Origin of the sequence: Nonomuraea sp. NPDC050540 (assembly GCF_044457485.1) — a bacterium.
GTDB lineage: Bacteria > Actinomycetota > Actinomycetes > Streptosporangiales > Streptosporangiaceae > Nonomuraea.
Genome location: NZ_JBITHA010000020.1, coordinates 113157 through 169084, shown reverse-complemented (window position 1 = coordinate 169084; position 55928 = coordinate 113157). Strand labels below are relative to the sequence as shown.

The 55928-nt window shown below is 70.8% G+C and carries 53 protein-coding genes (2 of these 53 cut by a window edge); 33 read left to right on the top strand and 20 right to left on the bottom strand.

All coding sequences use genetic code 11. The features are described 5' to 3' along the window. Together ACIBI5_RS45435 and ACIBI5_RS45430 are read right to left on the bottom strand one after the other, a co-directional pair. A protein-coding gene (locus tag ACIBI5_RS45435) for an ABC transporter ATP-binding protein (RefSeq protein WP_379614479.1) crosses the window boundary here: on the bottom strand, window positions 1-837 show its 5' portion. The gene continues 75 nt to the left of window position 1, outside the view; 837 of the gene's 912 nt are visible here — the first part of the coding sequence; its start codon is at window positions 835-837; its stop codon lies beyond the left edge, outside the window. A gap of 40 nt (window positions 838-877) precedes the next feature. Further along, window positions 878-1804, bottom strand: coding sequence for a DUF389 domain-containing protein (locus tag ACIBI5_RS45430; RefSeq protein ID WP_397256700.1), 927 nt, complete (start codon window positions 1802-1804; stop codon window positions 878-880). Between the two features lie 62 nt (window positions 1805-1866). Here ACIBI5_RS45430 and ACIBI5_RS45425 point away from each other — a divergent pair, with 62 nt between their 5' ends. Then, window positions 1867-2013: a hypothetical protein gene (locus tag ACIBI5_RS45425; protein ID WP_397093460.1), complete on the top strand. Its 147-nt coding sequence runs from the start codon at window positions 1867-1869 to the stop codon at window positions 2011-2013. Here ACIBI5_RS45425 and coaA read toward each other — a convergent pair. Further along, window positions 1985-2887 carry a type I pantothenate kinase gene (coaA, locus tag ACIBI5_RS45420; protein ID WP_397256747.1) on the bottom strand — a complete coding sequence of 301 codons (903 nt, stop codon included), beginning with the start codon at window positions 2885-2887 and terminating at the stop codon, window positions 1985-1987. The two genes, ACIBI5_RS45425 and coaA, sit on opposite strands and share 29 nt — an antisense overlap. Before the next feature lie 212 nt (window positions 2888-3099). Here coaA and ACIBI5_RS45415 point away from each other — a divergent pair, with 212 nt between their 5' ends. The 13 genes from ACIBI5_RS45415 to tsaD all read left to right on the top strand — a co-directional run bounded on the left by ACIBI5_RS45415 (window position 3100) and on the right by tsaD (window position 14261). Continuing rightward, window positions 3100-4509, top strand: a complete 1410-nt coding sequence (locus ACIBI5_RS45415) for an alkaline phosphatase PhoX (protein WP_397256698.1) — start codon at window positions 3100-3102, stop codon at window positions 4507-4509. Window positions 4510-4595: 86 nt separating this feature from the next. Then, the gene (locus ACIBI5_RS45410) at window positions 4596-5321 is read left to right on the top strand and encodes a TetR/AcrR family transcriptional regulator (RefSeq protein ID WP_397256696.1); all 726 of its coding nucleotides are present in this window, start codon (window positions 4596-4598) and stop codon (window positions 5319-5321) included. A 9-nt stretch (window positions 5322-5330) separates the two neighbouring features. After that, window positions 5331-5684, top strand: coding sequence for a holo-ACP synthase (locus tag ACIBI5_RS45405; RefSeq protein WP_397256694.1), 354 nt, complete (start codon window positions 5331-5333; stop codon window positions 5682-5684). A gap of 9 nt (window positions 5685-5693) precedes the next feature. After that, window positions 5694-7133: an NAD(P)H-hydrate dehydratase gene (locus tag ACIBI5_RS45400; RefSeq protein WP_397256693.1), complete on the top strand. Its 1440-nt coding sequence runs from the start codon at window positions 5694-5696 to the stop codon at window positions 7131-7133. Window positions 7134-7200: 67 nt separating this feature from the next. Beyond that, window positions 7201-8325, top strand: coding sequence for an alanine racemase (gene alr / locus ACIBI5_RS45395; protein ID WP_397256691.1), 1125 nt, complete (start codon window positions 7201-7203; stop codon window positions 8323-8325). Next, window positions 8322-9365 carry an alpha/beta fold hydrolase gene (locus ACIBI5_RS45390; RefSeq protein ID WP_397256689.1) on the top strand — a complete coding sequence of 348 codons (1044 nt, stop codon included), beginning with the start codon at window positions 8322-8324 and terminating at the stop codon, window positions 9363-9365. Before alr ends, ACIBI5_RS45390 begins: the two co-directional genes overlap by 4 nt. Continuing rightward, window positions 9365-9826 (top strand): tRNA (adenosine(37)-N6)-threonylcarbamoyltransferase complex ATPase subunit type 1 TsaE, encoded by a 462-nt coding sequence (gene tsaE, locus ACIBI5_RS45385; RefSeq protein ID WP_397256687.1) that lies wholly within the window; start codon window positions 9365-9367, stop codon window positions 9824-9826. Before ACIBI5_RS45390 ends, tsaE begins: the two co-directional genes overlap by 1 nt. A 207-nt stretch (window positions 9827-10033) precedes the next feature. Beyond that, a complete protein-coding gene (locus ACIBI5_RS45380; protein ID WP_397256685.1) occupies window positions 10034-10660 on the top strand; it encodes a hypothetical protein in 627 nt (208 codons plus the stop codon). A 2-nt stretch (window positions 10661-10662) separates the two neighbouring features. Further along, window positions 10663-11190, top strand: a complete 528-nt coding sequence (locus tag ACIBI5_RS45375; RefSeq protein WP_397256683.1) for a class F sortase — start codon at window positions 10663-10665, stop codon at window positions 11188-11190. A 43-nt stretch (window positions 11191-11233) separates the two neighbouring features. Then, the gene (locus tag ACIBI5_RS45370; protein ID WP_397256681.1) at window positions 11234-12100 is read left to right on the top strand and encodes a phosphotransferase family protein; all 867 of its coding nucleotides are present in this window, start codon (window positions 11234-11236) and stop codon (window positions 12098-12100) included. 25 nt (window positions 12101-12125) lie between these two features. Beyond that, on the top strand, window positions 12126-12797 hold the full coding sequence (gene tsaB, locus ACIBI5_RS45365; RefSeq protein WP_397256679.1) for a tRNA (adenosine(37)-N6)-threonylcarbamoyltransferase complex dimerization subunit type 1 TsaB: 672 nt from the start codon (window positions 12126-12128) through the stop codon (window positions 12795-12797). A gap of 11 nt (window positions 12798-12808) precedes the next feature. Further along, window positions 12809-13243 (top strand): ribosomal protein S18-alanine N-acetyltransferase, encoded by a 435-nt coding sequence (gene rimI / locus ACIBI5_RS45360; protein WP_397256745.1) that lies wholly within the window; start codon window positions 12809-12811, stop codon window positions 13241-13243. After that, window positions 13236-14261: a tRNA (adenosine(37)-N6)-threonylcarbamoyltransferase complex transferase subunit TsaD gene (tsaD, locus tag ACIBI5_RS45355; RefSeq protein ID WP_397256677.1), complete on the top strand. Its 1026-nt coding sequence runs from the start codon at window positions 13236-13238 to the stop codon at window positions 14259-14261. The genes rimI and tsaD overlap by 8 nt, the downstream gene beginning before the upstream one ends. A gap of 334 nt (window positions 14262-14595) precedes the next feature. Here tsaD and ACIBI5_RS45350 read toward each other — a convergent pair whose 3' ends face one another. From ACIBI5_RS45350 to ACIBI5_RS45335, 4 genes are all read right to left on the bottom strand, one after another. Continuing rightward, on the bottom strand, window positions 14596-16152 hold the full coding sequence (locus ACIBI5_RS45350; protein ID WP_397256675.1) for a hypothetical protein: 1557 nt from the start codon (window positions 16150-16152) through the stop codon (window positions 14596-14598). A 173-nt stretch (window positions 16153-16325) separates the two neighbouring features. Beyond that, complete coding sequence (locus ACIBI5_RS45345) at window positions 16326-17498, bottom strand: methyltransferase domain-containing protein (RefSeq protein WP_397256673.1); 1173 nt, start codon at window positions 17496-17498, stop codon at window positions 16326-16328. A 24-nt stretch (window positions 17499-17522) separates the two neighbouring features. After that, window positions 17523-18179, bottom strand: a complete 657-nt coding sequence (locus ACIBI5_RS45340) for a Uma2 family endonuclease (protein ID WP_397256671.1) — start codon at window positions 18177-18179, stop codon at window positions 17523-17525. A gap of 46 nt (window positions 18180-18225) precedes the next feature. Beyond that, the gene (locus ACIBI5_RS45335) at window positions 18226-18723 is read right to left on the bottom strand and encodes a MarR family winged helix-turn-helix transcriptional regulator (protein ID WP_397256669.1); all 498 of its coding nucleotides are present in this window, start codon (window positions 18721-18723) and stop codon (window positions 18226-18228) included. A 105-nt stretch (window positions 18724-18828) separates the two neighbouring features. On the opposite strand from ACIBI5_RS45335, the gene ACIBI5_RS45330 reads away from it, so the two are divergent. From ACIBI5_RS45330 to ACIBI5_RS45310, 5 genes are all read left to right on the top strand, one after another. Next, window positions 18829-19689: an NAD-dependent epimerase/dehydratase family protein gene (locus ACIBI5_RS45330; protein WP_397256667.1), complete on the top strand. Its 861-nt coding sequence runs from the start codon at window positions 18829-18831 to the stop codon at window positions 19687-19689. 158 nt (window positions 19690-19847) lie between these two features. Beyond that, window positions 19848-20162: a co-chaperone GroES gene (groES, locus tag ACIBI5_RS45325; protein WP_197093639.1), complete on the top strand. Its 315-nt coding sequence runs from the start codon at window positions 19848-19850 to the stop codon at window positions 20160-20162. Window positions 20163-20243: 81 nt separating this feature from the next. Further along, window positions 20244-21863: a chaperonin GroEL gene (groL, locus tag ACIBI5_RS45320; RefSeq protein ID WP_397256665.1), complete on the top strand. Its 1620-nt coding sequence runs from the start codon at window positions 20244-20246 to the stop codon at window positions 21861-21863. A gap of 705 nt (window positions 21864-22568) precedes the next feature. Continuing rightward, window positions 22569-23204: a sigma-70 family RNA polymerase sigma factor gene (locus ACIBI5_RS45315; RefSeq protein ID WP_184958018.1), complete on the top strand. Its 636-nt coding sequence runs from the start codon at window positions 22569-22571 to the stop codon at window positions 23202-23204. Further along, a complete protein-coding gene (locus tag ACIBI5_RS45310) occupies window positions 23201-23644 on the top strand; it encodes a hypothetical protein (protein ID WP_397256663.1) in 444 nt (147 codons plus the stop codon). The genes ACIBI5_RS45315 and ACIBI5_RS45310 overlap by 4 nt, the downstream gene beginning before the upstream one ends. Here ACIBI5_RS45310 and ACIBI5_RS45305 read toward each other — a convergent pair. Next, window positions 23605-23982: a DUF5319 domain-containing protein gene (locus ACIBI5_RS45305; protein WP_379614437.1), complete on the bottom strand. Its 378-nt coding sequence runs from the start codon at window positions 23980-23982 to the stop codon at window positions 23605-23607. The genes ACIBI5_RS45310 and ACIBI5_RS45305 overlap by 40 nt on opposite strands. Before the next feature lie 203 nt (window positions 23983-24185). Continuing rightward, entirely contained in the window at window positions 24186-25196 is a 1011-nt protein-coding gene (locus ACIBI5_RS45300) for a LuxR C-terminal-related transcriptional regulator (RefSeq protein ID WP_397256662.1), read from the bottom strand. 450 nt (window positions 25197-25646) lie between these two features. Here ACIBI5_RS45300 and guaB point away from each other — a divergent pair, with 450 nt between their 5' ends. After that, the gene (gene guaB, locus ACIBI5_RS45295) at window positions 25647-27128 is read left to right on the top strand and encodes an IMP dehydrogenase (RefSeq protein WP_397256660.1); all 1482 of its coding nucleotides are present in this window, start codon (window positions 25647-25649) and stop codon (window positions 27126-27128) included. 3 nt (window positions 27129-27131) lie between these two features. After that, a complete protein-coding gene (locus tag ACIBI5_RS45290) occupies window positions 27132-28250 on the top strand; it encodes a GuaB3 family IMP dehydrogenase-related protein (RefSeq protein ID WP_379614429.1) in 1119 nt (372 codons plus the stop codon). Between the two features lie 56 nt (window positions 28251-28306). Here the strand turns inward: ACIBI5_RS45290 and ACIBI5_RS45285 are convergent, their stop codons facing one another. Further along, the gene (locus tag ACIBI5_RS45285) at window positions 28307-28882 is read right to left on the bottom strand and encodes a dihydrofolate reductase family protein (protein WP_397256658.1); all 576 of its coding nucleotides are present in this window, start codon (window positions 28880-28882) and stop codon (window positions 28307-28309) included. A 69-nt stretch (window positions 28883-28951) separates the two neighbouring features. Here ACIBI5_RS45285 and ACIBI5_RS45280 point away from each other — a divergent pair, with 69 nt between their 5' ends. Together ACIBI5_RS45280 and ACIBI5_RS45275 are read left to right on the top strand one after the other, a co-directional pair. Then, window positions 28952-29524 (top strand): TetR/AcrR family transcriptional regulator, encoded by a 573-nt coding sequence (locus tag ACIBI5_RS45280; RefSeq protein ID WP_397256656.1) that lies wholly within the window; start codon window positions 28952-28954, stop codon window positions 29522-29524. Window positions 29525-29555: 31 nt separating this feature from the next. Beyond that, a complete protein-coding gene (locus ACIBI5_RS45275; protein WP_397256654.1) occupies window positions 29556-29939 on the top strand; it encodes a hypothetical protein in 384 nt (127 codons plus the stop codon). Here ACIBI5_RS45275 and ACIBI5_RS45270 read toward each other — a convergent pair. From ACIBI5_RS45270 to ACIBI5_RS45260, 3 genes are all read right to left on the bottom strand, one after another. After that, entirely contained in the window at window positions 29917-30915 is a 999-nt protein-coding gene (locus ACIBI5_RS45270) for an ATP-binding protein (protein ID WP_397256652.1), read from the bottom strand. The two genes, ACIBI5_RS45275 and ACIBI5_RS45270, sit on opposite strands and share 23 nt — an antisense overlap. Then, window positions 30912-31583, bottom strand: a complete 672-nt coding sequence (locus ACIBI5_RS45265) for a response regulator transcription factor (RefSeq protein ID WP_397256650.1) — start codon at window positions 31581-31583, stop codon at window positions 30912-30914. Before ACIBI5_RS45265 ends, ACIBI5_RS45270 begins: the two co-directional genes overlap by 4 nt. 300 nt (window positions 31584-31883) lie before the next feature. Beyond that, window positions 31884-32654, bottom strand: coding sequence for a DeoR/GlpR family DNA-binding transcription regulator (locus ACIBI5_RS45260; protein ID WP_397093501.1), 771 nt, complete (start codon window positions 32652-32654; stop codon window positions 31884-31886). A gap of 129 nt (window positions 32655-32783) precedes the next feature. On the opposite strand from ACIBI5_RS45260, the gene ACIBI5_RS45255 reads away from it, so the two are divergent. From ACIBI5_RS45255 to ACIBI5_RS45240, 4 genes are all read left to right on the top strand, one after another. After that, entirely contained in the window at window positions 32784-33659 is an 876-nt protein-coding gene (locus ACIBI5_RS45255) for an SIS domain-containing protein (protein WP_397256648.1), read from the top strand. Then, window positions 33656-34801: an N-acetylglucosamine-6-phosphate deacetylase gene (gene nagA, locus ACIBI5_RS45250; RefSeq protein WP_397256646.1), complete on the top strand. Its 1146-nt coding sequence runs from the start codon at window positions 33656-33658 to the stop codon at window positions 34799-34801. Before ACIBI5_RS45255 ends, nagA begins: the two co-directional genes overlap by 4 nt. Next, a complete protein-coding gene (locus tag ACIBI5_RS45245; RefSeq protein ID WP_397256644.1) occupies window positions 34801-35865 on the top strand; it encodes a 1-phosphofructokinase family hexose kinase in 1065 nt (354 codons plus the stop codon). Before nagA ends, ACIBI5_RS45245 begins: the two co-directional genes overlap by 1 nt. Window positions 35866-35973: 108 nt before the next feature. Then, a complete protein-coding gene (locus ACIBI5_RS45240) occupies window positions 35974-36804 on the top strand; it encodes a ketose-bisphosphate aldolase (RefSeq protein ID WP_397256642.1) in 831 nt (276 codons plus the stop codon). On the opposite strand, the gene ACIBI5_RS45235 is transcribed toward ACIBI5_RS45240, so the two are convergent. Continuing rightward, window positions 36788-37624 carry an alpha/beta fold hydrolase gene (locus ACIBI5_RS45235; RefSeq protein ID WP_397256640.1) on the bottom strand — a complete coding sequence of 279 codons (837 nt, stop codon included), beginning with the start codon at window positions 37622-37624 and terminating at the stop codon, window positions 36788-36790. The two genes, ACIBI5_RS45240 and ACIBI5_RS45235, sit on opposite strands and share 17 nt — an antisense overlap. Window positions 37625-37740: 116 nt before the next feature. Here ACIBI5_RS45235 and ACIBI5_RS45230 point away from each other — a divergent pair, with 116 nt between their 5' ends. Then, a complete protein-coding gene (locus ACIBI5_RS45230; RefSeq protein WP_397256638.1) occupies window positions 37741-39462 on the top strand; it encodes a glycerol-3-phosphate dehydrogenase/oxidase in 1722 nt (573 codons plus the stop codon). A gap of 143 nt (window positions 39463-39605) precedes the next feature. Then, window positions 39606-42470 carry a M36 family metallopeptidase gene (locus ACIBI5_RS45225; RefSeq protein WP_397256636.1) on the top strand — a complete coding sequence of 955 codons (2865 nt, stop codon included), beginning with the start codon at window positions 39606-39608 and terminating at the stop codon, window positions 42468-42470. A gap of 42 nt (window positions 42471-42512) precedes the next feature. On the opposite strand, the gene ACIBI5_RS45220 is transcribed toward ACIBI5_RS45225, so the two are convergent. From ACIBI5_RS45220 to ACIBI5_RS45210, 3 genes are all read right to left on the bottom strand, one after another. Next, window positions 42513-43688, bottom strand: a complete 1176-nt coding sequence (locus ACIBI5_RS45220) for an AAA family ATPase (protein ID WP_397256634.1) — start codon at window positions 43686-43688, stop codon at window positions 42513-42515. Between the two features lie 74 nt (window positions 43689-43762). Then, complete coding sequence (locus tag ACIBI5_RS45215; protein WP_397256632.1) at window positions 43763-45856, bottom strand: beta-propeller domain-containing protein; 2094 nt, start codon at window positions 45854-45856, stop codon at window positions 43763-43765. Window positions 45857-45888: 32 nt separating this feature from the next. Continuing rightward, window positions 45889-48027, bottom strand: coding sequence for a protein kinase (locus tag ACIBI5_RS45210; protein WP_397256630.1), 2139 nt, complete (start codon window positions 48025-48027; stop codon window positions 45889-45891). 132 nt (window positions 48028-48159) lie between these two features. Here ACIBI5_RS45210 and ACIBI5_RS45205 point away from each other — a divergent pair, with 132 nt between their 5' ends. The 3 genes from ACIBI5_RS45205 to ACIBI5_RS45195 are packed head-to-tail and all read left to right on the top strand — an operon-like array spanning window position 48160 to window position 52073. Beyond that, window positions 48160-49650, top strand: coding sequence for a succinic semialdehyde dehydrogenase (locus ACIBI5_RS45205; RefSeq protein ID WP_397256628.1), 1491 nt, complete (start codon window positions 48160-48162; stop codon window positions 49648-49650). Then, entirely contained in the window at window positions 49647-51329 is a 1683-nt protein-coding gene (locus ACIBI5_RS45200; protein WP_397256627.1) for an FAD-dependent oxidoreductase, read from the top strand. Before ACIBI5_RS45205 ends, ACIBI5_RS45200 begins: the two co-directional genes overlap by 4 nt. Before the next feature lie 6 nt (window positions 51330-51335). Further along, window positions 51336-52073, top strand: coding sequence for an MBL fold metallo-hydrolase (locus tag ACIBI5_RS45195; protein ID WP_397256625.1), 738 nt, complete (start codon window positions 51336-51338; stop codon window positions 52071-52073). Here ACIBI5_RS45195 and ACIBI5_RS45190 read toward each other — a convergent pair. From ACIBI5_RS45190 to ACIBI5_RS45180, 3 genes are all read right to left on the bottom strand, one after another. Next, complete coding sequence (locus ACIBI5_RS45190; RefSeq protein WP_397256623.1) at window positions 52057-53547, bottom strand: DUF885 family protein; 1491 nt, start codon at window positions 53545-53547, stop codon at window positions 52057-52059. The two genes, ACIBI5_RS45195 and ACIBI5_RS45190, sit on opposite strands and share 17 nt — an antisense overlap. A gap of 10 nt (window positions 53548-53557) precedes the next feature. Next, on the bottom strand, window positions 53558-54811 hold the full coding sequence (locus tag ACIBI5_RS45185; protein WP_397256621.1) for an MFS transporter: 1254 nt from the start codon (window positions 54809-54811) through the stop codon (window positions 53558-53560). A 98-nt stretch (window positions 54812-54909) separates the two neighbouring features. After that, window positions 54910-55899, bottom strand: a complete 990-nt coding sequence (locus ACIBI5_RS45180; protein WP_397256619.1) for a LacI family DNA-binding transcriptional regulator — start codon at window positions 55897-55899, stop codon at window positions 54910-54912. An 18-nt stretch (window positions 55900-55917) separates the two neighbouring features. Here ACIBI5_RS45180 and ACIBI5_RS45175 point away from each other — a divergent pair, with 18 nt between their 5' ends. Then, window positions 55918-55928 carry the beginning of a hypothetical protein gene (locus ACIBI5_RS45175; RefSeq protein ID WP_397256617.1) on the top strand. Its footprint extends 370 nt past the window's final position, so 11 of the gene's 381 nt are visible here — the first part of the coding sequence; the start codon lies at window positions 55918-55920; its stop codon lies off the right edge, out of view.

Sequence of the window (55928 nt, the reverse complement as noted above, 5' to 3'; positions counted from 1 at the left end):
CAGGTCGAGGTCGACCACGGCGTCGCGGATGGCGTCGAACGTCTCCGGGCCGCTCACCTTGACCAGCAGCAGGCGGCCGTGCTGGGTGACCTGCTGGCCGTGCTCCGCCAGCCGTTCGGCCAGAGGCTGCACGCCCTCCTCGACCTCGACGGTGAGGCTCTGCGTGGCCTGGGTGAACTCGGTGATGGCGGAGGAGCGCAGCAGGCGGCCGGCGTCGATGACGATCACGTGGTCGCAGATGCGTTCCAGCTCGCCGAGCAGGTGGCTGGTGACCAGGACGCTGATGCCGAACTCGGTGCCGATGCGGCGGATCAGCGCGAGCATCTCGTCGCGCCCGCGCGGGTCGAGGCCGTTGGTGGGCTCGTCGAGGAAGATCATCTTTGGATCGTGTACGAGCGCCTGCGCCAGCTTGACCCGCTGCTTCATGCCGGTGGAGTAGCCGCCCATGGCGCGGTAGCGCTCTTCGGCCAGCCCCACGTGGCGCAGGACGTCGGCGGCGCGTTCGCGGGCGGCCGTGCGCGGCAGCCCGGACATCTGGGCGAGGTGGACGACGAACTCGGTGGCCGACACGTCGGGCGGCAGGCAGTCGTGCTCGGGCATGTAGCCGACGAGGCGGCGAATCTGCGTGCCCTGCGTGGTCACGTCGAGATCGAGCACCTTGGCGCCGCCCGCGGTGGGCGGCAGCAGGCCCAGGAGGATCTTGATCAGTGTCGACTTGCCCGCGCCGTTGGCGCCGACCAGGCCGGTCACGCCGGTCCCGACGTCCACCGTGAGCCGGTCGAGCGCGGTGACGGTCGGGAAGCGTTTGGTCAGCCCCTCGGTAGCGAGGATGTGCATGATCCGGACACTACCCTCCGTGGCCACCGGGTGGCCTCCTTCACGGGGAGGAGGGGCGTCCTACTTGAGGCCAGACTCTGCGCTGGATCAGGAGGGTCACGGTCCCGGCGAGGACCATGCCGAAGATGTTGACCGCCAGCTGCCAGACCGGCCCCGCCACCTCCGCCCAGTCACCCACCGCGAGCGCCACGGCCAGGTAGCCGGCGGCGGGCACGGTGGTGACCGAGATGAAGACGCCGATCAGCGCCGAGGACTTGCCCGAGGTGATCGACAGTACGCCCGCGACGCCGGCCAGCAGCGCGACGATGAATGACCAGCGGTCCGGCTTCACGATGAACTTCACCTCGTCGTTGATGTTGAGGTTCGTGATGTCGATCCAGCCGAGCCAGTGGGAGACCAGCGCGCAGGCGAAGGTGATAGCGATAGCGATGGTGAAGCCGACGAACAACGTCCGCAGCGCCTCGATCACCAGGCGCCACCGCCGGCGCAGGAGCCCGAAGCAGATCGCCGCCACCGCGCCGAACTCCGGCCCGAGCACCATCGCGCCGACGATGAGGATGGGCGAGTTCTGCAGGGCGCCGATGCCCGCGAGCTGGGTGGCGATGGCCAGGAAGGCCAGGTACGCCCAGGTGATGCGGGAGTCGCTGTGCACCCGGTGGGCCAGTTCCTCCCACACCACGGCGTCGTCGGGGTCGCCCGGAGCCTCCTCGACCGCCTCCTCGGCGACCTTGGACAGGGCCAGGTCGATGTGCTCGATCGCGATCGACCCCTCGTCCTCCAGCCACTTGAGCTTGGACAGGGCCTCGTTGGCCGACTCCCGCGCGGTGTCGCAGAAGACGAGGTCGCCGGCGGGCTCGCGGGCGGCGCCGGGCAGCACCACGATGTTGGTGACGCCCGGACACTCCGCCAGCACCCTCAGCACCTCGTCCGTACGGCCGGGAGGGCAGATCAATCGAAGATGTAGCACGGGGCCATTGTCGTAGATTCGACGTTGACGTTCTGTTGAACGGGTCCCTTCAGGCTGTGGCCATGTCAATACGCATCTGCCACGTCGACGGCGAGGACTGCTGGTTCGCCGACATCGACGACCAGGGCTGCCAGGGCCGCTTCGCCGTCTACGTGCTGGGGGAGAGCGGGGGCGGGGATCTCACGTACGGCGCAGCCGTATCCGCCTGATCGAGTGGTCGGCGCCCTTCTGCAGGACCAGGTCGGCGCGGCCGCGGGTGGGGGCGATGTTCTCCACCAGGTTCCGCTCGTTGATGTCGCGCCAGACGTTGACGGCGAAGTCGGTGGCCTCTTCGTAGGAGAGTTCGGCGATGTACTTGAAGTAGGACTTGGGGTCTTCGAAGGCGGTTCTGCGCAGCTTGTGGAAGCGGTCGACGTACCAGGTCCTGATGTCCTCGACCTTCGCGTCCACGTAGATGGAGTAGTCGAAGTAGTCGTTGACCGCCAGCGAGGTCGGGGGAGCCGGCTGGAGGACGTTGAGCCCCTCGATGATCAAGACGTCGGGGCTTTTCACGATCTGGTGGGCCCCGGGGACGATGTCGTACTCAAGGTGGCTGTAGATCGGGGCGCGTACCTCGCCCATGCCCGCCTTCACCTCCGCCACGAACCGCACCAGCGCCCGCCGGTCGTAGCTTTCCGGGAAGCCCTTGCGGTGCATGATGCCCTTGGCTTCGAGGACCTTGTTGGGGTAGAGGAAACTGTCGGTGGTCAGCAGCCCGACGTTGGGGTGTTCGGGCCAGCGGGCCAGCAGCGTGTGCAGCAACCGCGCCGTCGTCGACTTGCCGACCGCGACGCTTCCGGCGATCCCCAGCACGTACGGCACGCGCGGCCCCGGCTTGCCGAGGAAGGCGCTCAGCACGTTGCTGCGCTCCTGAGACCCGGTGTAGTGCAGGTTGAGCAGTCGGGTGAGGGGGAGGTAGATGTCGGTGACCTCGGCGAGGTCGATGGGATCATCGACGCCGCGAAGGGCTTCCAGCTCGTCTGCGGTGAGAGTCAAGGGCGTGTTTCTGCGGAGATCGCTCCACTGCTCCCTGCTCAGTTCCACGTAGCCGTTGTTCACGTTGGCAGCGTAGCGACGGCGTACAAACCGGGTCGCCAGGGGTGCCCCGCGAACCTCTCCACAGCCTGTGGACAAAACACGGGGATTACCGGTGCTTGGCACGGGGAATGATGTACTGCCTTGGCGAGGTCTGACATAGGCCGCGATCTTCCGCGCACCTTAACATCCGGTGAACAACGTCACGGAAGGTCTGCATCATGGATCGACGTCGCTTTCTCGCCGGAGCGGGAGCCGTCGCGGCGGGTGTCGCCGGGCCGTTCGCCGGGGTCGCGGAGGCCGGCGCCCGGGGTGGCGCGCTGCCGGTGACCGGGTACGGCCCGCTCAGGCCGGTGCCCGACGCCCGGGACGGCCAGGTGAGGCTCTTCCTGCCGGACGGCTTCCGCTACCGCTCGTTCAACGCGGCGGGCGAGACGTTCTCCGACGGCAGCCGGGTTCCGGGCAGGCACGACGGCATGGCCGCCTTCCGCGGCCCGCGCGGCAGCACGATCCTGGTCCGCAACCACGAGGTCAACGGTCCCGTCGGCGCGTTCGGCGACCCGGCCAGGGCCTACGACCCGGCCGCCGGCGGCGGCACCGCGACGCTGCGGGTGACTCCGTACGGGGAGGTGCTGGCCGGCGGGCCCTCGCTCAACGGCACGATGATGAACTGCTCGGGCGGCCCGATGCCGTGGGGCGCCTGGGTGACCTGCGAGGAGACGGTCAACGGCCCGGACGTGGGCAACGACTTCTCCGGCGGTGACAACTCCAAGCTCACCCAGAAGCACGGCTACGTGTTCGAGGTGCCGATCACCGGGGTCGCGCGGCCCGTGCCGATCAGGTCGGCGGGGCGTTTCGCGCACGAGTCCGCGGCCTTCGACCCGGTCAGCGGGGCCCTGTACCTGACCGAGGACAACTTCGGTTTCCCGTCCGGCTTCTACCGCTACCTTCCGCCGAAGCATCCGCTCAGGGCCGGGCGCATCCTGGACGGCGGGCGGCTGGAGATGCTGGCCGTACGGGATGAGGACGGGAAGGATCTGTCGGCGGGCCAGCCCGCGGGCGCCGTCTACCGGACCCGGTGGGTGGAGATCGCCGAGCCCGACCCCCGGTTCACCGGCAGGCCGGACAACGACACGGCGATACGGGCGGTGAGCCGGCAGGGGCTCGACCAGGGCGCGGCGATCTTCTCCAGGCTGGAGGGCGCCGTCCACCACCACGGCACCGTCTACTTCGTCTCCACCCAGGGCGGCGCCACCGGCGACACGCCGCCGTCGGGGTTCGGGAAGGGCCGCGGGCAGGTCTGGGCCTACGAGACGTGGAGCGGGCGGCTGAAGCTCGCCTACGAGTCGCCCGGCTCGACCGTCCTGGACCTGCCCGACAACGTCACCGTCAGCCCGCGCGGCACGCTGGTGCTGTGCGAGGACGGCGGCGGCGACAACTTCCTGCGCGGCCTGACCAGGCGCGGCGAGATCTTCGACTTCGCCCGGCTGGCGCCCGTTACCGGAGACCCGGGTGCGGAGTTCGCCGGTTCGACCTTCGGCCCCGGCGGGCGGACCCTCTACGTCAACATCCAGTCGAACCAGGGCGTGTCGTTCGCCATCTGGGGACCCTGGCATCGGGGCGGCTTCTGATGTGAACGACGTGCGCGAGCATCCGGAATGTTCGCACCTCGCGCACGTCGTGCGCTATGCTGGCGGGCACGTGAGAGGAGCTTCGCATGCCCGCCCAGAAGCAGCCCATTCCCTCGGTGTGGACCCGCCCACGCCGCCAGCAGCAGCAACCCGCCCTCAGCCGTGAGCGCATCGTCGCCGAGGCCGTGAAGCTCCTCGACGAAGAGGGCATGGACAACCTCAGCATGCGCACGCTCGGCACCCGGCTCAACGCGGGCGCCACCTCCCTGTACCGCCACGTCGCCAACAAGGACGAGCTCATCGAGCTCGTCGTCGACGAGGTGTACGGCGAGCTGCGCGTGCCCGAGGCGGAGGGCGACTGGCGGGCGGCGGCGACCGAGTGCGCCGACAGCCTGCGCTCGATGATCCTGCGCCACCCGTGGGTGGCCTCGGTCCTGGGTCAGGTCGGCCTGGCCGAGCTCGGCCCCAACCTGATGCGCCAGACCGACCGCATGCTGGCCATCTTCACCCTGGCCGGGTTCGAGCTCGACGAGGCCAGCCAGGCGATGAGCACGCTCATCTCCTACGTCATCGGGATGTCGACCTCCGAGGCGGCGCTGCTGTCGATGCTGGCCAGGCTCGGCCAGACCGAGGAGGAGCTGGAGGCCCAGATCCGCGCCGCTGCCGCGCAGACCAATCGGGAGCTGCCCCGGCTCCAGGCGCTGGACGAGCACATCCTGAAGAACGGCGGCGGCCCCGCGGCGATGCGCGACCGGGACTTCCGCTACGGCGTGGACCGCATCCTCGACGGCCTCGCGACCCGCCTGCCCTAGCCTGGGGACATGATCCTGGGCATCGGCGTGGACGTGGTCGACGTCAAGCGGTTCGCGGCGGCCTTGGAGCGCACCCCGGGGCTGCGCGGCAGGCTGTTCACCGAGGACGAGCGGAAGGGCCGGGCCGTCCACTCCCTGGCCGCGCGCTTCGCCGCCAAGGAGGCCGTCGCCAAGGCTCTCGGCGCGCCACCCGGCCTCGGCCACCTGGAGGCCGAGGTCGTCTGCGACGAGAACGGCCGGCCCGAGCTCCGCGTGCGCGGCAAGGCCGCCGAGGTCGCCTACGGCCTGGGCGTCAAGCGCTGGCACCTCTCGCTCTCCCACGACGCGGGTGTGGCGATGGCCTACGTGATCGCGGAGGGATAGCTTCTGATCATGCTTACCGCCTACACCGCCGATCAGATCAGGGCCGCCGAGCAGGCGCTCATGGCGCGCCTGCCCGACGGGACGCTGATGGAGCGCGCCGCCGCCGGGCTGGCCGCCTGCTGCGCCGCGATGCTCGGGCGCGTCTACGGGGCGCGGGTGGTCCTGCTCGTCGGCAGCGGCGACAACGGCGGTGACGCCCTCTATGCCGGTGTACGGCTGGCGCGGCGCGGCGCCCAGGTCGAGGCGGTCCTGGCGGGCGGCAGGGTGCACGAGGCCGGGCTGGCGGCCCTGCGGCAGGCCGGTGGGCGGGTGCGCGGCATCGAGGCGGTGGACCGGGCGGACCTGGTCGTCGACGGGCTGGTCGGGATCGGGGTGGCGGGGGCGCTGCGGGAGCCGTACGCGCGGGCCGTGGCGCGGGTGAACCAGGGGCCGGGGCTGGTGGTCGCCGTGGACGTGCCGTCCGGGGTGGACGCGAGCACGGGCCGGGTGCCGGGGCCCGCGGTACGCGCGCATGTGACGGTCACGATGGGCGCCTGCAAGACCGGGCTGCTGATCGACCCCGGCGCCGGTCACACCGGGCGGTTGGAGCTGGTCGACATCGGGCTGGGCGCGTACCTGCCGGATCCGGACGTCGCGGCGCTCACCGACGGGGACGTCGCCGATCTGCTGCCGGAGCCGGGCGCCGAGTCCGACAAGTACCGCAGAGGCGTGGTGGGGGTGGCCGCGGGCAGCGAGGAGTACACGGGGGCCGCGGTGCTGGCCGTCGGCGGGGCGCTGCACGCCGGGGCCGGCATGGTGCGCTACGCCGGCACCGCCGCGCCCGTGGCGCAGGTGCGCTCCCACTGGCCGGAGGCGGTCGTCACCGAGTTGCGCGAGCCCTCGCTCGACGGCGTCGGCCGCGTGCAGGCCTGGGTGCTCGGCCCAGGGCTCGGCACCGGCGACTTCGCCCACGAGCTGGCCAGGAGGGTGCTGGCCAGTGACGTGCCCGTGCTGGTGGACGCCGACGCGCTCACGCTGGTCTCGCGCGACGCCACGCTGCTGCGCCGCAGCGCGCCCGTGCTGATCACGCCGCACGCCGGGGAACTGGCGCGGCTGATGCGGGTCCCGCGCGAGCGCGTCGAGGCGGGCAGGCTGGAGCACGCCCGCAGGGCGGCGGCCGACCTCGGCGTGACGGTGCTGCTCAAGGGCTCCACGACGCTGGTGGCCGAGCAGGACAGGCCGGTGCGGGTCAACCGTACGGGCACCGCGCGGCTGGCCACGGGCGGCACCGGCGACGTGCTGGCCGGGGTGGCGGGGGCGCTGCTGGCCCAGGGGCTGAGCTGCTATGACGCCGGGTCGTGCGGGGCGTACCTGCACGGGCTGGCGGGACGGCTGGCCGCCGACGGGGCGCCGCTGGTCACCGCGGACGTGGCCGCCGCGATCCCGGCGGCGATCAGGTCGCTGTCGTAGCCGCCCCCGCAAGCGGGCTGCGATCGAACCTCGCTCAAGCATCGAGTCCAGCTGACACACTGGAAAGATGACATCTCCGGCCGAGGCCCGCATCGATCTGTCCGCCATCAGGCACAACGTCGCCGTGCTCGCCGAGCACGCCGACGGCGCCGCGTTGATGGGCGTGGTCAAGGCGGACGCCTACGGACACGGGCTGGTGCGGGTGTCGCGGACCCTGCTCGACGCGGGGGTGAGCCGGCTGGGCACCGCCACGCTGAGCGAGGGGCTGGCCCTGCGGGCCGCGGGGATCACCGCTCCGGTCACGTCGTGGCTGCTGACGCGGGGCGGGCCGTACGAGGAGGCGCTGCGCGCGGACGTCGAGCTGTCGGCGGCGGAGACGGGGCTGCTGGGGGAGATCGCCGCCGCCGCGCGCGCCACCGGCGTCACCGCGAAGGTGCACCTGGAGGCCGACACGGGCATGAGCAGGGGCGGCGCGCCACTCGCCGCCTGGCCCGAGTTGCTGGCCGCCGCGGCGGCGCTGCGGGCCGAGGGCGCGGTCGAGGTCGTGGGCCTCTGGTCCCACTTCGCCTGTGCCGACATCCCCGGCCACCCCTCGATCGAGGCGCAGCTCGACGCCTTCGACCAGGCGCTCAAGATGGCCGACCAGGCCGGCCTCAGCGGGTCCCACGTGATCAGGCACATCGCCAACTCCGCCGCGCTGGTCGACGTGCCGCGCGCCCGCTTCGATCTGGTACGGCCGGGCATCGCCCTCTACGGCCTGAGCCCGATCCCCGAGCTGGGTGATTTCGGTCTTCGCCAGGCGATGACCCTGGTGGCCAGGCTCGCCCTGGCCAAGCGCATGCCGGAGAATTCCGGAGTGTCCTATGGGCACCTTTATGTCACAGATCGCGAGACAACGCTTGGCCTGGTTCCCCTCGGGTACGCCGACGGGATCCTCAGACACGCGACGGGGCGGGTCGAGGTGCTGGCAGGAGGCCGCCGCAGGGCGATCGCCGGCCGGGTGTGCATGGATCAGTTCATGATCGACGTCGAGGACGACGTCATCGACGCAGGGGACGAGGTCGTCCTGTTCGGTCCTGGCAAGGACGGCGAGGCCACCTTGCAGGAATGGGCGGATAACCTCGGCACGATCACGCATGAGATCGTGACGAAGATCGGCGCACGCGTGCCGAGAGTTTATGAGGGGACATGACGACGACAACACGGCGGAAGGTTGGGATCGCCGGCGCGATCGTCGGCGCCGCTTCGGCGGGCGTCGCGGGGCTGGCCCTGGCCAAGCGCCTGGCGGTGGGCCGGATCAGGCTGCGCCCCGACTCCGAGGCCAGCGAGCCCTTCGGCGAGCTGCGCGGCAGGGAGCGCACCCACACCACCTCCGACGGCATCGACCTGCACGTGCAGATCGACGGCCCCGAGGACGCGCCGCTGACGATCGTGCTGTGCCACGGCTACTGCCTCAACCTGGAGTCCTGGCACTACCAGCGCCGCGACCTGCGCGAGGAGCATCGCCTGGTGCTGTGGGACCAGCGATCCCACGGCCGCTCGCAGCGCGCCACCCCCGAGGACAGCACGATCGACCGGCTCGGCGACGACCTGGCCGAGGTGCTGGAGCGCTTCGTGCCCGGCCCGTGCGTGCTGGTCGGCCACTCGATGGGCGGCATGACCATCATGGCGCTGGCAGACCGCCACCCCGAGCTGTTCGGCGACAAGATCCGCGCCGTCTCGCTCATGGCCACCAGCGCGGGAAAGCTGGCCGAGCTGACGCTGGGCCTGCCCGCGATGGTCTCCAAGGCGGTCCACAAGATCGCACCGGGCACGATCTCCCTGCTCGGCAAGCGCGGCTCCCTGGTGGACAAGACCCGCCACGCCGGCAGCGACATCGCCTTCCTGATCACCCGCTTCGTCGGCTTCGGCGACTCCAAGAACGTCAGCCCGACGCTGGTCGACTTCGCCGAGTCGATGATCCGCGCCACCCCGACCGAGGTGTTCGCGAACTTCTACCCGGCCCTCATGGACCACGACAAGCTCTCGGCGCTGCACGTGCTCGATCCGGTGCCGACCGCGATCCTCGTCGGCGACAAGGACTGGTTGACCCCGCCCGAGCACGGCAGGGCGATGGCCGAGGCCCTGCCCAGGGCGAGCTTCACCGAGGTGCCCGACACCTCGCACCTCATCCAGCTGGAGCGCCCGGCCGTGGTCAACGAGGCGCTGCGCGATCTGATCAAGGAGATCTAGTGGAAAGGCTCGCCACCGCCGAGGACATGCGCGCGTACGGCACGCGGCTGGCGGCCCGGCTGCGCGCGGGAGACCTGCTGGTGCTGTCCGGCCCGCTGGGCGCCGGGAAGACCACGATGGTCCAGGGGATCGCCGAAGGCCTGAAGGTCCGCGGCCCGATCACCTCGCCCACGTTCGTCATCGCCCGCGTGCATCCGTCGCTGTGCGAGGGTCCGCCGCTCGTGCACGCGGACGCGTACCGGCTGGGCGGGGATCTGGAGGTCGACGACCTCGACCTGGACGCCTCGCTGGAGGAGTCGGTCACCATCGTCGAGTGGGGCGAGGGCCTGGTGGAGGGGCTGTCGGAGGACCGCTTGGAGATCCACATCGACCGGGAGGGCGGCGACGACGTCCGCCTGGTCACCCTGCGCGGGGTCGGCGAGCGCTGGGCCGACACGCCGTCTGATCGCGCAGAAGAGTAAAACGCTCCTCAGGCCCCGGCAACCCTGGCACCCTTGACGAGTATCGACATTGGCGTAAATCATGATCATTGGTCATGGATTTACCTAGATTTTCTGGGTATCAGGTGGGGCGGTATCCGCAATTCTGGTGGATGCTGAGGGAAGTCGGCGGAGTGGGGTGCGGCCGTGCTCAGGGTCAGGCAAGTCGCGTACGCAGGTGCCATCGTCATGTTCGGCGTCGTCGGCTGCACAGCCGACGCCTCGACCGATCCCACGGCCACGCCCTCGGCGAGCCCCACGACCACCGCGACCACCTCCCCACAGGCCACGGCGAGCGCCACACGGGCGCCCATCGACGTCCAGCTCAACCCCGACCGCGTCACCGCGGGCGAGACCTCCAAGGTCTGGATCCTGGCCAACTGCCCGGTGCCCACCGGCGGCCCCGCGCACGTCGGCACCGCCTCCTCCAACGCGTTCCTGTCCGGCGTCACGCTCAACCCCGTGCCGCCCGCCACCCCGTCGGCCAGCCCCGCCAACGCCACGGCCACCCCCGCGCCCGTCCCCTGGGTACGCGGGCAGGCGTCGGTCTCCGGCACCGTCAAACGCGGCAACTACACCGTCGACGTCAAGTGCGACGGCACCAGCCACACCGGCAGGGCCACGCTGCGCGTGGTCAGGGCCACCGACGACACGCCCACCGGCGTGCCCACCAAGGCGCCCAGGGCGGGCGGCGGCGGCACGTTCGGCCAGGACGCCGGTGACGACTCCTCGATGCCGATCGGCCCCGTAGGCGTGATCGTCGGCCTGGCCCTGGCGGGCGGCGCCATACTGATCCTCAAGCGCCGCCGGGCCTGAGCATGGCCCGTGCGGGACGGATCGTGCTGGCGGGCGCGATCACCGGCCTGGTGCTGGTGGCGTTCGGCAAGACCGTGGAGAAGAAGGCCGAGGCCGTCGTCCCGGAGAGCATCGGCATCCCCTCCATCGACGTGGACGCGCCGCTGATGAAGCTCGGGCTGACGAAGGACGGCGAGGTCGAGCTGCCGCCGTACGAGAAGCCCAAGCTGGCCGGCTGGTACGAGAAGAGCGCCGTCCCGGGGGAGAAGGGCGCCTCCGTCATCGTCGGACACGTGGACACCAAGACCGCCCCGGCCGTCTTCTACAAGCTGAAGCACCTGCGCAAGGGCCAGATCGTCCGCGTGGAGCGCAGCGACGGCAAGACCGCGGAGTACAAGGTCGACTCGGTCGAGCAGGTGCACAAGAACGACTTCCCAGCCAAGCGCGTCTACGTCGAGGACGGGCTCAAGCTGGTCACCTGCGGCGGAAAATTCGATTACGCCAAGGGCGAGTACGACGATAACGTCATCGTCTATGCCTCCCGCGCCTGATGCCTCCGGAGTAAGAGTCCCCTGGTCGGAGGTGGCCGCGCCGGTGCGCGCCCGAGTCGAGGACCTGCTCGGCGGGCGCGTGGCGGAGGCCGTCACCCAGACCGGCGGCTTCTCTCCCGCCACCGCCTCGCGGCTCCTGCTCGACACCGGCCGCCGCGCCTTCGTCAAGGCGGTCGGCCCCGGCGTCAACGACCGGGCCACCGCCCTGTACCGCGACGAGGCCCGCGTGGCCGCCGCGCTGCCGCCCAGCGTCCCCGCGCCGCGCATGCTCACCTCCTTCGAACAGGACGGCTGGGTGGTGCTGCTCTTCGAGGACGTCGACGGCCGCCCACCGGCGATGCCGTGGCGGCGCGACGAACTCGACCGCGTCCTGGCCGCCGCCGACGAACTCGCCGCCTCGCTCACCCCCGCCCCCATCGACGCGCCGCCCATCGCCGAGGTCTTCGGCCAGATGTTCCGCGGCTGGCGGCGGCTCGGCCACGGCGAGGACCACGACGGGCTCGACCCGTGGATCGTCCGCAACCTCGACGCCCTGGCCGAGCTGGAGTCCGGCTGGGAGAGCGCCGCCGCCGGCGACACGCTCGTCCACGCCGACCTGCGCGCCGACAACGTCCTGCTCACCGACGAACGCGTCTACGTCGTCGACTGGCCCTACGCCTGTCTGGGCGCCGCCTGGTTCGACCGGCTGGCCATGCTGCCCTCCGTCACCATGCAGGGCGGCCCCCGTCCCGGCGAGCTGCTCGCCGACCCCGACCCGGCCGTGACCTGCGTCATCGCCGCCCTGGCCGGCTTCTTCGTACGGCAGAGCCGTCAGCCGCCGCCACCCGGCATCCCCACCGTCAGAGCCTTCCAGGCGGCGCAGGGCGAGGTCGCCGTCGAATGGCTTCGCGAGCGGACAGGATGGTCATGACGCGGGGCCGGTAGGCTCATTGTTCGTGCTGGTCCTGGCTTTCGATACCGCGACACCCGCTGTCACCGCCGCTCTCCACGACGGTGACCGCGTGCTCGCCGAGTCCACCACGGTCGACGCGCGCCGCCACGGCGAGCTGCTCGTGCCCACCATCGAGAAGGTGCTGGCAGAGGCTCGGGTGCGGCTGCGCGAGGTGACCGCCATCGTCGCCGGCACCGGCCCCGGCCCCTACACGGGGCTGCGGGTCGGGCTGATGACCGCCCAGGGGCTGGGCACCGCGCTCGGGCTGGCCGAGGTCTACGGCGTCTGCACGCTCGACGCCCTCGCCTACGGCACCCGCCGGGACGAGCCCTTCCTCGTGGTGACCGACGCGCGGCGCAAGGAACTGTTCTGGGCCCGCTACGACGACGCGCGCACGCGGGCCGAGGGGCCGTTCGTGGACAGGCCGGCCGACATTCCGCGAGACGGGCTGCCGGTCGCCGGGGCCGACCTCTACCCGGAGGTGCTGGGGGAGGCGGTGGCGCCGCCGTACCCCTTGGCGGGGTTTCTGGCCGCGCTGGCGGCCGAGCGCATCGCGGCGGGGCAGCCGCTCGACGAGCCGCGCCCCATCTACCTGCGGCGGCCCGACGCGGTCGAGCCCAAGGCACCCAAGAAGGTGACCGACAGGGAGCCCAGGCGGACCAGGGAGCGGGCGTGAGACTGCGGCAGATGACCGACGCGGACCTGCCCGCGGTCATGGCCATCGAGCGCGCGACGTTCCCGCTGGACGCGTGGAGCGAGGGGATGATGCGCGGCGAGCTGGCCGACCAGCCGCGCACCCGGCACTACGTCGTCGCGCTGCGCGACGACGGCGAGATCGTCGGCTACGCGGGGCTCGCCGCGGCCGGCGACCAGGCCGACGTGCAGACCATCGCGGTGCTACACGACCACCAGAGCCGGGGCATCGGCGGCGCGATGCTGACCGAACTGCTCGGCGAGGCGCGCCGGCGCGGAGCCAGGGAGATCTTCCTGGAGGTCAGGTCCGACAACCCGCGGGCCAAGGCGGTCTACGAACGGTTCGGTTTCGAGGAGATCGGCCTGCGCCGGCGCTACTACGACGACGGCACCGACGCGGTCATGATGAGAAGGAAGCTGGATGGCTGACAAGCACGAACCCCTGGTCCTCGGCATCGAGACCTCGTGCGACGAGACCGGGGTGGGGATCGTACGCGGGCACACGCTGCTGGCCAACACGATCGCCTCCAGCATGCACGAGCACGCCAGGTTCGGCGGCGTGGTGCCGGAGGTGGCCTCGCGGGCGCACCTGGAGGCGATGACGCCGGTCGTGGAGGGGGCGCTGACCGAGGCGGGCCTGACGTTCTCCGACATCGACGCGATCGCGGTCACCGCCGGTCCCGGACTGGCCGGGGCGCTGCTGGTGGGCGTGGCCGCCGCCAAGTCCTACTCGCTCGGCCTGGGCGTCCCCCTCTACGGAGTCAACCACCTGGCCGCCCACGTCGCCGTCGACCAGCTCGAACACGGGCCGCTGCCCAAACCCTGCATCGCCATGCTGGTGTCCGGCGGTCACTCGTCGCTTCTCCTGGTCCCCGACGTCGCCCAGGACGTGATCTCCCTCGGCTCCACCGTCGACGACGCCGCCGGTGAGGCCTTCGACAAGGTCGCGCGGGTGCTCGGCCTGCCCTTCCCCGGCGGCCCCCACATCGACCGCGCCGCCCGCGACGGCTCCGCCGCCGCGATCAGCTTCCCCCGCGGCAAGATGGACGACGGCACCCTCGACTTCTCCTTCTCCGGCCTGAAGACCGCCGTGGCCCGCTGGGTCGAGGCCCAGGACTCGATCCACGTGCCGGACGTCGCCGCCTCCTTCCAGGAGGCCGTGGTGGACGTGCTGACCCGCAAGGCCCTTCAGGCGTGCAAGAAGTACGGTGTGAAGGACCTGCTCATCGGTGGTGGCGTCGCGGCCAACTCACGGCTGCGCGCGCTGGCCCAGGAGCGTTGCGACAAGGCGGGCGTACGGCTGCGCGTGCCCCGCCCCGGACTCTGCACCGACAACGGCGCCATGGTCGCCGCGCTGGGCTCTGACCTGGTGGCGGCCGGGATCACCCCGTCGGCGCTGGACATCCCCGCCGACTCGTCGCTGCCCATCACGACCGTTCACGTGTGAGGCGACCACCCGCCAGGGCGGCGGCGTTCTGTGCTCCGGGGCCGCGGTTCCTCACGCCACCGATGCGGGTCTTGTGAGGTTCCGGGTTTCACGTGGGACGTCGCCGCGCCCGAGGTCGCACGTGTGACGGCCCCCAGGGGTATTCCGGCGCCGCGCGGTGGGGGTTCGGCGCCGCGCTGGACGGCGGCCAGCGCGGCGCACGGAACCCGGTCAAGAGCGGAGTTGTCACGGCGAGCACCCCGTGAGCCCTCACGACCATCGCTCGACGGGCGGTCAGAGGTATGGCGGGGCGGGTGCGTGGGCTCTGCCGTAGCTGCTCCAAAGGCCCTTTGAGTCAGTCCTTGGATCGCGTCGGGCGGAGGAGCGCCTCGGCGAGGGCGAGCATGGTCTCCTCCAGGGCGCCGAGGCGCTTGGTGAGGTCGGTGGAGGCGTCGGTGACGGACTGGGTCAGCTCGTCGCGGTCCGGGCGGGCCTCGATCGTGGCCGAGAGTTCGGCGGAGGCGGCGGCCAGGCGTTCGTCGATGGCGTCGAAGCGCCTGACCTGCTCGGTCGTCTGCGAGTCGAGCAGTTCGCCCACCCGCTCGGCGATCGCCAGCGTCGCGGGCAGCTGGCCGACGCGCTGGTTGACCGCCTCGACCCGGTCGTCGACGCCCTCCAGCTGCTCGGTGCCGCGGGTGAGCTGGGTGTCCACGCCGTCGAAGCGGGCCACCACGTGCTCCTCGACCTCGCCGAGGCGCTCGTCGAGGGATTCGAAGGCGTTGTCGAGCTTGTTGAAGCGGCCCTCGGTGCGCGTGGCGGTGTCGGAGCGGTGCTGGTCGGCGGCGGCCAGCCACTCGTCGACGATGGTGACCCGCCCGTCGAGCGTCTCGAAGCGGGCGTCGACCCGGCCGTCGAGGTCGCCGATGCGCTTGCCCATGTGGTTGTCGAGGTCGCCGATGTGGGTGTCGAGCTCGCCGACGCGCTTGTCGAGCCCGACGAGGCGGTTGTCGACGCCGCCGACCCTGCCGTCGATGCCGTCGAGGCGGGTGTCGATGTCGGCCAGGCACTCGTCGGCGGTCTCGATGCGGCCGTCGACACTGTTGAGCCGGCCGTCGACGGCGATCAGGCGGCCGTCGACCCGGTCGACCCGGCTGTCGAGGCCGTCGAAGCGGCCGGACAGCCGCTCCTCCGCCGTCTCCACCCTCGCGTCGACCTGCTCGACGGCGCTCTTGAGCTCCTCGCCGACCGCGCCGATGCGGGCGGTGAGGGTGCCGGAAAGGTCGGCCATGCCGCCCTCGACCCGCTCGGTGCGGGCCGTGAGCTCGCCGATGGACTTGTCGAGCCGGGTGAAGCGGCTGGCCGCCGCCTCCATGCTGGCGTTGAGCTGGCCGAGCTTCCCGGCGAAGTCGCCGAGCCGCTTGGCGATGCCCTCGGTGCCGTCGAGCACCGTCTGCAACCGCTTGAGCGCCTCGTCGACGCTCTCGCCGACCGTGCCGACGTCCGCCCACAGGCTGGGCAGCTCGATGACGGGGCTGACGCGCTGGCTGACGTTCTCCACGCGGGCGTCGACGTTGCCGATCTGCTCGCCGACGGCGTCGACGTGGTCGCGTACCGCCTCCACGTGCTGGGCCAGTCCCTCGGCCCAGACCGGCGGCTTGGTGGAGATGTCGTCGAGGCGGCCGCTCACGGACTCGAGCGTGCCGCTCAGCCCGCCGAGCTCGCGCTCGCGCACCTCGCGCAGCAGCCACTCCATGCCTTCGAGCCGCTGGCGGATCTCGTCGAGCACGGCCCCCTGGGTGCGCTGCTCGTAGACGTGGTCCTGGGCGGCGCGCGCGAGTAGCTCCCGCATCCTGTCGGATATGGCGGTCTGGCCGCCTGCCTGCAAAAGGGTGGTGTGATTGGAATGATCCACCGAAAGCTCCTTCACTCGCCGACGGAGTGCCGCGCAGCGGTGGGATAGGTCCGGTATGCAATGACTGAAGGAGAACGCGGTAATCCGCTATAGGGGGGAGAACTCCCGCCCGTCCACCTTAGCCTTTGGATCAAGGTCCGTCGGGGTGACTGGAAAAGATCCTGTTTTGTCATTTATGCAGGTGGGAGCCCCAGGCAGATGAGAACAAAAGGTTGGTTCATAATCCGCGTGAGGATGATTACTCCGGACTTGTCACCGGAAAGTCTCAGGTCTCGCCGCAATCGTTCGATGTCCACGGCGGAGCCGCGCTTCTTGATGGTGACATTTCCTATTTCGCGGGCCCGGAGTGCCGCCCGCAGCCGCTTCAGCGAGAACGGCAGCGCCTCGTCCACCTCATACCTGGCCGCCCAGGGCGTGTCCACCGGCTCGTCCCCGGTGATGTAGGCGATCATCGGATCCGCCAGCCGTCCGCCCACCATCTCGGCCACCTCGCCCACCAGATGGGCCCGGATCGCCGCCCCGTCGGGCTCGTAGACGTACCGGCCGAGCTCGCCCACCGCCGCCCGCACGCCCGTGGGCGTGAGCGTCTGCCCGCCCGGCAGCAGCGTCGCCCTGCGCCCCGCCTGTCCGGGAGTCCAGAGGGCCGCCTCCTTGACCTCTCCCTTGTACGAAACCCACTCGGCCTCGGCCGCCTCCGGTATGTACTCGTACGGAATCCCCGGCGCCACCTTCAGACACGACCCCCGAGCCCGCCCCACCAGATCCATGACCACCGGCCAGGGCGGCGAGTAGGCCTGCGGATCGAACGTCCTCCCCCTGGCGGTACGGCGGGCCGGATCGGCGAACAACGCGTCGTACTCCTCCGGGGCCACCTCCGCCGCGTCCCCCACCCGCACGCGTACCCGCTCCCCGACCCCCAGCGCCTCGGCGTTGGCCCGCGCCACGGCGGCGGTGAGCGGATCGAGCTCGACGGCGTCCACGAGATGCCCGGCCCGCGCGAGCTCCAGCGCGTCCCCGCCGATCCCGCAACAGGCGTCCACCACCCGGGCGGGCCCGTGGGTCGCCGCGGTCAGCCGCCGCGCCCGATGCGCCGCCACCTCGGCCCGGGTGGACTGCTCCAGCCCGTGGGGCGTGAAGTACATGAGCCGGGCGTCGTCCCCGAATTTCGCCACCGCCCGCGCCCTGAGCCCGGCCTGGGTGAGCGCGGCCGAGGTGAGCGCGCTGTCGTAGGTCTTCCTGAGCCGCGTGGCCGCCTTGACCGGATCGCTCCCGCTCAGCTCGACCGCCTCGTCCAGAGCTTTGCGGCCACGGGGGGTCAGCAGGTCGAGAAAGGCGTCGAGGTCCACGTCATCCGACGTTAGTGCACGCGCTCAGGTCAGCAGGTCGGCGAAGTCGACCTCGACGGGGAACGGGGACTTGGCGGTGAGCTTGCCGTGGTGGGTGACGTCGGCGCGGTAGAAGTGCGTGACCTCGTCCAGCACATATGTGTAGATGACGGGCTTGCCCTCCTCTTCTTCGACCAGCCAGAAGTGCTTGATGCGGGCGTCGGCGTACATGCGCGGCTTTACCTCCCGGTCCCGGTACTGGGACTCGGGGGAGACCACCTCAACGACAAGGTGGACGGCCTCCGAGGGGTAGGAGGTCGCGCTGTCGCTGTCGGCCGCCGCGTCGATCACCACGACGTCTGGGCAGGGGCGCTGCCTCCTGTTGATCTTGACGTCCATCTGCGTTGCTACGGCCAGGGTCTCGGGAGCCTGCGCGGTGAGGAGAGAGCGCAAGCTCGAGATGACGCGTTCGTGGAAGCGGCGTTGGGGGGAGATGAGGATGAGGGCTCCGTCAATGAGTTCGACGCGCTTGAAGAGGTCCAGCTCGCCGTTGGGCCCGTCCTGAGGCAGGAGATCGAGATCGTCGGACGTCCAGCCGCCGTCCGGCGGGTAGGGCCAGTTCGCGAGTACGTCTCTCGTGCGGTCCATCGTGGCGGTCACATCACTCACTGTAAGGTCGGTGTCGTCGCCGTTCGTGGTCATCGAACCACGTTCTGCTGCGCTTTCCTCTAGGAGAGATGTCCCCCATTCACAGCTCCGTGTCGCCCAGGGAGACCAGGAGTTTGCGGAGGGTTTCGGCCAGGGCTTTCTGGTCGGCGGGGGTGAGGGCGGACAGGAGTCTCGCCTCGTTGGCGACGTGGAGGGCCAGGAGGTCACCGGCCAGGCGTTCGCCCTCCTCGGTCAGCGCCACCAGGACCATGCGGCGGTTGCTCTCCAGCGGCCAGCGCCGCACCAGGCCGCGCTCCACCAGGCGGTCCATGCGGTTGGTCAGGGCGCCGGGGCTGACCAGGGCGGAGGCGGCCAGGTCCTTCATGCACATGGTGTGCTCCGGGTTGCCGCGCAGCAACGTGGCGAGCATGTCGAACTCCCACGGCTCCAGCCCGTGCTCGGCGAAGAACTCCTTGATGCCCCGCTCCAGCAGGCGCGAGGCGCGGGACAGGCGGCCCACCACACCCATCGGGCTCACGTCCACGTCGGGGCGGGTGGCGGCCCACTGCTTCGTGATCGCGTCCACTGCGTCTCGCATGCTGCGCACACTATCAAAAACTTCGAGGTTGAAATGTTCGAGGGTGCGGGCTACTGTCCACCACGTCGAAAGTTTCGATGTCGAAGTGTTTGGAGTGGAAGAGCGATGAAGATTCTGGTGCTGGGCGCGACGGGGTACGTCGGGGGCGCGCTCGTCGAGGAACTCGCCGGCCGCGGTCATGAGGTCGTGGCGCTGGTACGGCCGGCCGCCGACGGGGGCAGGCGGCTGCCCGCCGTACCGGAGGAGAGGTACGGGGACCTGTCCGACGCGGCGTCGATCACCGCGGCCGTGACGCCGGACGTCGACGCGGTCGTGCACGCGGCGCAGCTCACCGGCGATGAGGCGACCGACCTCCAGGTGATCGGGGCGTTGCTCGGCGCGGGCAGGCCGGTGGTGTACGTGAGCGGCGTGTGGGTCCTCGGCGCGACCGAGGACGGGCACGAGGAGAGCGCGGCCGACCCGATCCCGATCGTGGGGTACCGGCCGAAGGTGGAGGATCTGGTGCTCGGCGCGGGCGGCGTGGTGGTGCGGCCGGGGCTGGTGCACGGGCGCGGCGGCGGTATCGCGGCGATGCTGCGCGGCTGGGCGGCCGAGCGCGGGCGCGGGGTGCACGTGGGCGAGGGCGGGGAAGGCTCGACGTTCGTGCACGTGGACGACCTGGCCGAGCTGATCGTGACGGCGGTGGAGAAGGGGCGGCCCGGCGCGATCTACCACGGGATCGCGGAGGAGCACGTGCCGCTGGCCCTGGTGGCCTCGGCCGCTGCCCGGTCGGCGGGGGCCGATGAGGGCGCGGACGTGCTGTCGTGGCCGGTGGAGGAGGCGGCGGGGGTCGTGGGCCTGCCGTTCGCCGAAGCGCTCGCGCTCAGCCAGCGTGTCAGCTCTGCGCGAACCCGTGCGGCACTCGGATGGGCCCCCAGCAGGCCGGGTATCCTCTCCGAGCTGCGGGAAGGCTCTTACGCCCGCTGAGCCGGTTCGTGTTGACTGTCAAGCCCCTCTTGCATATGTTTCGTGTTGGCACTCTCCCCTTGAGAGTGCCAACGTGCGACGAGGCAGGTCTACCACCCGCGACGGCAGGCCCCGCTGGTCGCCTCTTCTAGATCATTCAAATCTGAAGGGGAGGTCCGATCGTGACGACCGCCACTAAGGTTCCCGTTAAGCCGCTCGGCGACCGCATTGTGGTCCAGCCGCTTGAGGCCGAGCAGACCACCGCTTCCGGCCTGGTCATCCCAGACACCGCCAAGGAGAAGCCGCAAGAGGGCAAGGTCCTCGCGGTGGGCCCGGGCAACTGGGACGAGGACGGCGACAAGCGGATTCCGCTTGACGTCTCCGAGGGCGACATCGTCCTCTACAGCAAGTACGGCGGCACCGAGGTCAAGTACGGCGGCGAGGAGTACCTCGTGCTCTCCGCCCGCGACGTTCTCGCGATCATCGAGAAGTAAGCCGGTATGTGTCGGGCCCCGGACGCAGCTCTCAGCAGAGGCGACCGGGGCTTTCGACGCTAGGAGAGGACTTTCAACCAAATGGCGAAGATCCTGGAGTTCGACGAGGACGCGCGGCGCGCTCTTGAGCGCGGCGTCAACGCCCTCGCGGACGCCGTGAAGGTAACCCTCGGCCCGCGTGGCCGTAACGTCGTCATCGACAAGAAGTTCGGTGCTCCGACGATCACGAACGACGGCGTGACCATCGCTCGCGAGATCGAGCTGGAAGACCGCTACGAGAACCTCGGCGCCCAGCTCGCCAAGGAAGTGGCCACCAAGACCAACGACATCGCGGGTGACGGCACCACCACCGCGACCGTCCTGGCCCAGGCCATGGTCCGCGAAGGTCTGCGCAACGTCGCCGCCGGCGCCTCGCCGCTGTCGCTGAAGCGCGGGATCGACAAGGCCGCCAAGGCCATCAGCGACAAGCTGATCGCCAGCGCCCGCGAGGTCGGCGACAAGAAGGAGATCGCCAACGTCGCGACGATCTCCGCCCAGGACGCCAAGATCGGCGATCTCATCGCCGAGGCGTTCGACAAGGTGGGCAAGGACGGCGTCCTCACGGTCGAAGAGTCCAACGCCATGGGCATGGAGCTCGAGTTCACCGAGGGCATGCAGTTCGACAAGGGCTACCTGTCGCAGTACATGGTGACCGACCCCGAGCGCATGGAGGCCGTCCTGGAGGACGCCTACGTGCTGCTCACCCAGAGCAAGATCGCCTCCATCGCGGACTTCCTGCCGCTGCTGGAGCAGGTCGCCCAGACCAAGAAGCCGCTGTTCGTGGTCGCCGAGGACGTCGAGGGCGAGGCCCTGGCCGTCCTGGTCACCAACAAGATCCGCGGCACGTTCACCTCCGTGGCCGTCAAGGCCCCGGGCTTCGGTGACCGTCGCAAGGCGATGCTCCAGGACATGGCCATCCTCACCGGCGGCCAGGTCGTCGCCGAGGAGGTCGGGCTCAAGCTGGAGCACGTCGGTCTCGAGGTGCTCGGCACGGCCCGCCGCATCGTCGTCACCAAGGACGCCACCACCATCGTGGACGGCGCCGGCGACGCGCAGGCGATCGAGGACCGGGTCAAGGAGATCAAGCTCGCCATCGAGCAGTCCGACTCCGACTGGGACCGCGAGAAGCTGCAGGAGCGCCTGGCCAAGCTGGCCGGCGGTGTGTGCGTGCTGCGTGTCGGCGCCGCCACCGAGGTCGAGCTCAAGGAGAAGAAGCACCGTCTCGAGGACGCGATCTCCGCGACGCGCGCCGCGATCGAGGAGGGCATCGTCTCCGGCGGCGGCACCGCGCTGATCCACGTCGGCAAGGAGCTGGACGACCTCGGCCTCACCGGGGACGAGGCCACTGGCGTGGGCGTCGTCCGCCGCGCGCTGGTCGAGCCGACCCGCTGGATCGCCGAGAACGCCGGCCTCGAGGGCTACGTCGTCACCCACAAGGTGGCGGAGCTGTCCGCGGGCCACGGCCTCAACGCCGCGACCGGCGAGTACGGCAACCTGATCGACCAGGGCGTCATCGACCCCGTCAAGGTCACCCGCTCGGCGGTGCAGAATGCGGCGTCCATCGCCGGCATGCTGCTCACGACGGAGGCCCTGGTGGTCGACAAGCCCGAGGAGGAGGCCCCCGCCGGCGGCGGCGGTCACGGTCACGGCCACGGCCACTGATCGCTTCCTGGATCGCCACTGACCTCTCAAGGTCGCCAAGGCCCGTTGAGGCCGCCACGGCCCTGAGGTCGCCACGGCCCGCACCGCTCGCCGGTGCGGGCCGTTTCGCGTTCCTGCGGTGTTCGCGGGCTGTCTTCGAGGGTTGACGTCCGTTTCGAGGGGTGCGTCGGTGGTGGGGCCGGTCGTTCGGGGTGAAGGGCGGGTTCTCGGGGTGGGCGTCCGTGCTGGGGGCGCCCCTGGCGGGGCTGGGGCGTGTTCTGCGGCCCTTCCGCTACGGCCCAGCCGCCCTACCCCCACCCGCCGCACAGGGCCGGGCTCCGTCCAGGGTGACGCTCCTCCGGTGATGCGGGGCCGGCCGCCGTTACGCGCGCATCGTGCCCGTCTGGGTGGTTCATGCCTGTATATGAGTTTTTATAAGCATGAGGCGTATGTAGCGCATGAGGTCCGGTGGGCGATCTCATGCGTAGAGGCGGCGACCGGTGGATGTCCAGATGTGGAAAGTTGGGTTATTGCGGTAAACCAACCTATGGAGTAAAGCGTCTCGCGCCCGTGACAATTTTCGCGCATTTCGGGGAATCGGGTGAAATATTCCGACTCCATAGAAAGGCTTAGTGTGGTCGTCCGATTACGGGTAGTTATCGTCTCTTCAATGTGACCAATCCGTAGCCGTTCGCCATGACGACAGGCCGGACCAGGGCGGGCATCATGCCTAACGTGAGCGAGGGAAGCGTCGCCGACGCCAAAATTGGGGTAAGGCTCGCGTCGAGACTTCCGGCACGGACGGATGACTCCGACCTAAGAGAACTGACGAGCCTCGCCGTTGCGGGCGATCGTTCTGCGATCGAATCCCTGCTCGGCGAGTTGCGGCCGATGGTGGTGCGCTATTGCCGTGCCCGGCTGGGCCGGGTTTCTGGGCAATATCACATTGCAGATGACGTGGCCCAGGAGGTCTGCATCGCGGTGCTGTCCGCACTGCCGCGCTACCGGGACATGGGCCGGCCCTTCGCCTCCTTCGTCTTCGGCATCGCCTCGCACAAGGTGGCCGACGCCTTGCGGAGTTCGGTGCGCTCCGCCGTACCCACGCAGGATCTTCCTGACGGGCCCGACGAGGGCCCGGGGCCGGAAGAGACCGTGGTCCGCTACATCGAGGTCGAGCACGCGCGCAGGCTGCTGGCCCGGCTGCCCGCCAACCAGCGCGAACTCCTGCTGCTGCGGGTGGTGTCAGGACTGTCGGCCGAAGAGACCGGTAATGTACTCGGCATGTCACCAGGAGCGGTCCGCGTCGCCCAGCATCGGGCGCTGGCCAGGTTGCGGCAGATGGCCGAGCTGGAGTCGGCTTGACGCCGGAGGAACACGTGGAGGGCGCGGCCGCGTACGGTGACCGGACGCCCCCGAGTTCGACCGGCCCGTCGTCCCACGTCCCGGCCGATCCGTCATCCGGCGGCTCGGCCCGCGCGGCGGCTGACGGCTCACCCAAGCTCTCGGACGATCCTGTGTCCGGGGGCTTGCCGGTATGTCCTTCTGGGCTGCCCGAGCCGGCCGGGCCTGTGGTCGTGGCCTGCGGGGCGGTGGCCGACGCGGGGGATTCCTCTGGGCCGGTGGCCGGGGAGTGGGAACTCGGGGGATTGACGGCCGAGGAGCAGACCGACGCGTTTCTGGATGCTCTGGCGCTCGGGTACCAGCCTGACGCGACGGACCCGGCGCTACGGCTGCTCGCGGCCTTGCGGCACGACCTCGACGATCAGCGGCGCTCTTCGGTGTCCATGACGCCGTCGACGTAGCCCCTCGCGTACTCCCAGGTCACGTAGTCGGCGGGGTCGGGGTGGAAGGCGGGCTCGTGTACCTGCGGCCGGCCCTTGTCGATCATCTGGCGGAGGTTGCCGCGGAGCAGCTCCCAGTCGAAGAAGTGCTGTTCGCCGCATTCCGGGCAGTCGAGCACCAGTCCGAGGACGCCCTGGGGCTCCAGCAGCGAGCGAAAGACTTCCACGTCGGCCAGGTCGGTGATGGCCTCGTCGCGCTCGGCCGCCGTCAGCGGCTCCGGGTCGTCGAATTCGCCCATGGCCGAGGAAGGATCGTTCGGATCGTCCGCGAACGGGTCGCGGGGGACGTCTTCCAGCACCTTTCCACCATAGTGACCTAACGCAGCCTGGGCACTAATAAGCACCGCACCGACCACTTGTGCCGCATTCACCCCGGGGCCACAGCTCCCGAAACACCGGCAAACCCCCTGCCAAAGCACCGACCACGCTCAGGTCCGTCGACACCTCCGGTCCCTCGGACGGCGTGCCTGCCGGCGGCGCGGGGCGTACCGGAAAGGCCGGGTCAGCCGAGCCAGCCGCGGCGGGAGGCTTCGACCCCGGCGTGGAAGCGGGACTGTGCCCCGAGTTCGGCCATCGCGTCGGCGAAGCGAGCGCGGACGGTGCGGACCGAGACGCCGAGCTGGCGGGCGATCGAGTCGTCGCACATGCCCTGCGCGGCCAGCCGCAGCACCTGGACCATGCCGTCGCCCCGCCGCCCCCACGGCAGGGGGACGGAGCGGCTCCACAGCTCCTCGAAGAGCGAGCGCAGGACGCCGACGACGATGTTCGCGCGGACGAGGTAGAAGTTGTAGGCGTGGTCGGGCAGGCCGCCGCCCCACAGAGCGGGCAGGCCGGCGGCTTCGGGTCCCGCGGTCATGAACCAGCTGGGTACCCGGTCGAGCGTGCGGACCCTTCCGCCGGACTCCAGCAGGCGCGTGAGCTGGTCGCGGACACCTGGCAGCGCCAGGGTCGCCACCGGGATCACCGCGCGCATGCTGAGCAGGCGGCGCCGCTGGGCGTCGATCCAGGGGTCGGCGAACTTGCGGACGAAGTCGGTCATCGTGCGTTCGTCGGGGATGGCGATCAGCAACTCCAGCGGAGGAGCCTGTACGGCCATGCCGACCACGCTCTCGTAGAGCACGTCGGCCCCACTGACCAGTTCGACCGGAAAGGGGCCGCTCTGGTAGTGGCGGCCGGCGTCGTAGTCGTGGATGAGGCCGCGGATCGAGCCCAGGGCGGAGTCGATGCGCCGGCTCTCCTCGGCCAGCCGGTCCAGCCGCTCGGCGATCAGCCGGCCGAGGGCGGCGGCCGGGTGCCGGGCGAGGTACTCACCGGACCTCTCGTCCACCACGCCCAGCCGGACGAGGTCCTCGAGCTGCCTGCCGACCCTGTCGGCCGGGCCGTCCATGGCCTCGGCGAGCTCGGCCAGCGTGGCGCGGTGCAGGCGTAGGACCGCGGTGTACAGCGCGGTCTGTGCCGGGTCGAGGCCCAGCGTCTCGAGTGGATCGGAAACGGTGGCGGGCTCGTTACGCATGTGGGGGGCTCCGTAGGGGGGACACGGGCGTGCGGCGAGAATAACCCGGCACCAGACCTCTGTCCGGGTGTTGCTCTGACTCCTTCGGCGGGGGTGCAACTTCGTGCAATTGCACGTTTTCACATTGCGGTGTGCCCATGAGTAACGCAGGCTTAACCCAGCGTCGGCATCAAGGGTCGGGCGACGCGGCCATCAGGACGCGGAGGGGGGTTCGGTGGCGTAGAGCGCGTCCGACCAGATGCCGGTGGCCGGAGGAACCGGGCGGATCACCGACCGGCCGGTTCCTCCGGCACTTTTGTGCCTCTCCGGGGGCGCCGGGGAGACGGCGGTCCGTGGGGGTCATCGTCCCCCCGGCGCATTCTCACCCCCATCTTGCGGACCCGCGCGGTTCCGTTTGCAGGCAGGCCCTAAACTTGTCGCATCAGCGCATTGGCAGGAGGGGGCCGCAGCATGTCCAAATTCACCCAAACGGGGTTGACCTTCGATGACGTGCTGCTCGTGCCGGGGTATTCGGATCTCCAACCGGGGGAGGCGGAGACCGTCACACAGCTGTCGCGCAACATCACGCTCGCCATCCCGCTGGTCTCCGCGGCCATGGACACGGTGACCGAAGCGCGCATGGCGGTGGCCATGGCCCGGCAGGGCGGCATCGGCATCCTGCACCGCAACCTGTCGATCGAGGAGCAGGCCCAGCAGGTCGACCTGGTCAAGCGGTCGGAGGCGGGGATGGTGACGAATCCGGTCACCTGTACGCCGGACGACACGCTGGCCGACGTCGAGAGGCTGTGCGCCACGTACCGGATCTCGGGCGTGCCCGTCACCGACCGCGACGGCATCCTCGTCGGCATCGTCACCAACCGTGACATGCGCTTCGAGACCGACCAGAGCCGCCCGGTGCGCGAGGTCATGACGCCGATGCCGCTGGTGACGGCGCCGGTGGGCGTGTCGCGTGACGACGCCTTCTCGCTCCTGCGCAGCAACAAGATCGAGAAGCTGCCGCTGATCGACGGCGGCGGACGGCTGCGCGGGCTCATCACGGTCAAGGACTTCACCAAGAGCGAGCAGTACCCGCTGGCCACCAAGGACGCGGGCGGCCGCCTGGTCGTGGGCGCGGCGGTGGGCGTGGGCCCCGACGCCGAACTGCGGGTCAAGGCGCTGATCGAGGCCGGTGTCGACGTCGTCGTCGTGGACGTGGCCCACGGTCACTCCAAGGGACTGGCCGACATGATCGCCACGGTCAAGGCCAACAGCAAGGTCGACGTGATCGGCGGCAACATCGCCACCAGGGCGGGCGCGCAGATGCTCGTCGACGCGGGCGCCGACGCGGTCAAGGTGGGCGTGGGCCCCGGCTCGATCTGCACCACCCGCGTCGTGGCCGGTGTGGGCGCGCCGCAGGTCACCGCCATCCATCAGGCCTCGCTCGCCTGCGGTCCCGCGGGTGTGCCGGTGATCGGCGACGGCGGCCTGCAGTACTCGGGCGACATCAGCAAGGCCATCGCGGCGGGCGCCGACTCGGTCATGCTGGGTTCGCTCCTCGCCGGGTGCGAGGAGTCCCCGGGCGAGCTGATCTTCATCAACGGCAAGCAGTTCAAGTCCTACCGCGGCATGGGTTCGCTCGGCGCGGTCCGCAACCGCGAGCGCGGCGGCATGTCCTTCAGCAAGGACCGCTACGCGCAGGCGGACGTCGGCGGCGAGGACAAGTACATCCCCGAGGGCATCGAGGGACAGGTGCCCTACCGCGGCCCGGTCTCGGCGGTGGCCCACCAGCTGGTGGGCGGTTTGCGCCAGGGTATGTGGTACTCAGGATGCCGCACGATCGCGCAGATGCACTCCGACTGCGAGCTCATGCCGATCACCGCGGCGGGCCTCAAGGAGAGCCACCCGCACGACATCCAGATGACCGTTGAGGCTCCCAACTACCACAGAAGGTAAAACATGACTCAGGTGGAGATCGGCCGGGGCAAGACGGGCCGCCGGGCGTACGCGCTCGACGAGATCGGCCTCGTGCCCTCGCGGCGTACCCGTGACCCGGAAGAGGTCTCGATCGCCTGGCAGATCGACGCTTACCGGTTCGAGCTGCCTGTCGTGGTCGCGCCCATGGACAGCGTCGTCTCGCCGGCGACCGCGATCGAGATCGGCCGCCTCGGCGGCCTGGCGCCGCTCGACCTCGAAGGGCTCTGGACGCGTTACGAGGACCCGTCGCCGCTGCTGGAGGAGTGCGCCGCGCTCGACTCCGCCGCGGCCACCAAGCGGCTCCAGGAGATCTACGCGGCGCCGATCAAGGAAGAGCTGATCGGCCGGCGCATCGAGGAGATTCGCGCCTCCGGCGTCACCGCCGCCGTGCGCCTGTCGCCGCAGCGCACCGTGCAGTACCACAAGACGGTCATCGACGCGGGCGTCGACATCTTCGTCATCCGCGGCACCACCGTCTCGGCCGAGCACGTCTCGGGCAAGGCCGAACCGCTCAACCTCAAGCAGTTCATCTACGAGCTCGACGTCCCGGTGATCGTCGGTGGCTGCGCCACGCACACGGCGGCGCTGCACCTCATGCGCACGGGCGCGGCAGGCGTGCTGGTCGGCTTCGGCGGCGGCGCCTCCCACACCACCCGCAACGTGCTGGGCGTGGCGGTGCCGATGGCCACGGCCATCTCCGACGTGGCCGCCGCCCGCCGCGACTACATGGACGAGTCCGGCGGCCGGTACGTGCACGTGATCGCCGACGGCGGCATGGGCACCTCCGGGGACATCGCCAAGGCGATCGCCTGCGGCGCCGACGCGGTCATGGTCGGTTCGCCGCTGGCCAGGGCGGCCGAGGCGCCGGGCCACGGGTTCCACTGGGGTTCGGAGGCCCACCACCCCGACCTGCCGCGCGGGCGCCGGGTGGAGTTCGGCACGGTTGGCACGCTGGAGCAGATCCTCCACGGGCCCTCCAGCGTGGCCGACGGCTCGATGAACCTCATGGGCGCGCTGAAGCGCACGATGGCCTCGACCGGCTACTCCGACATCAAGGAGTTCCAGCGCGTGGAGGTCGTGGTCGCGCCGGTGCAGCGCTGACGTCCGCGACACGAAGGACCCGCCCCCTCGGGGCGCGGGTCCTTTTCCGTGTACGGCTAGCCACGGGTGAACCAGGTGACCTGGGCCCCGTTGTCGAAGCTCTCGCGGTGGGTGGGCGTGAACAGCGTCGGGTCGAAGCCGCCGGAGAAGGCCGCCACGCCGTCGCCGGCCACGACCGGGTAGCTCTTGATGATCAGCTCGTCGATCTCCGGGAGCACGCTGGCCGCCATCTTGCCGCCGCCGGCCAGCCAGACGTCCATGCCGGTGTCCTCGGCCTTGAGGCGCCTGACCAGCCCGACGGGGTCCTCGGTGACCAGGTCGACGGTGGGGTCGTCGATCTTTCCCAGGGTGGTGGAGACGACGTACTGGCGCATGTGGGCGTACGGGCTGGTGACATTGATCTCCAGGGCGGGGTCGTAGGTGCCGCGGCCCATCACGAGGGTGTCGAAGCGCTGGTTGGGCGTGCCTTCGAGGCCGACGTGCGCGCGTACGTGCGTGGGCAGGGTCTCGGGGTAGCGGGCGTTGATCCAGGCCGACATCTGGTCGGAGACGGGGTAGAAGTCCCACTGGTTGGAGGGGCCGGCGATGTAGCCGTCGATGGAGACGCCGACGTAGTAGACAAGCTTTCGCATTCTTAACTCCGTATGTAGTACTCTGCTTGAAGTGGTTTCAACGTAGTACTACAGGTGGAGTGGTGTCAAGTGCGGAAGAACCCGGAGCGGCGGCAGGCGTTGGTCGACGCCGCCATCGAGGTGCTGGCCAAGGAGGGGGCGCGCGGGCTGACGTTCCGCGCGGTCGACGCGGCGGCCGAGGTGCCGACGGGCACCGCGTCCAACTACTTCACCAGCCGCGACGACCTCCTGACCCAGGCCGGTGGCCGCATCTACGAGCGGCTGCTGCCCGACGACGAGACCATGGCCCAGCTGGACGTGGGGGATCAGGATCGTGCGCACTTCGCCCGGCTCATGCACGAACTGGTCGACCGGGTCATGGCCTTCAACACCGGCTTCCTGGCCCTGCTCGAACTGCGCCTGGAGTCCACGCGCCGCCCGGAGCTGCGGGAGGTCGTCACCAAGCGCATCCGCGCTGACGTCGACCAGAACATCGCCAATCACGTCGCCTCCGGCCTGCCGGGCGACTCCGCCACGGTGGTGACGCTGATGCTCGCGCTCAACTGGCTGATCATGGAACGGCTGACGCTGCCCGGCCTCTTCTCGGAGCAGGAGGTGCACGAGCTGGTCGACGTGCTGGTGGAGCGTCTGATCGGCCGTTGACATCTCATTAGATAGTGCTACTATCTAATGCATGATGACTCCATGGGTGCCGGGACCCGCTGCCGGTCACACGGGCGACGTACAGGTGATGGCGTCCCGATTCGAGCTGAAGAGCCTGGCCCAGGTGCCCGGGTTCCTGTTCCAGGCGATGCGGATGTTGCTGCAGGCCCGGCGTAGCGCGGGGGCGGTGGGGGCCACGTTGAAGGCGGCGCCGTTCAGGAAGACCTTCTGGACGTTGTCGGCGTGGACGGACCGCGCGGCGCTCGGCGCGTACGCCGGGGCGCAACCGCACCGCGGCATCGTCCAGGCGTACAAGAGCGGAATGGCGGCATCGGCGTTCGAGTTCTGGACGGCCGCCGCCCCCGCCGGTTGGGACGAGGCGCACGAACGCCTCAAGGACGGCGTGGCAGGGTGACGCCCACGCTCAGGCCGCCCTCGGGCGGTGCGCTGAGGTCGAGCGTGCCCTGGTGGGCCTCGACGATGGCGGCCACGATCGACAGGCCGAGCCCGAGGCCGTCGCCCGAGGCCCGCCGCCCCGGCTCCAGGCGCCGGAACGGCTGCACCAACATCGGAACCTGCTCGGGCGGGATCACCGCGCCGGAGTTCGCGACGCGGAGGGTGGCCGTGGCGTCGTTCGCGCCGGTCTCCACCGCGATCAGGCCGCCCGGCCCGCTGTACGTCACGGCGTTGTCGACCAGGTTCGCGACCAGGCGTTCCAGGAGGGCGCGGTCACCGGAGACCGGCGCGGGAGCCAGGGTCGCGCGAACGCCCGCATGGTCCAGGAACGGCTCGGCGACCGCGGCCAGCAGCCTTTCCAGTACGGCCCGCAGCGCCACCACGTCGGCGTCCGGATCGGCCAGTGCCACCTCGGCCATTGCCCGCTGAAGGGTCAGCGGCGTGCGCAGCTCGTGCGAGGCGTTGGCCACGAAGCGGCGCTGCGCGGTGAAGGCCGCGTCGAGCCGGTCGAGAAGCTCGTCGAAGGTGTCGGCCAGCTCCCTGAGCTCGTCGTCGGGCCCGGTCGCCGACAGGCGGCGATCCAGCCGGTCGGCGGTGATGCGGCGTACCGTCGCGGTCATCACGCCCAGCGGCCGCAACGCCCGCCCGGCGACCAGCCACCCCAGCCAGAGGGAGGCCATGGCCATGGCGCCCAGCGCGATCAGCGAGTTGACCAGCAGGCGCCTGGACACGGCCGGGTCCCGGAGGGCGCCCAGCGCGGGTTCGCGGACGGTCACCGCCGTCGAGGCGCCGCCGCCCGGCAGGACGGGGGCGGCCGGTGGGCCGGGGAAGGGGGAGTGCTCGACCAGGAGATAGGTGAGCACGACCAGGAGCGCCCCGGCCAGCACGAACAGGCCGCTGTAGAGCGCGGTCAGGCGGAACCGCACGGTCTTCATGGGCTGAGAGATCCTCCTATGCGGTATCCGGCCTGGGGGATGGTTTCGATCAGCGGCGGGTCGCCGAGTTTGCGGCGCAGACGGCTGATCGTCACCTTCACGGTCTGCGTGAACGGGTCGGCGAACTCGTCCCAGCCGCGCTCCAGCAACTGCTCAGCCGAGACCACCGCGCCCTGCGCGGCCAGCAGCAGCTCCAGCACCGCGAACTCCTTCGGGCTCAACGTCAGCCGGCGTCCGTCGCGGGTGGCGACCCGGGTGGACGGATCCAGCCTGAGCCCGCCGCGAACCAGCACCGGCGGCAGCGCGGGCAGCGCCCGCCTGGCCAGCGCGCGTACCCGGGCGACCAGCTCGGCGAAGGCGAACGGCTTCGGCAGGTAGTCGTCGGCGCCGATGTCCAGGCCGGTGACGCGGTCGGAGATCGTTCCCGCCGCGGTCAGCATGAGCACCCGCGCCGGGCGGCCGCCGGCGGCGAGCGCCCTGCAGACCTCGTCCCCGTGTACGCCGGGCAGGTCGCGATCCAGGACGACCACGTCATAGGCGTTGGCCGCCGCGCGTTCCAGCGCCGCGTGGCCGTCGAAGACGACGTCCACGGCCATGCCCTCGCGCCGTAGCCCGGCGGCGACCGTCAGGGCCAGCTCCTCGTGGTCCTCGACCATCAGCACCCGCATGGTGTCCCAGAATGCCCCGCGCCCGGTTACAGCCGGGTAACCGCGGGACGCCGCCGGGCAAGCGCGGGTGTGTCCGGGCATGGGTGGGCCGGTTTCAGGGGCCAGGGCCCGGCCAAGGAGTCGGGCCTTGAGGGGCCGACGTGGGCCGTTGCGGTGGGGACCACGTCCGACGTGAGAAGCGACCCCCACGATCGGGGCCCGCGCACGACGGCGGGTGGGGGCGGGGCGGCTTGCCGTAACGGATGGGCGCCCGGACAGGGCGGCGGACCAACGGAGAGGCGACTGAGAGGAAAGCCGGAATCAGGCGCGGATCACCTTGACGCCCGCTTCGGAGAGTTGGTCGAAGAGGGCGTCGGAGAGTTGTTCGTCGGTGACGAGGGTGTCGATCTCGGACAGGGGGCAGATGCGGGCGAAGGCGCGCTTGCCGATCTTGGAGGAGTCGGCGACCACCACCACCTGGGCGGCGCGGCTGACGAGCAGGTGGTTGACGCTGGCCTCGCCCTCGTGGTGGGCCGAGGCGCCGAGCTCGGCGTCGAGCGCGTCCACGCCGAGGAACGCCGCGTCGAGGGTGACCTGGTCGAGGACGCCTCCGGCCAGCGGGCCGATGAGTTCGTAGGACTGCTGGCGGGCCACTCCGCCGGTCACCACGATCTTGACGTGCTGGCGGACGGTCAGTTCCGAGGCGATGTTCAGCGCGTTGGTGACGATGGTGAAGCCCGACTCCAGCGTCGAACGGGTGGCCAGCGTGCGGGCCAGTTCCGAGGTGGTGGTGCCGCCGTTGAGGCCGATGACGGCGCCGGGGTTGACGAGTTCGGCGGCGGCCGCGGCTATGCGGTGCTTCTCGTCGGCGTGCCGGGCGGTCTTGTAGCGCAGCGGCAGGTCGTAGCTGACGCTCTGGGCCACGGCGCCGCCCCGCGTGCGCATGAGCATCTGCTGCTGGGCGAGCTGGTCGAAGTCACGGCGGATGGTGGCGGTGGAGACCTCGAGCGCCTGGGCGGCTTCCTCTACGGAGAGACGGCCCTCCTGGGCGAGCAATTCGAGAATCGCGTTCCATCTGTCATACCTGGACACGATTTGCCTCCTAGGTGATCCGTCAGGAGCAAGCGTGGCACAACCAGGGAGGTCAGAGCGAACAGTGCAGTTTCCTGCTCCATTCTGGTATAAAAAACGCAGAAACAATCACCCCCGGGGAGGTAAGTGGTGACCACCCACACCGAGGCAGAGATCGCCTCTCAGCCCGAATGCTGGCGTCGTGCCGTCGAGAACGTTCCCGTCGACGCGCTGCCGCGGCCGGGAGAGCGCGTCGCCGTCGTCGGCTGCGGGACCTCCTGGTTCATCGCGATGGCGTACGCCACGCTGCGCGAGCGGGCCGGGCTGGGCGAGACGGACGCGTTCGCCGCCTCCGAGGCGCCCACCGGCCGCCGCTACGACCGCGTGCTCGCCCTCACCCGCTCCGGCACCACCACCGAGGTGCTGGAGCTGCTCGGCAAGCTCGGCGACACCAGGACCACGGCGATCACCGCCGACCCGAACACCCCGATCATGAGCGCCGCCGAGCAGGTGATCGTGCTCGACTACGCCGACGAGAAGTCCGTCGTGCAGACCCGCTTCGCCACCACCCAGCTCGCCATGCTCCGCGCGAGCCTCGGCGAGGACCTCACGAAGGCGATCGCCGACGTGGCGGAGGCGGTCGCCGCGCCGCTGCCCGACGAACTGATCGAGGCCGAGCAGTTCAGCTTCCTCGGCTCCGGCTGGTCGGTGGGCCTGGCCCAGGAGGCGGCGCTGAAGATGCGCGAGGCGTCCCGGTCGTGGACCGAGGCGTACCCGGCCATGGAGTACCGCCACGGCCCGATCAGCATCGCCGGACCCGGCCGGGTCACCTGGATGCTCGGCTCCGCCCCGGAAGGACTGCGTGAGCAGGTCGAGGCCACCGGCGGCGGGTTCTTCGAGTCCGAGCTGGACCCGATGGCCGAACTCGTCCGCGCCCAGCGCGTGGCCGTCGCGCGCGCCTTCGCCCGCGGGCTCAACCCGGACGAGCCCCTGCACCTCACGCGATCTGTGATCCTTTCTTCATGAGCATCACTGCATCCGTCACTCTCTCCGACGCCCGCATCGTGAGCCCCGAGGGGGTTCACGACGGGTGGCTGACCATCGAGGACGGCCGGGTCACGCACGTCGGCCAGGGCCCGGCTCCGCGTGACGGTCACAGTCTTGGCGGACGCCACGTCGTGCCCGGGTTCGTGGACATCCACAACCACGGCGGTGCGGGCGGCTCCTTCCCGACCGGCGACCAGGAGACCGCGCGCGACGCGATCGCCCTGCACCAGAGGCACGGCACCACCACGATGGTGGCGAGCCTGGTCAGCGGGCCTGTGGCCGGCCTCGCCGCCGCGGCCGCCTCGCTGGCCGACCTGTGTGACGACGGGGTGCTGGCCGGGATCCACTTCGAGGGTCCCTACATCTCCAAGGACCGCTGCGGCGCGCACGACCCGGCCGCGCTGCGCGACCCGTCGCCGGGGGAGTTCGCCGGGCTGGTGAAGGCCGGGCGCGGGCATGTGCGCATGGTCACGATCGCCGCGGAACTGCCCGGTGCGCTCGACACCATCCGCGAGGCCGTCGGCTCCGGCGTGATCGCCGCCATCGGGCACAGCGACGCGACGTTCGAGCAGACCCAGGCCGGGATCGAGGCTGGCGGCAGCGTCGCCACCCACCTGTACAACGCGATGCCCGCGCTGGGCCACCGCGCTCCCGGGCCGATCGCCGCGCTGCTGGAGGACGAGCGGGTGACCGTCGAGCTGATCAACGACGGGGTGCACGTGCACCCGGCGATGATCAAGCTGGCCTTCGACGTCGCGGGGCCGGGCCGTACCGCGCTCATCACCGACGCGATGATGGCCACCGGCCTGTCCGACGGCGTCTACAAGCTCGGCGCCATGGACGTCAACGTGGCCGGCGGCGAGGCCCGGCTGGCCACCGACGGCACGATCGCGGGCAGCACGCTCACCATGGACGTCGCGTTCCGGCGCGCGGTGCGGATGGCCGGGCTCACGTTGCCCGAGGCGGTGAGCGTGACCTCGGCGACCCCGGCACGCGTGCTCGGACTGTCGGACCGGCTCGGCACGATCGCCGCGGGCAAGTTCGCCGACCTGGTGGTGCTCTCCTCCGACCTTGAGGTGGAGGGCGTGATGCGGCGCGGAATCTGGACCACGGAGCCCTGATGATCGTCACTGTCACCCTCAACGCCGCCCTGGACACCACCTACCGGGTCGGGGCCGTGGACTGGGACGGCGTCAACCGCGTCTCGGCGGTTCACCGGCGGGCGGGTGGCAAGGGCGTCAACGTGGCCCGCGTGCTGGCCGCCCTCGGTCACGACGTGCTGGCCGTGGGCCTCGCGGGCGGCCCGACCGGCCAGGCCGTCCTGTCCGACCTGGACTCCGCGGGGCTCGCGCACGCCTTCACCCCGATCGCGGGCGAGTCCCGCACCACACTGGTCATCTCCGCACACCCTGAGGATCCGTCGAGCGCGGGAGATCTGCCGAGCGTGGGAGATCCCTCGGGCGGGGGTGATCCGTCGGGTGCGGGAGATCTGCCGGGTGCGGGAGGTTCTTCGGGTGCGGGAGGTTTTACGGGTGCGGGAGGTTTTTCGGGTACGGCGGCGCCCGCCGGGGGCCGGACGGCGTTGTTCAACGAGCCGGGGCCCGAGGTGACGCCCGAAGAGCTGCGAAATTTCGTGATGTCGTATGAGACGCGGGTCAAGGCGGCCGACGCGGTCGTGATCTCGGGGAGCCTGCCCGGCGGTGTGCCTGCCGACTTCTACGCCACGCTGGCCCGGATCGCCGCCCGCCACGGCGTGCCCGCCATCGTCGACGCCGACGGTGAGCCGCTGCGCCACGCACCCACCGGACGGCCCACGATCGTCAAGCCCAACCACGAGGAGCTGGCCAGGGCGGTACCCGGCGGCACTCCGGCCGAAGGCGCCCAGGCACTGCGCTCCCGGGGCGCCGAGTCGGTGGTCGTCTCCATGGGCAAGGACGGCCTGCTGGCCGTCACGCCGGAGGGGGACTTCCGGGCCCGCATGCCGTACACGGTGGAGGGAAACCCGACGGGCGCGGGCGACGCGCTCGTGGCCGGGCTGGCGCTGGGCCTGGTCGAGGCGGCGGCCTGGCCGGAACGGCTGCGCAGAGCCGCGGCCCTCGGCGCCGCCGCGGTCGCCGCCTCGGTGGCAGGCGACTTCGACCACAACGTCTACACCGACATCCACCCAAAGATCGACATTTCCTAACCCCACTCACCCAACCCCAACCCAGCAGAACCGCCCGATCCAGCAGACCCGCACGACCCAGCGAACGCCCGGTTCCCGCCGGGACATCCCGATCTGAAGGAGCCCGTCATGCCCCTCGCCGGAATCGGCGACATCATCGCCAGCTCCCCCGCCGGCGTCGGCGCGTTCAACGTGATCCAGCTGGAGCACGCCACCGCCATCGTGGCCGGCGCCGAGGCCCTGGGCCTGCCTGTGGTCCTGCAGATCAGCGAGAACTGCGTCCGCTACCACGGCGCGCTCGCGCCCATCGCCCGCGCCTCGATGGCCGTGGCCGAGCTGGCCAAGGTGCCCGTCGCCGTTCACCTGGACCACGCCACGCGGCGTGACCTGGTGGAGGAGGCGGTGGAGCTGGGGATCGGGTCGGTGATGTTCGACGCCTCGGCGCTGCCCGACGAGGAGAACGTGCGGGTCACGGCCGAGGTGGCGGCGTACTGCCATGAGAGGGGTGTCTGGGTGGAGGCCGAGCTCGGCGAGGTCGGCGGCAAGGACGGCGTGCACGCGCCCGGCGCGCGCACCAAGCCGCACGAGGCGGTCGACTACGTGGCCCGCACCGGCGTGGACGCCCTGGCCGTCGCGGTCGGCAGCTCGCACGCCATGACCACGAAGGACGCCGTCCTCGACCTGGGCCTGATCGCCGAGCTGCACGCGGCGGTGCCGGTCCCGCTGGTGCTGCACGGCTCGTCGGGCGTGCCCGACGAGACCTTGAGCGCGGCGGTACGGCAGGGCATGAAGAAGATCAACATAGCCACGCACCTCAACAAGGCGTTCACCGGCGCGGTCCGCGACTACCTGGCCGGCGACGAGAAGGTGGTCGACTCCCGCAAGTATCTCAAGGCCGGCCGCGAGGCGGTGGCCCGCGAGGTGACACACCTGCTGCGGGTGCTCACGACTCCCGCATGAACCGGAGGAACGCCTGAGGGTCGTCCAGCCAGGGGAAATGCCCCGCGCCTGGCTGGACGGCCATGACGCCGCGCGGGAACAACCGGGCCATCTCCCGCACGACCTCGGGCATGGCTCCCATGTCGTACTCGCCGGCCAGCAGGCGCACCGGCCCCTCGAAATCGCCCAGGGCGGCCCGCGTGGCCGGCGGGTCGAAGGCGTCCTGGCCGTAGACGCGCGCGGCCTCGTCGTTGCGCAGCGCGTCCTCGGCGGCGACGCGGGCACGGGCGGCGTCGTCCCAGCGTCCCCAGGAGAACGGCGCGATGGCCGGCCAGTCGTCGGGCCCGCCGCGGCCTTCGGTGATGTTCACCAGGGCGGCGTAGGCGCCGGCGAACCAGGGCTCGTCCTTCCTGAGCAGGGCGAACTCGCGCCGCCGCGCCCCCGACGGCATCAGGCCGACGGCGAACACGCTGGGTGTGACCAGCGTCAGCGACCGGACACGCTCGGGATGGCGGGCGGTGTAGAGGACGGCGAGGTTGGCGCCGGCGGAGTGCGCGAGCAGGTCGAGCCGTTCCAGACCGAGGTGGCGGCGCAGGGCCTCCACGTCGGGAACGAGCCGGTCGCAACGGTAGGTGGAGGTGTCCTCCGGTACGGCAGAGCCGCCCGTGCCGCGCGGATCGAGCATGACCAGGCGCCGCTCCTCCGACAGCCCGCCCAGGTCGCCGAGGTAGCCGGAGGCGGACATGGGCCCGCCCGGCAGGCAGACCAGCGGCTCGCCCCGGCCGAGCTCGTGGCAGGCCAGGGTGGTTCCGTCGTCGGCGGTGAAGGTGGTGGTGGTCATGGCCGACAAGCCTGGAGGAACCAGGTCACGAAACGAGGCGGCGCCGTAAAGCAGGGAGAAGGGGGGAATAGGGTCGGAGGGAGAGCCGACGGCCAGGACGAGCGGCAGGGGGACAGATGTCGGGTAAGGGCGCACTCGGGCCGGACGACCGGACGGCGGCGCTTGCGGCCATGGCGGAGCGAGAGCTCGATCTCGTCGTGGTCGGCGGCGGTGTCGTGGGCGCCGGCGTGGCGCTCGACGCGATCACGCGCGGGCTGCGGGTCGGCGTGGTGGAGGCCAGGGACTTCGCCTCCGGCACCTCCTCGCGCTCGTCGAAGCTGATCCACGGCGGCCTTCGCTACCTGGAGCAACTCAACTTCGAACTGGTCCGCGAGGCGCTGCAGGAGCGGGCGCTGCTGCTGCAGCGGATCGCGCCGCACCTGGTACGGCCGGTGCCGTTCCTGTTCCCGATGACGCATTTCGGGTGGGAACGGCCCTACGTGGGCGCGGGCGTGGCCCTGTACGACACGCTCGGCCTCGCCTCCGGCCAGAACAGAGGCGTACCGGGCCACCGGCACCTGTCGCGCAGCCGCGCGCTGCGCCTGGCGCCGGCGCTGAAGAAGACCTCGTTCACCGGCGCCGTGCAGTACTGGGACGCGCAGGTCGACGACGCGCGCTACGTGATGACGCTGCTGCGCACGGCCGCCTCCTACGGCGCGCACGTGGCCCAGCGCGCCCAGGTGGTCGGCTTCCTGCGTGAGGGCGAGCGCGTCACCGGGGTCCGGGTACGCGACCTGGAGAGCGGGGCCGAGCTGGACGTGCGCGCCCAGCAGGTGGTCAACGCCACCGGCGTCTGGACCGACGATATCCAGGAGCTCGTCGGCGGCCGCGGCCAGATCCACGTACGCGCCTCCAAGGGCATCCATCTGGTCGTCCCCAGGGATCGCATCCACTCGCGCACCGGCATCATCCTGCGCACGGAGAAGTCGGTGCTCTTCGTCATCCCGTGGGGCCGCCACTGGATCATCGGCACCACCGACACCCAGTGGACGCTCGACAAGGCCCACCCGGCCGCCTCCCGCGTGGACATCGACTACCTGCTCGACCACGTCAACGCGGTGCTGTCGGTGCCGCTGACGCGCGACGACGTGGAGGGCGTGTACGCGGGGCTGCGCCCGCTGCTGTCGGGCGAGTCGGAGGAGACCTCCAAGCTGTCGCGCGAGCACGTCGTCGCCCACCCGGTGCCCGGACTGGTGATGATCGCCGGGGGCAAGTACACGACGTACCGGGTGATGGCCAAGGACGCCGTCGACGCCGTGGCGCACGGCCTCGACCAGCGGGTGCCGCGCTCGTGCACCGACCGCATCCCGCTCGTGGGCGCCGAGGGCTACCAGGCGCTGTGGAACGGCCGTCAGCGCCTGGCCGCCGAATCCGGCCTGCACGTGGCCAGGATCGAACACCTTCTCCAGCGGTACGGCTCGCTCATCCACGAGGTCCTGGCCCTGATCGAGGACGACCCGTCGCTGGGCGGCCCGCTCAACGGCGCCGACGACTACCTGCGCGCCGAGATCGTCTACGCCGCCACCCACGAGGGCGCCAGACACCTCAATGACGTGCTGACCAGGCGTACCCATATCTCGATCGAGACCTTCCATCGCGGCCTGGCCGTCGCGCACGAGGCCGCGGAACTGCTGGCCGGGCCGCTCGGCTGGGACGACGAGCAGGTCAAGCGCGAGGTGGAGTACTACACCAAGCGGGTCGAGGCCGAGCGCCTGTCGCAGGAGCAGGACTCCGACCAGGCGGCCGACGCCATCCGGCTGGGCGCGCCGGAGATCGTCCCGGTCCCGGAACGGTCATGAGCGAACCGTCCCAGCGGCTGGCGGCGTCCGCCTGCCGTCGGCGTGGTGGATGAGTAAGTATTCGCATTACGTAGGTCCTACGTATAGGCGTCGCCCCTGATCGTGATCGATGTTGGCTGTTGATCCCGATCAGGAGGACCTTCATGCGACGACGCATCCCGGTACTCGCCTTACTCGCCGGCGCCCTCGCCTTATCCGGCGCGGGCGTCGCCTCCGGTGAACAGGCCCAGCAGGCCCCGCCGGCGACGCCCGCCGTACACGGCGACGACCACGGCAAGCCGGACATCGACAACAGGAAGGGCGAGGTCAGCCCGCCCGCCCAGGCCAGGAGAAGCGGCAAGGAGACCGTCCGCTGGAACGCTCTCGGCACCGCTTCCGTGGTCACGGCCGACACGCCGCTGGCCGAGGGGCTCTCATCCGATCCGGAGCAGGCGGCGCGCGCCTATCTGGCGGCCAACCCGCAGCTCTTCGGTGAGGCTCTGGGTTCGCTGGAGAAGGTGGCGGTCAATCCCATCGGCTCGGGCTTCGCCGTACTGCTGCGGCAGAAGTTCGGCGACCTGCCCGCCGGAGCGGACGGGATGGTCGTGGTCGGCGTCCAGGGCGGCAAGGCCGTCTACGCCTCCTCCTCGCTGTCACGCTCCACGGCCACGCCTCCCGCGGCCGTGATCACCGAGCAGCGGGCGCTGGAGATCGCCGCCCAGGACGCCGAGATCGACGTGGCCTCGGCGACGACCAAGCAGGTCACCGCGGTGGCGGTGCCCGCGGGTGAGAGCGTGCACCGGGCGTTCCAGGTCGTGCTCATCGGCAAGGACGTCGGTTACACGACCCACGTCGATGCCGTCAGTGGCGCGATCCTGCTGCGCGAGAGCCTGGCCGACCAGTTTGACCCGGAGTGGTCGGTGTTCCCGGCCAACCCGCCGGCCGACTACTCCTCGACCGACAACCGGCAGCGCTGGTGCTCCACTCCCGGTCCCGGCTGCGCCCTCGTGGTCGGCGGCGACCCGGCCACCGGCAAGGCGTGGGACGTGGACCACGCGACGGACACGCCCACGAACACCAGCCTCGGCAACGCGGCCCGCACGTTCGAGAACCGCGCCAGCGGCGACCCGTTCACGGTCGGCACCCGCAGCAACGTTCTGACGCCGAGCCGCAAGTACGTCTACCCGTGGACGAACGCCTGGTACAAGGCGTCGTGCAACCCGGCCGTGCTCGACCAGCCGGGCGAGGCCGACCTCGAGTCGGCGATCTCGAACCTGGGCGCGATGCACAACCGCATGCACGACTGGTCCTACCGGCTCGGCTTCACCGAGACCGCGTGGAACATGCAGGTCAGCAACGGCGACCGCGGCGGCCTCGGCGGCGACCCCGAGCAGGGCAACGCCCAGGCGGGCGCGAAGGTCCTGAGCGTACGCGACAACGCCAACCAGATCACCGGTCCCGACGGGGTCGCGCCGATCACGAACATGTACATGTGGCAGCCGATCGCCGGCTCCTTCTACTCGCCGTGTGTCGACGGTGACTACGACATGTCGGTCATCGGGCACGAGTACACGCACGCCATCTCCAACCGCATGGTCGCCGGCCCCAACGCCGGCCTCAGCGGCGCGCAGGCCGGCGCGATGGGCGAGAGCATGTCCGACCTGTTCGCGATGGAGTACCTCTACGAGAACGGCTTCCGCCCGCGCGGCAACACCCCGTACGTCACCGGCGGTTACGCCACCGGCGACGCCGAGCGCGGCATCCGCAACTACGACATGTCCAAGTCGGACCTGAACTACAGCAACATCGCCTACGACCTGGTCGGCCAGCAGGTGCACGCCGACGGCGAGATCTGGTCCTCGACCCAGTTCGACGTCCGCAAGGCCTTCCTCAAGAGGTACGGCGACGCCTCCACCCGCGTCCAGCGCGACTGCGCCGAAGGCCGCAGGGCCATCGACAAGTGCCCGGGCAACCGCCGCTGGATCCAGCTCCACTTCGACGCGTTCCTGCTCACGGCCGTCGGCACGCTCAGCTACGTTGACATGCGCGACGCGATGCTGGCCGCCGACCGGCTGCGCTTCGACGGCAAGAACCAGGACATCATGTGGAACGCCTTCGCCGAGCACGGCCTCGGTGACGGCGCCACCAGCAACGGCACCGCCGACCCCGACCCGGTGCCCAGCTTCGTCTCCCCGCACGCCAAGAACGCCACGTTCACGCTGAAGCCGGTCGGCGAGGCGAAGGACGCGGCGGTCCGCCTGTACGTGGGCGACTACGAGGGCCGCGTGGTTCCGGTGGCCGACACCGACCCGGCCACCGCGATCGACGAGACCTTCCAGATCGTGCCCGGCAAGTACGACTTCGTGGCGGTCGCGCCGGGCTTCGGCCACACGCGCTTCTCGCTGCCGGTGCCGCCCGGTGTGAAGCTGCCGCTGCCGTTGTCGCTGAGCCGTAACCACGCCTCCGCCGCGGCGGGCGCGACGGCTTCCGGCGACGGCGTCAACCAGGCCAAGCTCATCGACGAGACGGAGGCCACGAACTGGGCCTCGCTGACCGGCCCCGTGGCCGGCAAGAACGTCATCGTCGACCTGGCCGGGACCGCGCCGGTGCGCGTGGGCCGGGTCCAGGTCAGCGCCATGCTCCGGCCGAACATCGGCGACCCGGCCGACCCGGGCGGCCAGAACCGCTTCTCGGCGCTGCGCTCGTTCGAGATCCTGGCCTGCGACGCCTCCACCGGGGCCGACTGCGCCAACCCGGCGAGCTTCCGCAAGGTCTACACCAGCCCGTCCGACGCGTTCCAGACGGCCAGGCCCCGCCCGCGCGGCGCCGACCTGCTGATCGAGTCGTTCCGGGTGCGGTCGTCGAAGGCCACCCACCTCATCCTGCGTACGGTGTCCAGCCAGTGCACCGGCAACCCGGTCTACGCCGGTGAGCAGGACCAGGACCCCAACTCCGCCACCGACTGCACCACCGCCAGCCCGCTGGCCGGCCACATCAGGGCCGCCGAGCTGCAGGCGTTCACACACTAGGAAAGGCATGACCGCAGCCCCGCCGCACGCCATGCGGCGGGGCTAGCCGCTGCTTCCCGGCAGTTGCCTGCGGGAGGTCAGGCCGAGTTTGCGCAGCGCGTTGGCCACGTGCACCTCGACGGTCCTGGGCGACAGGAAGAGGCTCTCGGCGATCTCCCGGTTGGTCAGCCCTTGGGCGGCCAGGCCGATCACCTGCTCCTCGCGCGGCGACACGGCGCCCTTCGTCTCGGCCGGCGCCTCGACCCTGCGGTGCAGCCTGCGCCGGATACCGGGGGTGATCGAGTCGTAGACCGCCTGCCTGGCCAGGGGCTGGCGCAGGCCGTACCGGCCGGGGACCGGCTGGTGGAGCAGGCCCCGCCGTACCGCCTCGGCGAGACCGCGCTCGCTCTGCTCGGGCGGGAGGCCGGCGACGGCGGCGAGCGACCGCTCGCTCGCCGGCTCGTCGAGCACCGCGGCCGCCTGCACGATGCGCCGCGCCGCGACCGGCAGCGCCTCGATCTTCAGCAGTACGGCGTCGCGCAACGCCGGCGGTGTCCCGGAGCCTTTGCCTTCGGCCAGCATGCGGGCCAGTTCCTCGATCGCGAACGGCACCCCGAGCGTCAGCGGCCACAGATCCGGCGGATCGGGCAGCAGATGTTTGGCCAGCAGCGCGGTCTCCTCGGCGTCCAGCGGCGCGAGGGACAGCTGGGAGTGGCGGATGTGCGGCGGCAGGTGCGAGCGGAACGCGGCGACGGGGAAGGAGGCGTCCTCTGGACGGAAGGTCAGCAGGAGGTTGGCCCCGGCGGGCAGGCAGCGGGTGAGGAAGGCCAGCAGCTCGCGGGTGTCGGGATCGATCCAGTGCACGTCCTCGACGACCAGGGTGATCGGCTGGAGCGCGTCGACCAGCGACAGCACCGCCCGGAACAAACGATGCCGCTCGACCTGCGGGTCCTGGACAGGAGGCGGGTCGAGCGGCAGGAGGTGGGAGAACTCCGGTAACAGGGGGCGTAACGCCCCGGTGACCGGGTTGAGGCCGGGCGGGAGTTCGGCGTCGCGCAGGGCCTCCACGATCGGGCCGAACGGGAAGCGCATGGGGTGGCAGTTGCCGACCAGCAGGGGGCTGGACAGTTCGTGGAGCAGGCGCGTCTTGCCCACGCCCGCCTCGCCGTCGATCAGGACGACCGCGGGTGGGCGGGCGAGAACGGCCGACACCTGGTCGAGTTCTCGCTCTCGTCCCACGAAAGGCATCCGCACCCCCAACATCACGGTGTCAGTGGATTTTTCACCATTAGTTGGGGACTGTCCAGATCCGTTTACGTCACCGGGATCCACGCCTTCTCGGCGAGCGTGGTGGCGTCGTTGACCTGGACGCCTTCGTAGGAGACGGTCCAGAGCTCGTCGCCGATCACCATCGCCCGCTGGATGCCGGGCTGGTAGGAGTACTCCTTCTGCGTCTGCTTCGGGTGCTTGACCATGCCGAGCTTGGTGACGCCGCTCTGGTCCACCTTCATCACCATGGCGCCGGTGGTGTTGTCCTTGTAGCCGGACAGCGGGATCACCGTCAGGCCCGTCTTGGGCCAGTACAGGAACGCGTGCGGGTCCCACTCGGCCTCGGAGCCGGAGTCCTTCTGGAACATCTGCGACAGGCGGCGCGGGCCGGCCGGGTCGCTGACGTCGAACAACGACAACTGTGTGCCCAGCGTGCGGCCCTTGTCGCTGGCCTCCTGGCCGACGCCGATGAGCCGGCCGTCGCCCGCCGGGTGCAGGTAGGCGGAGTAGCCGGTGATCTTCAGCTCGCCGGTGACGCGCGGGGCGGCCGGGTCGCGCAGGTCCAGGGTGTAGAGCGGGTCGACCTGGCGGAAGGTGACCACGTAGCCGACCGGGCCGATGAAGCGCACCGAGTAGATGCGCTCACCCTTGCCCAGGCCGCCGACCTCGCCGACCCTGGCCAGGGTGTCGGCCTTGAGCACGTAGACGCTGCTGGAGCTGGTCTTCTGGTCGGACTGCGTGGTGGCCACGCGCAGGTTGCCCTCGAACTCCGACAGCGAGTACTGGTTCAGCAGGCGGCCGGGCACCTTGCCGGAGGAGACGTACTTGGGCGCGCCGGCCTGGCCGACGTCGAAGCGGTGGAGCTCGGTCTCCTCGGGCGGGATCACCGGGGTTGGCCGGGCCGGTTCGGTGGGATCGACGGGCGGCACGTCGCTCGGGGTGGCGGTGGGCGTGGCCGTGGTGGTCGGGGTGGCGGTGGCCGTGGGGGTGGGCTCGGTCGGGGAGGGCTCCTCGGCGGGCGCCTGGGCGGTCGAGGCGGTGTCCGGGGTGGCGGAGGCGGTGTCCGGGGTGGCGGCCGGGGTGGGCGGCGGCTCGACCGGGGTGTCCTCCAGCATCACCGGCCCGCTCGGCCACCACCAGCGCGGGTTGCTCGCCACGTACAGCGACTGGCCGGTGCCGTAGACGGTGTCGCCGTCGGCGGCCAGGCTGATCGGGTCGGTCCCGGCGGCCGTCACGCCCTGGGCCAGGTCGAGGCTGTGCACGGTCAGCAGCGAGGTGCCGGTGTAGTCGGCCGGGTGGCTGACCCGCTCGCAGGCCACCGAGTCCTTCTTGACCGTGCCGCTCTCGTCGGTGATCTCGATCTTGGGCAGCCAGGCTTCGACGGGAGCCTGCCGGACGACCTCTTGGTTGATCTTCTTGAGCTGTTCCTCGCCGACGCGGTCCTTCGGCTGCGGGAACTTGATGTCCGGCTGGCTGCGGGTCACGATGCGGACCGTCGAGCCGACCATGCGGGCGTCCACGTGCTCACCCTGCGGGCGTACGGTGCTGAGCACCTTGGGCTTGCCGGACAGGTCGACCAGGATGTAGGCGGTCTGCATCTGCGGGGCGAAGCTCTTCTCCAGCATCGCCATGCCGCCGCGGTAGATCACCAGCACGCGGTCGCCCGAGATGAGCAGGTCGCCGCTCATGAAGCCGCCCGGCTGGTCCTGCTTGACCAGTTCGAGCTCGGCGGTCACCTTCTTGGTCGCGGTGTCGATCACGCGCAGCCTGCCGTTCGTGACCGTGAAGACGCGGTTGCCGTCGGTCTTGACCAGGTCGGGCTCGTCCACACCGGCCTCGTGCACGTTCGTCGTGGAGTGCTCGGGCGTGGCCTTCGCCGTCATGGCGGTGTCCGACTGCACCATCTCGCGCGCGCCGAACGGCTGGATCCCCGGGCCGAACCCCCACGGGCCGACGTTCTCCGCCGCCTTCTGGCGCAGCCCGGCGAGCATGTCGTCGCAGCTGGAGTAGGCGACCAGGCGCACGTCCTTGCTCAGATCCAGGGGCGCCGGCTCCGGCGTCTGGGCGGTGGAGGTGCAGGCGGCGGCGGCCGTCGCCAGGGCGGCGACGGTCAGTGCCGTGCGGATCAGCGTCTTCATGTCCTCCATGACGGATAGCCGGGCGAAGCGGTTCAGGAGCCTCGTGTCGGATTGATGGTGAAGCTCGGGCTGAACTCCACGTCGTCGGAGACGTCCAGCAGCTTGCGGCTGAGTTTGCCGTCGAAGCCGACCACCTGGATCTCGTCGCGCGGCGCGTCGTCCTGCTCCCAGCAGAACAGGTTCGTGTTGTCGTGCCAGCCGAGCACCTTGTCGCAGGCCGAGGTGAACTTGCGTACCTGTTTGCCGGTGTCCGCGTTCCACAGGCAGTGGTCGCCGTCGTCGCCGCCCGGACAGTTGGTGACGAACATGCTGCCGTCGGGGGAGAAGACGTCCTGCGTGCCCGAAGGCAGCTCGCCCACCTCGGCGAAGTCGCGCACGGCCTTGCCCGAGGGGCCGAAGAAGCGCAGCCCGGCGTCCTTGCCGTAGACGGCGATCACGCCCTTCTCCTGGGCGTCCCATCCGTAGCCGGACTCGCGAACCTGCGCGTCGCTGACCTTGCTCAGGCGGGCCTTGCCAGTCGCGACGTCGACGATCGCGAAGCCGAGGTAGATCCAGTTGCCGCCGATCTTCTTCTCGAGGTTGAGCAGGATCCGCTTGCTGTCCTTCGACCAGCTGGCGATGCTGCTGATCTCGGGGCGGCGCACGGTCTTGACCGTGGTCCTGCCGCCGCCGGCCCGGTCGGTGATCACGATGTAGTCGTAGCCGTCGGAGGTGTAGTTCTGGCCCCTGCTGGCCATCATCGTGCCGTCGGGGGACAGCAGGGTCTCCTCGTTGTCGCCGTAGCGCTCGAATCCGCCGTCGAGGCCGTCCCTGGCGTAGTCGACCCAGTTCTTGTCGCCCTTGTCGTAGATCTCGTAGGAGGTCAGCGTGATCGGGTCGGTGGTGCTCTCGTACAGGTAGAGGCCGGCGCCGGGCAGTTTCGTCCGCTTGATCTCGGCGGTGGGTGTGGGCTTGGTGCTCGTGCGCTTCTTGGCGCTCGGCTTCGGTGACGACGAGGACGCGGTCGTCCCGCCCTGACTCCACGGTACGGCCAGCGCCACGCCCCCCAGGAGCAGGAGCGCCACGCCGATCGAGATCCCGATGAGCAGCGGCGCCCGCCGCTTCCGCCCGGACTGGTTGGTCGGCGCCGCCCCCCAGTGTGGCGGCCCGCCCATGCCCTGGCCGCCCATGCCCTGGCCGCTCATGCCGTGGCCGCTCATGCTGTGGGCGCCCATGCCTTGCCCGCCCGTGCTGTGGGCGCCCATGTTCTGGGCGGCCTGGCCCGGTGCCGACTGGCTCGGCGCCGCCCAGCTCTGTCCGGGATTGCCCGGCCCGGTGGCGAAAGGCCCCTGGCTTCCCGGACCCGTCGGGTAGGGCGTCGGCTGGGGATGGATGGTCGCCGCCGCCGCGCCCTGCGCCAGCATGCCCCCGGCCGACGGCACCGGATGCTGCAGCAGCCGCATCATGACCTGCTCGGCGGCGGGCCGCAGCGCGGGGTCCTTCTGCAGGCAGGCGCCCACCACCTCGCGCAGCGCCCCGTCCAGCGCCCCGAGGTCGGGCGGCTGGTTGAGCACCCGGTTGATGACCGCCGGCATCGTGTCGTTGCCGAACGGCGGCCGTCCCGTGGCGGCGTAGACCATCGTCGCGCCCCACGCGAACAGGTCGGCGGATGGCCCGACGGGCTGCCCCATGAACTGCTCGGGCGGCATGTACGACGGTGTCCCCACCGCCATGCTGGTCAGGGTCGAGGTGGCGTTCAGCGCGCGGGCGATGCCGAAGTCGATCACCCGCGGCCCGTCCGAGCCGATGATGACGTTGGCCGGCTTGAAGTCGCGGTGGACGATCCCGGCCTGGTGGATGGCGGCCAGCGCGGTGGCGGTGCCGATGGCCAGGCGGTGCAGCGCCGATCCGGCGTGCGGCCCCTGCTCCTGGACGATCCGGTGCAGCGATGGTCCGTCGATGAACTCGCTGACGATGTAGGGCCGCTCGTTCTCGACGCCCTTGGCCAGGACGGTGGCGGTGCAGAAGGGCGCGACCTGCTCGGCGACCTGCACCTCGCGCATGAACCGCTCGATGCTGACGGAGTCGCCGGCCAGCTCGGAGCGTAACCACTTGACGGCGACGTGGTTGCCGGCCGGGTCGTTGGCGAGGTAGACGACACCCTGCCCGCCCTCGCCCAACCGGCCCAGCAACCGGTACGGTCCCAACCCTTCTGGGTCCCCTGGTCTGAGCGGCGAGAAAGACGGCATGATTCGAATTCTGGCCTCATATAGGGATGGACGACAAAACTACCGGCCAGTAGCTATCCGGAATATCATTCGGTCATGCATGTGACCCGGCAGATCACCGCCCCCTTCACCGGCGAGCAGATCGCCGAACTTCCCATCTCCGACGGCGACCACGTACGCGCCGCCTACGAGAAGGCGAGGCAGGCTCAGATGGCGTGGGCCGCCCTGCCGGTCGCCGAGCGCGCCCGCCCGTTCCTGCGCCTGCACGACGAGATACTCAACCGCCGCGACGAGATCCTCGACATCGTCCAGAACGAGACGGGCAAGGCCAGGAAGCACGCGTTCGAGGAGGTGCTCGACGTGGCCGGCTGCGCGCTGCACTACGCCCGCCGCGCCGCCCGCCTGCTCGCGCCCAAGAGCCGCAAGGGCATCTTCCCCGTGGCCACCCAGGTCACCGAGCTGCGCCAGCCCAAGGGCGTCGTCGCCCTGATCACCCCGTGGAACTACCCGCTCTCGCTGGGCGTGACCGACGCCGTACCCGCGCTGCTGGCCGGCAACGCGCTCGTCCACAAGCCCGACACCCAGACCGCGCTGTCCACGTTGTGGACCGTCGACCTGCTGGCCGAGCTCGGCCTGCCGCGCGAGATCTGGCAGGTCGTGCTCGGCGAGCCGGCCGACATCGGCGACGCACTGCTCGACGGCGCCGACTACGTGGCGTTCACCGGCTCCACGCGCGGCGGCCGCAAGATCGCCGAAGAGGCGGCCAAGCGGCTCATCGGCTGCTCACTGGAGCTCGGCGGCAAGAACCCCATGATCGTGCTCGACGACGCCGACCTCGACGTGGCAGCGCACGGCGCGGTCCGCGCCTGCTTCACCAACGCCGGACAGCTCTGCCTGTCGATCGAACGCCTCTACGTGCACGAGTCGCGCTTCGACGACTTCGCCCCGCGCTTCGCCAAGCAGACCAAGAACCTCAAGCTCGGCGCCGGTTTCGACTGGTCGGTCCAGATGGGCTCGCTCACCTCCCGCCGCCAGCTCGACACGGTCAGCGCCCACGTGGACGACGCGATCGTCAAGGGCGCGACCCTCCTGGCCGGCGGCAGGGCCCGGCCCGACCTGGGCCCGTTCTTCTACGAGCCGACCATCCTCACCGGCGTCACCGAGAAGATGGAGCTGTGCGCCAACGAGACCTTCGGCCCCGTCGTCGCCCTCTACCCGTTCACGAGTGACGAGCACGCCGTGGCCCTGGCCAACGACACCGTCTACGGGCTCAACGCCTCCGTCTGGACCCGCGACCTGGCCAGGGGCCGATCGGTCGCCACCCGGCTGAAGGCCGGCACGGTCAACATCAACGAGGGCTACGCCTCCGCGTACGCCTCCTACGACGCGCCCATGGGCGGCATGAAGTCCTCAGGCCTCGGCCGCAGGCACGGCGCCGAGGGCCTGCTGCGCTACACCGAGGCGCAGACCGTGGCCTCCCAGAGCACGCTGCTGGGCTTCGAGGCGCCCTTCGGCCTCGGCAACGACACCTGGGCCGAGTTCATGGCCACCGCGCTCAAGACCATGCGGAGGCTGCGGCTCACATGAGCGACTTCGACGTCCTGGTCATCGGCTCCGGCTTCGGCGGCAGCGTCTCGGCGCTGCGGCTGACCGAGAAGGGCTACACGGTCGGTGTGCTGGAGGCGGGCCGCCGCTTCACCGCCGCCACGCTGCCCAAGACCTCCTGGCGGGTACGCGACTTCCTGTGGGCGCCGTGGCTCGGGCTCAAGGGCATCCAGCGCATCCACGTACTCGGCGGCGACCGGGGCGACCGCGTGATGGTGCTGGCCGGGGCGGGGGTGGGCGGCGGTTCGCTGGTCTACGCCAACACCCTCTACGAGCCGCTCGACCCCTTCTTCGCCGACGCGCAGTGGGCGGGCATCACCGACTGGAAGGCCGAGCTCGCGCCCCACTACGACCAGGCCAAGCGGATGCTCGGCGTCGTCGTCAACCCGACCACGACCCGCGCCGACGAGATCATGAAGAAGGTCGCCGCCCGGATGGGCGTGGCCGACACCTTCCGCCTCGCCCCCGTCGGCGTCTACTTCGGCGAGGACGGCGTCGACCCCTACTTCGGCGGCGCCGGACCCACGCGCAACGGCTGCGTGGAGTGCGGCGAGTGCATGACCGGCTGCCGCCACGGCGCCAAGAACATGCTCACCGAGAACTACCTCCACCTCGCCGAGAAGGCCGGGGCCCGCGTCTACCCCGAGTGCACGGTCACCTCCGTCCGTCCGCGCCCTTCCGGCGGTTACGTGGTGGAGGTCCGCAAGACGGGTTCGGTACGGCTCCGCCGTACCTTCACCGCCCGGCAGGTGATCTTCGCGGCCGGCACCTACGGCACCCAGCGGCTGCTTCACAAGCTGCGCGCCAACGGCGCGCTGCCCCGGATCTCCGCCCGGCTCGGCGTCCTGACCAGGACGAACTCAGAGGCGCTGCTCGGCTTCGAACGCCTGGCCGTGCACGGCGAGAAGCTCAACGGCGGCGTGGCCATCACCTCCTCGATCCACCCCGACGCCGAGACGCACATCGAGCCGGTGCGCTACGGCAACGGCTCCAACGCCATGGGCCTGCTGCGCACGCTGCTCGTGGACGGCGGCCAGAACCGGTGGCGGGTCTTCGGCCGCGAGCTGGCCGCGCAGCCGCTCAGGGCGCTGCGCCTGCTCAACCTGCGGCGCTGGTCGGAGCGGAGCCTCATCGCCCTGGTCATGCAGGCCAAGGACAACTCGATCTCGGTGACCCGCACCCGCTGGGGGCTGCGCGCCACGCCGGGACACGGCGAGCCGAACCCCACGTGGATTCCGGCGGGCCACGACGCGGTACGCCACGCGGCCGAGGAGATCGGCGGCCTGCCCGGCGGCTCCTGGCTGGACCTGTTCGACATCCCGGCCACCGCGCACTTCCTGGGCGGCTGCGCGATCGGCTCCTCGGCCGAGAACGGCGTGATCGACGCCTACCACCGCCTGTACGGGCACGAGGGGCTGCACGTGATCGACGGCTCCGCGATCTCCGCCAACCTGGGCGCCAACCCGTCGCTGACCATCACCGCCCAGGCCGAGCGGGCGATCGCGCTCTGGCCGAACGCCGGTGAGCCGGACGCCAGGCCGCCTTTGGGCGCGCCGTACACGCGGATGGAGCCCGTCGCGCCGCGCGCCCCCGTCGTGCCCGCCGCCGCCCCGGCCGCGCTGCGGCTGTACGGAATATCCCGGCGGCCCGGCATGTCGTAACGCGGTATGCGGATCCAATACGTGGGCGGCCCGACCGCCATCCTGGAGATCGGCGGGCTGCGCCTGCTGACCGACCCGACCTTCGACCCGCCCGGCCACTACCCCGTCGGCAGCGGGCTGACCAAGACCGACGGTCCGGGCGTGGCGGTCGCCGAGATCGGCGCGATCGACGCCGTCCTGCTCTCCCACGATCAGCATCCCGACAACCTTGACGACTCGGGACGCGAGCTGCTCGCGTCGGCGCCGCTCGTGCTGTCCACGCCGAGCGCCGCCACGCGGATCGCCGCCCAGGCGCTGCCCAACTGGAGCGAGGTGGAGCTGGGGCCGCTGACGATCACCGGCGTGCCCGCCCAGCATGGGCCCGACGGCACCGAGCACCTGGTCGGCGAGGTCACCGGGTTCGTGCTCAGGGGCGACGGCCTGCCGACCGTCTACGTCAGCGGCGACAACGCCTCACTCGACGTCGTACGCGAGATCGCCGGGCGGATCGGCGAGGTGGACGTGGCGGTGCTGTTCGCGGGAGCCGCGCGCACCCCGCTCATCCCCGACGCCGACCTCACCCTCAACAGCCGCGACGCCGCCGAGGCCGCCCGCATCCTGGGCGCGAAGCACGTGGTGCCGCTGCACTTCGAGCACTGGGCGCACTTCTCGCAGGGGCGGGCGACGCTGGCGGAGGCGTTCGCGGACGTGGACGGCGTGCGGGTGCTCGCCCCCGGAGAGTGGGCCGTCACAGGATCGTCTTGAGGAGCCCCAGCGGCGGCGAACCGAGGTCGAGCATGGCCTTGTGGAAGCGCTGCAGCGTGAAGGCCGGGCCCCACTCCTCGCGCGCCCGCTCACGCAGGTCGAGGATGAGCAGCTTGCCCCACGTGTAGCGGCCGTAGGTGGGATCGAAGGAAGCGCGGCGGGCCTCCGACAGCGCGGCGGGCCCGGACAGGTGGGTGTCGGCGGCGAAGCGGCGGGCACCCTCCTCCACCGTCATCTGCCCGGTGTGCACGCCGATCGCGCAGGCCAGCCTGGTCACCCGTACGAGAGCCTCCAGCCAGACGCCGATCTCGAAGCGCGGGTCACCGGCCTCGAAACCCTCCTCGACGCACAGCTCCTCGACGTAGTGGGCCCAGCCTTCGGCGAACGCCATCGACTGCAGCAGCCTGCGCACGTCGCCCTTCGCGTGACGCAGCGCGCGGCCGTGGGAGAAGTGGCCGGGCGCGACCTCGTGCACGTTGATCGCGGGCAACGTGGTGTGGCTGAACACCTCCAGCCACTCCTCCTGCTCCTCGACCGGCCACGAGGCGTCGGGCGGGGTGATGTAGTACCAGCTGGGGCCCTCGGGCTCACCGGGGGAGTTCCAGCACATCATCGCCATCGCCCAGCGGCGCGACTCGGGCGCGAGGCCGACCAGGCACTCGCCGTCGTGGTAGGGCACGAGGTCCTTCTCACGGGTGAACGCGATGGCCTTCTCGGTGCCGATCCTGGCGGCCTCGATGACGCCGTCGGCGCCGGGATGCTGCCTGACCAGCTCGCGGGCGACGTCCAGCGGCCTGCCGCTCTCGCCCAGCTTGGCGACGGCCTCGGCCAGCAGCGTGTGGAGGCGGTCGCGTTCGGCGTCGGCGCGCTCGGCCAGCCGGCCCAGGTCGACGTCGATGCCCTCGGTGCTGCCCATCAGCCGGGCCAGTGCGGGACCGCCCAGCGAGGCGTCGGGGTCGCCGACGGCGGCGGCACGCTCGACGTGCGCGACCAGCAGCCGGTGGGCGTCGAGCGCGGCCGCGTCGGTGACGCCCGCGGCCAGGCCCTTGACCGCTCCGGCCAGCGCGGTGGCGACCGGGGCGCTGACCTGGTCGAGCGCGGCGATCGCGCCATGGACCGCCGCCGGCCACTCCGCCAGGTGAGCCGCCCTGGCGGCGGCGCGTTCCGCCTCCGGGGCGTAGTCGCGGTCGTAGCAGGCCAGGTCGAGGTTGGACAGGTGCGGCAGCGGGTTGCGGCGGTGCAGTTCAAGCTCGCCGAACTGCACGCGCAGCCCGGTCTCGAAGACCGTGAGGTGTTCGGCGTCATAGGGGTCGTCGGGCAGCGTGCCCTCGCCCAGGCGGGCCAGGCCGGACCGGACGCCCTCGGGGGAGAGGTCCTGGGTCCGGCCGTCGTACTCGTGCCTGCCGCCCATCTCGCGGGCCTCGGCCATGATCAGGTCGGTGACAGCGCGGAGCCGGGGATCGAGTTCGGTCATGAACTCGACGCTAACGCACACCCTTGATCTTCAGTACGGCCAGCGAAGCGATCAGCGAGACCACGATCCCGACCAGGAAGAGCGTGGTGTAGCCGCCCATGGTCACCAGGAAGGCGGCGAGGGCGGGGGCGGCGATCTGCGGGCCGGCGTTGGCGATGTTGAGCACGCCCATGTCCTTGCCGACCTCTTCCTTGTTCGGCAGCACCTTGGTCACCAAGGCCATGTCCACGGCCATGAAGATGCCGAAGGCGACGCCGTGCAGGACGTTGTAGACGAGCATGCCCTCGAAGGACGGCATGAGCAGCGGGATGCCCAGCGTGATCGCCGAGGCCAGACCGGCGATCAGCGCGAACATCCGGAACCTCGCCACCTTGTCCGACAGCGGGCCGATCAGCACCACCGCCAGGAACGTCGCGACCTGGCCGACGAGCATGAGCATGCCCATCTTGGAGACGACCTCGGCCTTCGGGATCTTGATGAAGTCCTCGAGCAGGAAGAGGTTGAAGGTGAAGATCATCATGTAGCCGAGCATGATTCCGAAGCGCCCGACGAACGCCCACAGGAAGTCCCGGTGACGCAGCGGCCGCACGAACGCCGCGAGAAACTCGCCCATGTCGAACGGCTGGCGCGGCAGCTCCGTCGACGAGCGGTCGGGGCTGGCCAGCACGATGAGCAGGGCCGCGGCGACCAGAACCCCCATGACCACGTAGTACGCGCCGCCGTCGGCCAGCTGCGGCATGCTCATGAACATCAGGGCGGCGGCGATCGTGGCCACCGGCGTGCCGAGGCCGAACAACGCGGAGAAGGTGCCGTAGCGGCGGGCCGGGACCCGGTCGGGCAGGATCGCGGTGATCGCGGCCTGGTAGCCGTTCATGATGAGCTGCACGCCGGCCCAGCTGATGCCGAGCATGAGCACGCTGGCCGCGTTGGCCTGCAGCAGCAGCGCGAGAACGCCGATCGCGACGCAGCCGAGGATCCAGGGGGAGCGGCGGCCGAACCGGGAGCGGGTCCGGTCGGAGATCTGGCCGAAGATGGGGTTGGCGATGGTGGCCATGAGCGGGCCGATCGAGTTGGCCAGCCCGAGCGCGGCCACGTCGTTGGTCCCGGTGATCAGCTGGACGTGGCGGGGCAGCAGGAACGCGCCCACGCCGATCCAGAGGAACATGACCGCGACGTTGGCGAGGGGGAGCGTGAGATAGAGCGGGCCGAGACGGAATCCGCGATCCTCATCTGCCGTGGGGGCTTTGCCCTGAACATGGGTCATCGACCAGGACCTTTCCAGCAGTGGTGATACGTATCACCGACGATTGCTCTGGACTGTAGGTCGCCGGTCTCCGCGTGACAAGACGCGCGGCCAAGTTGTTACGAGCTGGATCTGACGATCAGACGTGGGCCGTAGACGCTGATGACCGTCCCCGGCTCCGCGGTGCGGTCGCCGCGGACCAGTTCGTCGATGAAGGCGGCCATTCCGGCCGGGGTCGCCGTGGTGTCGAAATGGACGCTCGTCAGGCGGGGGCGTACCAGGGAGGCGAGCAGCAGGTCGTCCGCGCCGACGATGGCCACGTCCTCCGGGACCCGCACGCCGGCGTCCTGCAGCGCGCTCATCAGCAGCAGCGCGTACTCGTCGTTGTAGGCGAAGATCCCGTCGGGCAGGTCGTGCCTGGTGGCGACCGCGCGGGCGGCCTCCTCGGTGAAGGCCAGGTCGATGCGTTCGGCGCCGGGCGCCACCTGGCGTACGCCGCGCAGGCGGCCCGCGCCCATGAGGTCGACGCCCTCCTCGCGGGGGACGATCGCGGCCAGCCGCCTGCGTCCGCGTTCGGCCAGGTGGCGGGCGGCGCAGGCGCCCACCGACTCGTGGTCCATGACCACCGTGGGCACCAGCGGGGACGGGGCGTCGGCGAAGCCGATCACGGCCCGCGTGCCCGAGGCGCGCAGCAGGTCGACCGAGGCCTTGGTGAGCCGGTCGGCCTCGACGATGACCGCCGTCGGGCGCAGTCCCGCCCACACCTTGGCCGCCGGCACGCCCTTGAGGTGGCGCTCGCCGTACTGGACGAGGGTGTAGCCGCGCGGCCGGAGCTCCTCGCCGAGGTCGTCGAGCAGATCGCGGACGAGGCCGCCCGTGCGGGCGGGGGACAGCGGGACCAGCACGATGCCGCTGCGGCCGGTGCGCAGAGTGCGGGCGCTGGCGTCGGGCACGTACCCGAGCCGGGCTGCGGCGTCGCGCACGCGCTGCCTGGTCTCCTCGCTCACCCGGGCGTTGGGGTTGTCGTTGAGCACGTAGGAGACGGTGGCCTGGGAGACGCCGGCGGCCCTGGCCACGTCCACGCTGGTCGGCGGTCTGTTCGAGGTCACACTCTTGTCCCGTCCATCGTGGGATGCTA

What these genes read in the sequence shown, in the direction of transcription:
- ACIBI5_RS45425 (WP_397093460.1), top strand. Translation starts at nt 1,867, where the DNA reads ATGTCAATACGCATCTGCCACGTCGACGGCGAGGACTGCTGGTTCGCC.
- ACIBI5_RS45415 (WP_397256698.1), top strand. Translation starts at nt 3,100, where the DNA reads ATGGATCGACGTCGCTTTCTCGCCGGAGCGGGAGCCGTCGCGGCGGGT.
- ACIBI5_RS45410 (WP_397256696.1), top strand. Translation starts at nt 4,596, where the DNA reads ATGCCCGCCCAGAAGCAGCCCATTCCCTCGGTGTGGACCCGCCCACGC.
- ACIBI5_RS45405 (WP_397256694.1), top strand. Translation starts at nt 5,331, where the DNA reads ATGATCCTGGGCATCGGCGTGGACGTGGTCGACGTCAAGCGGTTCGCG.
- ACIBI5_RS45400 (WP_397256693.1), top strand. Translation starts at nt 5,694, where the DNA reads ATGCTTACCGCCTACACCGCCGATCAGATCAGGGCCGCCGAGCAGGCG.
- alr (WP_397256691.1), top strand. Translation starts at nt 7,201, where the DNA reads ATGACATCTCCGGCCGAGGCCCGCATCGATCTGTCCGCCATCAGGCAC.
- ACIBI5_RS45390 (WP_397256689.1), top strand. Translation starts at nt 8,322, where the DNA reads ATGACGACGACAACACGGCGGAAGGTTGGGATCGCCGGCGCGATCGTC.
- ACIBI5_RS45380 (WP_397256685.1), top strand. Translation starts at nt 10,034, where the DNA reads ATGTTCGGCGTCGTCGGCTGCACAGCCGACGCCTCGACCGATCCCACG.
- ACIBI5_RS45375 (WP_397256683.1), top strand. Translation starts at nt 10,663, where the DNA reads ATGGCCCGTGCGGGACGGATCGTGCTGGCGGGCGCGATCACCGGCCTG.
- rimI (WP_397256745.1), top strand. Translation starts at nt 12,809, where the DNA reads ATGACCGACGCGGACCTGCCCGCGGTCATGGCCATCGAGCGCGCGACG.
- tsaD (WP_397256677.1), top strand. Translation starts at nt 13,236, where the DNA reads ATGGCTGACAAGCACGAACCCCTGGTCCTCGGCATCGAGACCTCGTGC.
- ACIBI5_RS45340 (WP_397256671.1), bottom strand. Translation starts at nt 18,179, where the DNA reads ATGACCACGAACGGCGACGACACCGACCTTACAGTGAGTGATGTGACC.
- ACIBI5_RS45335 (WP_397256669.1), bottom strand. Translation starts at nt 18,723, where the DNA reads ATGCGAGACGCAGTGGACGCGATCACGAAGCAGTGGGCCGCCACCCGC.
- ACIBI5_RS45330 (WP_397256667.1), top strand. Translation starts at nt 18,829, where the DNA reads ATGAAGATTCTGGTGCTGGGCGCGACGGGGTACGTCGGGGGCGCGCTC.
- groL (WP_397256665.1), top strand. Translation starts at nt 20,244, where the DNA reads ATGGCGAAGATCCTGGAGTTCGACGAGGACGCGCGGCGCGCTCTTGAG.
- ACIBI5_RS45315 (WP_184958018.1), top strand. Translation starts at nt 22,569, where the DNA reads ATGCCTAACGTGAGCGAGGGAAGCGTCGCCGACGCCAAAATTGGGGTA.
- ACIBI5_RS45300 (WP_397256662.1), bottom strand. Translation starts at nt 25,196, where the DNA reads ATGCGTAACGAGCCCGCCACCGTTTCCGATCCACTCGAGACGCTGGGC.
- guaB (WP_397256660.1), top strand. Translation starts at nt 25,647, where the DNA reads ATGTCCAAATTCACCCAAACGGGGTTGACCTTCGATGACGTGCTGCTC.
- ACIBI5_RS45290 (WP_379614429.1), top strand. Translation starts at nt 27,132, where the DNA reads ATGACTCAGGTGGAGATCGGCCGGGGCAAGACGGGCCGCCGGGCGTAC.
- ACIBI5_RS45285 (WP_397256658.1), bottom strand. Translation starts at nt 28,882, where the DNA reads ATGCGAAAGCTTGTCTACTACGTCGGCGTCTCCATCGACGGCTACATC.
- ACIBI5_RS45275 (WP_397256654.1), top strand. Translation starts at nt 29,556, where the DNA reads ATGATGACTCCATGGGTGCCGGGACCCGCTGCCGGTCACACGGGCGAC.
- ACIBI5_RS45270 (WP_397256652.1), bottom strand. Translation starts at nt 30,915, where the DNA reads ATGAAGACCGTGCGGTTCCGCCTGACCGCGCTCTACAGCGGCCTGTTC.
- ACIBI5_RS45265 (WP_397256650.1), bottom strand. Translation starts at nt 31,583, where the DNA reads ATGCGGGTGCTGATGGTCGAGGACCACGAGGAGCTGGCCCTGACGGTC.
- nagA (WP_397256646.1), top strand. Translation starts at nt 33,656, where the DNA reads ATGAGCATCACTGCATCCGTCACTCTCTCCGACGCCCGCATCGTGAGC.
- ACIBI5_RS45245 (WP_397256644.1), top strand. Translation starts at nt 34,801, where the DNA reads ATGATCGTCACTGTCACCCTCAACGCCGCCCTGGACACCACCTACCGG.
- ACIBI5_RS45240 (WP_397256642.1), top strand. Translation starts at nt 35,974, where the DNA reads ATGCCCCTCGCCGGAATCGGCGACATCATCGCCAGCTCCCCCGCCGGC.
- ACIBI5_RS45235 (WP_397256640.1), bottom strand. Translation starts at nt 37,624, where the DNA reads ATGACCACCACCACCTTCACCGCCGACGACGGAACCACCCTGGCCTGC.
- ACIBI5_RS45230 (WP_397256638.1), top strand. Translation starts at nt 37,741, where the DNA reads ATGTCGGGTAAGGGCGCACTCGGGCCGGACGACCGGACGGCGGCGCTT.
- ACIBI5_RS45225 (WP_397256636.1), top strand. Translation starts at nt 39,606, where the DNA reads ATGCGACGACGCATCCCGGTACTCGCCTTACTCGCCGGCGCCCTCGCC.
- ACIBI5_RS45215 (WP_397256632.1), bottom strand. Translation starts at nt 45,856, where the DNA reads ATGAAGACGCTGATCCGCACGGCACTGACCGTCGCCGCCCTGGCGACG.
- ACIBI5_RS45205 (WP_397256628.1), top strand. Translation starts at nt 48,160, where the DNA reads ATGCATGTGACCCGGCAGATCACCGCCCCCTTCACCGGCGAGCAGATC.
- ACIBI5_RS45200 (WP_397256627.1), top strand. Translation starts at nt 49,647, where the DNA reads ATGAGCGACTTCGACGTCCTGGTCATCGGCTCCGGCTTCGGCGGCAGC.
- ACIBI5_RS45195 (WP_397256625.1), top strand. Translation starts at nt 51,336, where the DNA reads ATGCGGATCCAATACGTGGGCGGCCCGACCGCCATCCTGGAGATCGGC.
- ACIBI5_RS45190 (WP_397256623.1), bottom strand. Translation starts at nt 53,547, where the DNA reads ATGACCGAACTCGATCCCCGGCTCCGCGCTGTCACCGACCTGATCATG.
- ACIBI5_RS45185 (WP_397256621.1), bottom strand. Translation starts at nt 54,811, where the DNA reads ATGACCCATGTTCAGGGCAAAGCCCCCACGGCAGATGAGGATCGCGGA.